This window comes from Deltaproteobacteria bacterium, from assembly GCA_003696105.1.
Classification (GTDB): Bacteria; Myxococcota_A; Polyangia; order Haliangiales; family J016; genus J016.
Map to the genome: position 1 here is coordinate 1 of RFGE01000328.1, position 42156 is coordinate 42156.

Annotated in this window: 35 protein-coding genes and 1 pseudogene; 22 read left to right on the top strand and 14 right to left on the bottom strand. The window is 71.8% G+C overall.

The window, feature by feature from the left end:
* The 5 genes from D6689_20430 to D6689_20450 all read left to right on the top strand — a co-directional run.
* The coding region (locus D6689_20430; GenBank protein ID RMH37873.1) for a hypothetical protein at positions 1-233 on the top strand (233 nt) is incomplete at its 5' end.
* Complete coding sequence (locus D6689_20435; GenBank protein RMH37874.1) at positions 230-1000, top strand: J domain-containing protein; 771 nt, start codon at positions 230-232, stop codon at positions 998-1000. The genes D6689_20430 and D6689_20435, both read left to right, overlap by 4 nt.
* A complete protein-coding gene (gene lon, locus D6689_20440) occupies positions 997-3402 on the top strand; it encodes an endopeptidase La (GenBank protein RMH37875.1) in 2406 nt (801 codons plus the stop codon). Before D6689_20435 ends, lon begins: the two co-directional genes overlap by 4 nt.
* A gap of 166 nt (positions 3403-3568) precedes the next feature.
* Positions 3569-3853, top strand: coding sequence for a hypothetical protein (locus D6689_20445; protein RMH37876.1), 285 nt, complete (start codon positions 3569-3571; stop codon positions 3851-3853).
* Between the two features lie 172 nt (positions 3854-4025).
* On the top strand, positions 4026-5330 hold the full coding sequence (locus D6689_20450) for a hypothetical protein (protein ID RMH37877.1): 1305 nt from the start codon (positions 4026-4028) through the stop codon (positions 5328-5330).
* Positions 5331-5406: 76 nt separating this feature from the next.
* On the opposite strand, the gene D6689_20455 is transcribed toward D6689_20450, so the two are convergent.
* Positions 5407-6417 (bottom strand): NAD-dependent isocitrate dehydrogenase, encoded by a 1011-nt coding sequence (locus tag D6689_20455; GenBank protein ID RMH37878.1) that lies wholly within the window; start codon positions 6415-6417, stop codon positions 5407-5409.
* Positions 6418-6534: 117 nt separating this feature from the next.
* The gene (locus D6689_20460) at positions 6535-7086 is read right to left on the bottom strand and encodes a sigma-54-dependent Fis family transcriptional regulator (protein ID RMH37906.1); all 552 of its coding nucleotides are present in this window, start codon (positions 7084-7086) and stop codon (positions 6535-6537) included.
* A 106-nt stretch (positions 7087-7192) separates the two neighbouring features.
* On the opposite strand from D6689_20460, the gene D6689_20465 reads away from it, so the two are divergent.
* Complete coding sequence (locus D6689_20465; GenBank protein RMH37879.1) at positions 7193-7657, top strand: hypothetical protein; 465 nt, start codon at positions 7193-7195, stop codon at positions 7655-7657.
* Here the strand turns inward: D6689_20465 and D6689_20470 are convergent.
* Together D6689_20470 and D6689_20475 are read right to left on the bottom strand one after the other, a co-directional pair.
* Positions 7609-8067: pseudogene (locus D6689_20470) on the bottom strand (response regulator). The gene D6689_20465 and the pseudogene D6689_20470 sit on opposite strands and share 49 nt — an antisense overlap.
* The gene (locus D6689_20475) at positions 7953-9260 is read right to left on the bottom strand and encodes a hybrid sensor histidine kinase/response regulator (GenBank protein RMH37880.1); all 1308 of its coding nucleotides are present in this window, start codon (positions 9258-9260) and stop codon (positions 7953-7955) included. Before D6689_20475 ends, D6689_20470 begins: the two are co-directional and overlap by 115 nt.
* A gap of 39 nt (positions 9261-9299) precedes the next feature.
* Between D6689_20475 and D6689_20480 the strand changes: the two genes are divergently transcribed.
* The 6 genes from D6689_20480 (at position 9300) to D6689_20505 (ending at position 16021) form a co-directional block, all read left to right on the top strand.
* Complete coding sequence (locus D6689_20480) at positions 9300-9863, top strand: sigma-70 family RNA polymerase sigma factor (protein RMH37881.1); 564 nt, start codon at positions 9300-9302, stop codon at positions 9861-9863.
* 78 nt (positions 9864-9941) lie between these two features.
* Positions 9942-11558, top strand: coding sequence for a methylmalonyl-CoA mutase (locus D6689_20485; protein ID RMH37882.1), 1617 nt, complete (start codon positions 9942-9944; stop codon positions 11556-11558).
* Between the two features lie 96 nt (positions 11559-11654).
* Positions 11655-12707: a phosphate acyltransferase PlsX gene (plsX, locus tag D6689_20490; GenBank protein RMH37883.1), complete on the top strand. Its 1053-nt coding sequence runs from the start codon at positions 11655-11657 to the stop codon at positions 12705-12707.
* Positions 12707-13732, top strand: a complete 1026-nt coding sequence (locus D6689_20495) for a hypothetical protein (GenBank protein ID RMH37884.1) — start codon at positions 12707-12709, stop codon at positions 13730-13732. The genes plsX and D6689_20495 overlap by 1 nt, the downstream gene beginning before the upstream one ends.
* A 96-nt stretch (positions 13733-13828) precedes the next feature.
* Complete coding sequence (locus D6689_20500) at positions 13829-14584, top strand: hypothetical protein (GenBank protein ID RMH37885.1); 756 nt, start codon at positions 13829-13831, stop codon at positions 14582-14584.
* 246 nt (positions 14585-14830) lie between these two features.
* The gene (locus D6689_20505) at positions 14831-16021 is read left to right on the top strand and encodes a hypothetical protein (GenBank protein RMH37886.1); all 1191 of its coding nucleotides are present in this window, start codon (positions 14831-14833) and stop codon (positions 16019-16021) included.
* Positions 16022-16395: 374 nt separating this feature from the next.
* Here the strand turns inward: D6689_20505 and D6689_20510 are convergent, their stop codons facing one another.
* Complete coding sequence (locus D6689_20510) at positions 16396-17694, bottom strand: thioredoxin (protein RMH37887.1); 1299 nt, start codon at positions 17692-17694, stop codon at positions 16396-16398.
* 162 nt (positions 17695-17856) lie between these two features.
* Between D6689_20510 and D6689_20515 the strand changes: the two genes are divergently transcribed.
* From D6689_20515 to D6689_20535, 5 genes are all read left to right on the top strand, one after another.
* A complete protein-coding gene (locus tag D6689_20515; protein ID RMH37888.1) occupies positions 17857-18288 on the top strand; it encodes a Tir chaperone family protein in 432 nt (143 codons plus the stop codon).
* Positions 18289-18305: 17 nt separating this feature from the next.
* Positions 18306-18788, top strand: a complete 483-nt coding sequence (tsaE, locus tag D6689_20520) for a tRNA (adenosine(37)-N6)-threonylcarbamoyltransferase complex ATPase subunit type 1 TsaE (GenBank protein RMH37889.1) — start codon at positions 18306-18308, stop codon at positions 18786-18788.
* On the top strand, positions 18746-20719 hold the full coding sequence (locus tag D6689_20525) for a M1 family peptidase (protein ID RMH37890.1): 1974 nt from the start codon (positions 18746-18748) through the stop codon (positions 20717-20719). The genes tsaE and D6689_20525 overlap by 43 nt, the downstream gene beginning before the upstream one ends.
* The gene (locus D6689_20530) at positions 20716-21567 is read left to right on the top strand and encodes a hypothetical protein (GenBank protein ID RMH37891.1); all 852 of its coding nucleotides are present in this window, start codon (positions 20716-20718) and stop codon (positions 21565-21567) included. Before D6689_20525 ends, D6689_20530 begins: the two co-directional genes overlap by 4 nt.
* A gap of 76 nt (positions 21568-21643) precedes the next feature.
* Positions 21644-22525, top strand: a complete 882-nt coding sequence (locus tag D6689_20535; GenBank protein ID RMH37892.1) for a hypothetical protein — start codon at positions 21644-21646, stop codon at positions 22523-22525.
* A 52-nt stretch (positions 22526-22577) separates the two neighbouring features.
* Here D6689_20535 and D6689_20540 read toward each other — a convergent pair whose 3' ends face one another.
* The 5 genes from D6689_20540 to mtnP all read right to left on the bottom strand — a co-directional run bounded on the left by D6689_20540 (position 22578) and on the right by mtnP (position 28703).
* Complete coding sequence (locus D6689_20540; GenBank protein ID RMH37893.1) at positions 22578-24197, bottom strand: FAD-binding oxidoreductase; 1620 nt, start codon at positions 24195-24197, stop codon at positions 22578-22580.
* A 356-nt stretch (positions 24198-24553) separates the two neighbouring features.
* The gene (locus D6689_20545; protein ID RMH37894.1) at positions 24554-25495 is read right to left on the bottom strand and encodes a tetratricopeptide repeat protein; all 942 of its coding nucleotides are present in this window, start codon (positions 25493-25495) and stop codon (positions 24554-24556) included.
* A 266-nt stretch (positions 25496-25761) separates the two neighbouring features.
* Positions 25762-26673: a tetratricopeptide repeat protein gene (locus D6689_20550; GenBank protein ID RMH37895.1), complete on the bottom strand. Its 912-nt coding sequence runs from the start codon at positions 26671-26673 to the stop codon at positions 25762-25764.
* Positions 26674-26892: 219 nt separating this feature from the next.
* A complete protein-coding gene (locus D6689_20555; GenBank protein ID RMH37896.1) occupies positions 26893-27831 on the bottom strand; it encodes a sugar kinase in 939 nt (312 codons plus the stop codon).
* A complete protein-coding gene (mtnP, locus tag D6689_20560; protein RMH37897.1) occupies positions 27828-28703 on the bottom strand; it encodes an S-methyl-5'-thioadenosine phosphorylase in 876 nt (291 codons plus the stop codon). The genes D6689_20555 and mtnP overlap by 4 nt, the downstream gene beginning before the upstream one ends.
* A gap of 17 nt (positions 28704-28720) precedes the next feature.
* Between mtnP and D6689_20565 the strand changes: the two genes are divergently transcribed.
* Positions 28721-31051, top strand: a complete 2331-nt coding sequence (locus D6689_20565; protein ID RMH37898.1) for a hypothetical protein — start codon at positions 28721-28723, stop codon at positions 31049-31051.
* On the opposite strand, the gene D6689_20570 is transcribed toward D6689_20565, so the two are convergent.
* Positions 31013-33313 (bottom strand): NADP-dependent malic enzyme, encoded by a 2301-nt coding sequence (locus D6689_20570; protein ID RMH37899.1) that lies wholly within the window; start codon positions 33311-33313, stop codon positions 31013-31015. The two genes, D6689_20565 and D6689_20570, sit on opposite strands and share 39 nt — an antisense overlap.
* A 191-nt stretch (positions 33314-33504) precedes the next feature.
* Here D6689_20570 and D6689_20575 point away from each other — a divergent pair, with 191 nt between their 5' ends.
* Positions 33505-34116, top strand: coding sequence for a M23 family metallopeptidase (locus D6689_20575; GenBank protein RMH37900.1), 612 nt, complete (start codon positions 33505-33507; stop codon positions 34114-34116).
* Positions 34117-34147: 31 nt separating this feature from the next.
* Here D6689_20575 and D6689_20580 read toward each other — a convergent pair whose 3' ends face one another.
* The gene (locus D6689_20580; protein ID RMH37901.1) at positions 34148-35035 is read right to left on the bottom strand and encodes a 3-hydroxyacyl-CoA dehydrogenase family protein; all 888 of its coding nucleotides are present in this window, start codon (positions 35033-35035) and stop codon (positions 34148-34150) included.
* Between the two features lie 88 nt (positions 35036-35123).
* Between D6689_20580 and D6689_20585 the strand changes: the two genes are divergently transcribed.
* A complete protein-coding gene (locus D6689_20585; protein ID RMH37902.1) occupies positions 35124-36389 on the top strand; it encodes a hypothetical protein in 1266 nt (421 codons plus the stop codon).
* Here D6689_20585 and D6689_20590 read toward each other — a convergent pair.
* Complete coding sequence (locus D6689_20590) at positions 36382-37536, bottom strand: MFS transporter (protein RMH37907.1); 1155 nt, start codon at positions 37534-37536, stop codon at positions 36382-36384. The two genes, D6689_20585 and D6689_20590, sit on opposite strands and share 8 nt — an antisense overlap.
* 35 nt (positions 37537-37571) lie before the next feature.
* On the opposite strand from D6689_20590, the gene D6689_20595 reads away from it, so the two are divergent.
* Positions 37572-39281 (top strand): FAD-binding oxidoreductase, encoded by a 1710-nt coding sequence (locus tag D6689_20595; GenBank protein RMH37903.1) that lies wholly within the window; start codon positions 37572-37574, stop codon positions 39279-39281.
* Positions 39278-40603 (top strand): FAD-binding oxidoreductase, encoded by a 1326-nt coding sequence (locus D6689_20600; protein ID RMH37904.1) that lies wholly within the window; start codon positions 39278-39280, stop codon positions 40601-40603. The genes D6689_20595 and D6689_20600 overlap by 4 nt, the downstream gene beginning before the upstream one ends.
* Here D6689_20600 and D6689_20605 read toward each other — a convergent pair.
* On the bottom strand, positions 40575-42156 hold a 1582-nt coding region (locus D6689_20605), incomplete at its 5' end, for an OmpA family protein (GenBank protein RMH37905.1). The two genes, D6689_20600 and D6689_20605, sit on opposite strands and share 29 nt — an antisense overlap.

The window sequence follows — 42156 nt, forward strand, 5'->3', positions numbered from 1 at the left end:
ACATCGAGCTGACGCCGGCCGCCAAGGAGCTGGTCGCCGAGCGCGGCTACGATCCGGTCTACGGCGCGCGGCCGCTCAAGCGCAGCATCCAGAAGAACGCGATCGACCCGCTGGCCAACGAGCTGCTCACCGGCCGGTTCAAAGCGGGGGACCGCATCCTCGTCGATCGCGACGGTGATCGGCTCGTGTTCCGCATCGCAGAAAGGAAGGCCAGCGATACGGAGGCCGCATGACCGGTGAAACGCTCGATTTCGACCCGCGCGTGGATTACTACGCGGCGCTCGGCGTCGCGCCCAGCGCGAGCGACGCCGAGATCAAGCGCGCCTACCGCAAGCTGGCCAAGGAGTACCACCCGGATCGCACCGGTGGCGACAAGGCCAAGGAGCAGCGTTTCAAGGACGTCACGCGCGCCTACGAAGTGCTCGGCGACAAACAACGGCGCGCTCGTTACGACGCGATCCGCGCGGGCGGATTCGCCGGCGCCGGCGCGCAGGCCGGCGGAATCGGGTTCGACATCGGCGACCTGTTTGCGCAGATGTTCGGTTCCCGCGCCGGCGGCCGGTCCGCGCCGCGGGGCCAGGTTCGCTACGAGGTGTTCACCGGAGGCGACGGCCCGTCCGGCGGCGGCAGCCCGTTCGGCTCCTGGTTCGACCAGGACGTGCCGCGCCCGCGCGCGGCGCGGCCGAGCGGGCGCACCGTCCACAAGGTTCGCACGCCGACCGGCGCCTACGTCACCCTCAAGGGCGACGACGTGCACTCGGACGTGCGGATCGGCATCGACCAGGCGTTGCTCGGCGCCGTCGTCGAGGTGCCGACCCTCACCGGCACGGCCAAGCTCAAGATCCCGCCCGGCACCTCCAGTGGCACCAAGCTGCGGCTGCGCGGCAAGGGTCGCGGCGCCGGCGACCACTACGTGACCGTCCACATCGACGTTCCCAAAAAGAAACTCGACGGCGAGGGCCAACGCTTGCTCGCCGCCCTCATGAAGAAGCTCAGATGACATCCGCAATCGAAACTCCACTGCCGCTGTTGCCGCTGCGCCACGTCGTGCTGCTGCCCGGCGACGCGGTTCCCCTCGATGTCGGCAGCGCGCCCGCGCGCGCCGCGGTCGACACGGCCCTCGAGCGCGACGGGCGACTGCTGCTCGTGCCGCGCAGCGATCCGACCAGCGACGACGTGTCCAAGCAGGCGCTCGGCCGCATCGGCGTCGAGGCCGAGATCCTGCAAGCGACGCCGGTCGGGCGCGAGCGAACGATGGTGCTCGTGCGCGCGACCCGCCGGATGGCGCTCGGCGACCTCGCGCAGACCGAACCGTATCTCGCCGCGTTCGCCGAACCGGTCGCCGACACCGACGTACCGGCGCCGGAACCCGGCGGCCTCACCGCGCACATGACCGATCGCGTGCGCGAGCTGATTCAGACCGAAGGCGAAGACGTCGACCGCCTGCTCGCGCGGCTGGCAGAGATCGAGAATCCCGGCGAGCTGGCAGACTTCGCCGCGGGCCGGATCGAGCTGTCGCGCGACCAGCGCGTCGCGCTACTGGAACAGCCGAGCGTCACGGCGCGGCTCACGACGTTGCTGCCGCTCGTCGAGCGCCGGCTGGAGGTCCTGCGCCGCACGGCCGACATTCGCGCGGAGCTCGAGCAGGCGATGTCGCCGCAGGAGCGGGAGGCGCTGCTGCGGGCGCGCAAGCGCGCGATCGAGGAAGAACTCGGCGAGGTCGACGACGCCGACCCCGAGGTCGCCGAACTCGAGCAGCGGCTGGCCGCGTCGGCGCTGCCCGAGGAGGCGGCCGAGGCCGCGCGCCGCCAGCTGCGCCGCCTGCGCGACATGCCGATCGGCTCCCCCGAGTACGCGACCACCAAGACGTACGTCGAGCGGCTGCTGGCGCTGCCGTGGTCCGAGGAAACCGAGGACCAGGTCGACGTCGCGCGCGCGCGCCAGATCCTCGACGAGGATCACTACGGGCTCGACGACGTCAAACGCCGCGTGATCGAGTTCATCGCGGTGCGCAAGCTCGCGCCGGCGCGCTCGGGGCCGATCCTGTGCCTGGTCGGGCCGCCCGGCGTCGGCAAGACGTCGCTCGGGCGGTCGATCGCGCGCGCGCTGGGCCGCAACTACGTGCGCGTCGCGCTCGGCGGCGTACAAGACGAGGCCGAAATCCGCGGCCACCGCCGCACGTACGTCGGCGCGCTCCCCGGCCGGATCGTCGCCGCGCTCGAACGCGCCGGGTCGATGAACCCGGTCATGGTGCTCGACGAGATCGACAAGCTCGGCCAGGGCGTGCGCGGCGACCCGGCGGCCGCGCTGCTCGAGGTGCTCGACCCGGAGCAGAACGACGCCTTCGTCGATCACTACATCGAAGTGCCCGTGGACCTCTCCAAGGTCCTGTTCCTCGCGACCGCCAACCAGACCGACACGATCCCGGCGCCGCTGCGCGATCGCATGGAGGTGATCCACCTGCCCGGCTACACGGAGGCCGAAAAGTGCGAGATCGCCCGCCGCCACCTCGTGCCCCGGCAGCTCGCCGAGCACGGGCTGGACCCGGCCACCGTGACGATCGACGACGACGCGATCGTCGACATCATTCGCCACTACACCCGCGAAGCCGGCGTCCGCAACCTCGAGCGCGAAATCGGCGCCGTCGCGCGCCACGTCGCCGTGCGGGCGGCCAGCGATCCGGAGTTCGCGGGCGCGCACATTACGGCTTCGGACATTCCCGAGATCCTCGGACCGCCCCGGTTTTCGTCCGAGCTCGCGGTGGCGGCCGACGCGGTCGGCGTCGCGACCGGCCTGAGCTGGACGCCGGTCGGCGGCGAGATCCTGTTCGTGGAAGCGCGGCTCATGCCGGGCCGCGGCCGCCTGCGCGTCACCGGCCGGCTCGGCGACGTGATGGAGGAGAGCGTGCGCGCCGCGCACGCGTGGGTGCGCAGCCGCGCCGACCAGCTCGGCATCGACCCGGATCGGATCGCGACCAGCGACGTCCACGTCCACGTCCCAGCCGGCGCGGTCCGCAAGGACGGGCCGTCGGCGGGCGTCGCGATCGCGACGGCGCTGGTGTCGGCCTACACCAATACGCCGGTGCGGCACGACGTCGCGATGACCGGCGAGATCACGCTGCGCGGGCTGGTGTTGCCGGTCGGCGGCATCAAGGAGAAGGTGCTCGCCGCCCATCGCGCCGGCGTGCGCACGGTGGTGTTGCCGGAGCGAAACCGCAAGGACCTGCGCGACATCCCCGCCGACGTGCGCGACGCGCTCGACATCCGGTTCGCTCGGCGCATCGACGACGTCCTGGCGGTGGCCCTGCGCGGCTACGGCGGGCGCGCCAAGGGGCGCAGGCCCGCCGCGTCCGGCGCACCGCGCAACGAGAACGTGCCCGTCGCGCCGGTGATCGCGGCGTAGGGGTCGCACCGCCGCGGCGGAGGACCGGCGCCGGCCCCCGGGCCACTGCGGTGGCCGGCAACCGCGGTGGCCACGTTCGGCGGCCGCCACGCCAACTCCCCGGACGCACGCCGGAGATCGGATGGTACGGAACCTGCTTTCCGCTTCCGCGAGTCGGAGGTACGCCATGAACCCCTACCAGGAACACCGCAAGGCCTTGCGCCACTACTTCGAGTACTCGAACAGCGGCGTCGACGTGGTCGAAGACGGCCTCAAAGAGGTCCCGTTCGGCGAGTACCTGGTGGAGACCGGACGCCTTCGCCGCGATCAGCTCCTCGACGCGATGATGCTGCAGGATCGAAACCCGGGCGTCCGCCTGGGCGAATGCATCGCCGCCCTGGGCTACCTGCCCTACGAGGAGGTCGATCGCGTGTACGACGAGTACGCGCGACTGTCCGTCGTCGAGTGCTGACTCGGGCCGCCCGCGACGGCCGGCCGCACGCGCGGCGACGCCGGGCTCGGCCGCTGGCCGGCGGCGCCGCAGACCGTGATCCAGGTCCCTTTACACGGCGATCGCCGCGACCTACTGTAAGCGCTGGCGCGGCCGCACAAGCCGGCCGCATCTCGTTGCAAGGAGGTTGCGTATGCCCCTCACCAAGTGGACTCGACTGGGTTGGTTTTCGACGATCGCGTTTTCCCTGGCGCTGGCCGCGGGCGCATGCGGCGGCGGGGACGACGACGACGACACGACCGCCGACGCCGCGCCCGGAGCCGACGCCACGCCCGGCGCGGACGCGGCGACCCCGGATGCGGGCACGCCGGACGCCCGCACGTCGTACACGAACCTGGACGACCTGGCGCGCGACTACAGCGCCGTGCTGTGCGACAAGCTCGCCGAGTGCGTCCCGGTTTTCGACATTTTCGCGTCGCCGCTGGAATGCAGCAGCCTGTTCTACGGGCGCGAGCTGGCCGCCGCCATCGACCGCTGGCAGAAGGAGATCGACGCGGGCGAGCTGACCTTCGACGGCGACAAGGCGGCCGAATGCCTCGCTGCGCTGCGCGCGGCCGACTGCAGCCGCATCGACGTCGAAGACCTCGACCCGCGACAGCTGTCCCCCGCGTGCGGCGAGATGCTCACCGGCAATCGCGGCGACGGCGACGCGTGCACCGACTCGGTGTACTGCGCACCGCAGCTGTACTGCGACACGTCGTCCGCGTGCCCGGGCACCTGTGCGGCGCCGATCGCGGTCGGTGAGACCTGCGTGTCCGGCCAGCGGTGCGCAGCCGGCGCCGTGTGCTTCGTGCCGGAAAGCGGCGGCGACGGGACCTGCACGATGCCGGTCGGCGACGGCGAGGCGTGCGACGTCGAGACCGGCCCCCCGTGCGCACCGAGCAGCGAATGCGACACCGGCTCGGCGGGCGGCACCGCGGGTACGTGTGCCCCCCAGGTGAACATCCCGCTGACCGCTGACGACGGCGAGGCGTGCGGCCCGGCGTCCGGCGCGCTGTGCAAGCCGGGGTTGACCTGCGCGCTCGCGACCCCGTCTTCGGGGACGTGCCGGCCCGACGGGATCCAACAAGGCCAACAGTGCCCGCCGGCGCTACCGGACGCGTGCGCCCCCGGCCTGTACTGCGACGGCGCCGGCATCGATGAAACGACCGGGGCGCCCGTGTCCGGCACGTGCAAGCCGATCCCCGACGAGGGCAAGGCGTGCGCCGAGCCGCCCGCGTTGTTGCCCGACGGCCCGCACGAGGACGGCCTGTGCACGGCGGACACCTACTGCGATCGGACGGCGAGCCCGCCGACCTGCGTCGCACCGACGAAGGCCAACGGCGCCGCGTGTCTCGCCCACGGCGTGTGCGCCTCGGGCTACTGCGGCGACATCGGCTACGACTCCGACCCGCCGACGCCCGGGACCTGCCAGGACCCGGTCGATCTCTGCGACTGACGCCTGCGGCACCCGGAGGGCGGCCCGTCGCGCACCGCGGCGGGCCGCCCTTCCGTTTCGGCGCGGGACCCGCGCGTCACCGCATCGCGGCGATCACCGCGTCGGTGAAGCCCGCGGTGTCGGCCCGGCCACCCAGGTCGCGCGTCCGGTGGTCGTCCGACGCCAGTGCCGCCCGCACGCCGGCCCGCAGCCGCGCCGCGGCGTCGGCCTGGCCGATGTGGTCGAGCATCAGCGCCGCGGCGAGCATCAGCGCGGTCGGGTTGGCGATCCCCTTGCCCGCGATGTCGGGGGCGGTGCCGTGCACCGCCTCGAAGATCGCGACGCCGCCGTCGCCGATGTTCGCCGCCGGCGCCACCCCGAGCCCTCCGACGAGGCCCGCGGCCAGATCCGACAGGATGTCGCCGAACAGGTTGGTCGTGCAGATGACGTCGAACTGGCTCGGGTCGACGACCAGCTTCATCGCCGCCGCATCGACGATCACGTCGTTCGTGTCGATGTCGGGATACTGCGCGGCCACCTCCCGGGCGGTCTCGAGAAACAGCCCGTTGGACAGCTTGAGGATGTTCGCCTTGTGGACGAAGGTCACCCGCCTGCGCCCGTGCGCCCGGGCAAACTCGAGCGCGTAGCGCGCGATCCGCTCCGACCCGACGCGCGTGATGATGGCGATCGACTCCGCGGCCGTGCGCTGGCCGATGTAATGTTCGACGCCCGTGTACATCCCCTCGGTGTTTTCGCGGATGATGACGAGGTCGACCCCTTCGTAGCGGCTCGGCACGCCGGCAAGGGACTGCGCCGGCCGCACGTTGGCGTACAGGTCGAAGTGTTGGCGCAGCGCGACGTTGACCGAGCGGAAGCCGTGGCCGACCGGGGTGCCCAGCGGCCCCTTGACCGCGACGCCACAGTCGGCGATCGCGCGGATCGTCTCGGCCGGGAGCGGGTCGCCGACCTCGCCGACCGCCGCAAGGCCGGCCCTCGCCGGCCGCCAGGACACGCGCGCGCCGGCCGCGTCGACCGCCCGGCGCGTGGCCGCCGCGATCTCCGGCCCGATGCCGTCGCCTTCGATGAGAACGATCTGTCGCTGTTCCATGCTCGTGCTCCGCGTTGGCGCGCGACGTCCCGCAACCGCGACGCCGCGCCGGTCGAGACAGGATAGGTTCCCGCGGCCGCTGTGGAAAGCCGCGCGTGTGCGAGTTCGCCCGCGCGGCTACGTCTGGATGCGATAGTCGCGGATCTTGTTGTAGATGGACGCGCGGCTGATGCCGAGCAGCCGCGCGGCCTTCGTCGGCGAGCCGCCGGCGCGGCGCAGCGCGTCCGCGATCGCCTGGCGCTCGACCGCCCGCACCGTGTCGTCGACGATCGCCTTGAGCGGCCGCCCCGCGGCGGCGTCGACCTCCGGTGCGCCGACCGCGGTGCGTCCCGGGCCGCTCGCCGCGGTCAGACCCGCGGCGACGAGGTCGTCGGCGCGGATCTCGTCGCCGTCGCACAGGATCGCGGCCCGCGACAGCACGTTCTCCAGCTCGCGGATATTGCCCGGCCAGTGATACGCGGTGAGCCGGGCCATCGCGCCGGGCGAGATGCGCGTCGGATAGCGGCTCTCGTCGCCGGCGAACGCCTTGGCCGCGCCGCGCCGGCGCGCGAGGATGTGCGCCGCGAGCAGCGGGATGTCCTCGCGCCGCTCCCGCAGCGGCGGCACCTGAATCGGCACGACCGCGAGCCGCCAGTACAGGTCCTCGCGAAACTCGCCGCGCGCGACCATCGCCTTGAGGTCCTTGTTGGTCGCCGCGATCACGCGGACGTCGATCTGAACGAACTGATCGCCGCCCACCGGCTTGATCTCGCGCTCCTGCAGCACGCGCAGCAGCTTGTTTTGCACCGGCGGCGCGATGTCGCCGATCTCGTCGAGAAAGATCGTCCCCGTGTGCGCCTCGCGAAACAGCCCGCGGCGGGCCTTGCCGGCGCCGGTGAACGCTCCCTTTTCGTGGCCGAACAGCTCGGCCTCGAGCAGCGACGGGGACAGCGCCGAACAGTCGAACGCGACGAACGGCCGATCCGCGCGCGGCCCGATGCGCTGGATCGTGCGCGCCAAGAGTTCCTTGCCGGTGCCGCTTTCGCCGAGGATCAGCACCGTCGCGTCCGAGTGCGCCACGCGCTCGACCAGCGCGATGAGCTGCTTCATCGGCGGCGACTCGCCGATCACCTCCCCGAGCCCGCGCGCCCGGTCCACCTCCGACCGCAGCCGGCGCACCTCGCGCGCGAGGCTGCCGTGTTTGGCGGCGCGCTGGACGGCGGCGCGCAGTTCGCCGGCCGATACGGTCTTGCGCAGGTAGTCGAACGCCCCCTGGCGCATCGCGGTCACCGCGCCCTCGACGCTGGCCTGCGCGGTCATCAAGATGACGCTGAGGTCCGGCGCGAGCCGGCGGAATTTGCGCAGCAAGTCGAGGCCGTCGACGCCCGGCAGCGACTCGTCTGCCAGCACCACGTCGTACGGGGTGCGCTGGATCATGTCGAGCGCCTGCGCCGCGGACTCCGCCGCATCCACGTCGTACTCGGGGCCGAGCAGCGCGGCGACCAGCCGCGGGATTTGCGGCTCCCGGTCGACCACGAGCACACTGATTCCGGCCGTCACGCCGCGTTCTCCTCGGCCAACAGCGGCAGCGTCGCGGTCGCGCGCGTCCCGCGGCCCGGCGACGACTCGAACGTGAGCGCGCCGCCGTGCTGCTCGACGATGCGCTTGCAGATGCCGACTCCGAGCCCGGAACCGCGCGCGCCTCGCGTGGTGAAAAACGGCTCGCCGAGGCGGGCGAGGACATCGGCATCCATCCCCACGCCGTCGTCCGCGACCGTGACCAGCGCGACGCCGCGGGCCTCGTCCGCGTCGATTTCGACCGCGATCGTATCGCCCGGGTTCGTCGCGAGCGCCGCATTGCTCACCAGGTTGATCACGACCTGCGCCAGCTTCTGCCGGTCGGCCGTCACCAGCGGGCGCCGGCGGTAACGCCGCTCGATTCGGCGCTCGCGGACGTCGCGGTCGTAGCGCAGGATCGCGAGCGCTTCGTCGACGACGCCCGCGAGGTCCGACGGCTCCCGCGCCAGTTCGCGGCCGCCGCTCGGCTCTCGGCTCGCCGACACGAAATCGAGGATCTCGTCGACCATCGCGGCGAGCCGTTTTTGCGCCGTCGCGATCACGTCCGCGAACTCCGCCAACTCCGAGTCGTCCGCCACGCGGCTCTTGATCGCCTCGGCGTAGCCGACCAGCGCGAGCTGGGTGCCGATCTCGTGCGCGATGCCGCTGACGACCCGCCCGACGGCCGCGAACTGCTCCGCCTCGACGAGGCGCTCGGTCGCCGTCGTCGCCTCCCCGCGAGCCGCCTGGGCGCGCTGCCGCCACGTCGCAAGTTCGCGCCGCAGCTCGCGCATCTCGATGCCGGCGCGGATCTTCAGTTCGAGGTCGACGAGGTCGCACGGTTTGTTGACGACGCGCAGCGGCCCGACCGCGTCGAGCGCGACGCGCATCGCGTCGGCGTCGCCGTAGGTCGCCATGACCAGGCCGACGACGTCGTCGCCGCACCGCTCGCGCACCCGCGCGAGGGCGGTGAGCCCGTCGCAATCCGCGTTGCGGTAGTGCGCGACGACCACGTCGGGCGCGCGTTTGTCGATCGCCGCGAGCAGGTCGGCGCACGTCGCGAACGCCGCCACGGCGTACCCGGTCTGCGCCCGCAACGCCTCGGCGAGCCGGCGCAAGGCGAGCGGGTCGTCGTCGAGCAGGTGCACGAGCACGTCCGCCATCGCCCCGATAGCATGCCATCTACCCGCGTAGACGTCCACGAAAATGGACATGTGTCTACGTCGGCAGACAGCCGGACGGCAAGATACTTGATAAGCGGCTGAAAACCTGCGTCTCACGCGCTGGAATGGGGTTTGCTCCTGCATCCGGCCGGGTCCGACCGGATTTCGTATGCAGGAGCCCCCATGGCCAGACACCGCAGCGCGGCGCCGCCCGCCCGACCGGCCACGTTGACCGACCGCGAACGTCGCTACGTGTTCTCGGTCGCGATGAAATACATGAAGGACGAGGACGCGGCGGCGGACGTCACCCAGGACGCGCTGCTGCTCGCGCACCGCCACCGCGACAGCTTTCGCGGCGACGCGCGCTATTCCACGTGGCTGTACCGGGTGGCGGCGACCACCGCGCTGATGCACCTGCGCAAGCGCCGCCGCACCGCCCGCGAGATTCCCGTCGCCCCGCGCGCCGGCGCGGCCGCCGCCGCCAACGAACTCGACCAACCGGCCGGCGACTCGTCCCCCGAAGAGGTCGTCGCGGCGCGCGAGGCGATGGCGATCGTGGACCGGGCCCTGGCCGCGCTCGGCGACAAGTACCGGGACGTGTTCCGAATGCGCTTCGTGGAGGGCTACACCGAGTCGGAGATCGCGCGCCGGCTCGACCTGAACGTCGCCACCGTCAAGACCCGTGCCTTCCGCGCGCGGCTCGCGGTGCGGCGCGAACTCCAGCACCACTTCGCGCGCGCGGCATGACGCGCCACGTCAACGAAATCGAACACTTGGAAATCGCATCGGTTGCCGGCGTGCGGTGGCGTACACTATAAAGCGCCCATGCCGCCCGTGAAGAAACCCGCCGAGCGCACGTACCAGACCCTGTCGGGGATCCCGCTTCAGGGGGTGTACACGCCCGCCGACCTCGAAGCCCGCGGTTGGCGCTACGACGAGGCGCTCGGCGACCCGGGCGCGTTCCCGTACACGCGCGGGCCGCACGCGACGATGTACCGCGGCAAGCTGTGGACGATGCGCATGTTCGCCGGGTTCGGAACCCCGGAGGACACCAATCGGCGCTTCAAGTTCCTGCTCGAACAGGGCCAGACCGGGCTGTCGACCGCGTTCGACATGCCCACGCTGATGGGCTACGACCCGGACCACCCGCGCGCGCTCGGCGAGGTCGGCCGCGAGGGCGTGTCGGTCGCGTCGCTCGACGACATGGAGCGCCTGTTCGACGGCATTCCGCTCGATCAGGTGTCGACGTCGATGACCATCAACGCGCCCGCGTGCGTGCTGCTGGCGCTGTACATCGCCGTCGCCAAGAAGCAGGGCGTGTCGCCGGCGGCGCTGCGCGGCACGCTGCAAAACGACATGCTCAAGGAGTTCATCGCGCAGAAGGAGTGGATCTCGCCGCTGCGCGCGCACATGCGGATCATCCGCGACATGCTCGTGTTCTGCACCCGCGAGATGCCGAAGTGGAACACGATCTCGATCAGCGGCTACCACATCCGCGAGGCCGGCGCGACCGCGGTCCAGGAGCTCGCGTTCACGCTGGCCGACGGCATCGGCTACGTCCAGCTCGGCATCGACGCGGGCCTCGACGTCGACGATTTCGCGCCGCGGCTGTCGTTCTTCTTCGACGTGCACAACGACTTCTTCGAGGAGATCGCCAAGTTTCGCGCCGCCCGCCGCATCTGGGCCAAGGTGATGCGCGACCGGTTCGGCGCCAAGAACCCGCGGTCGTGGCTGTTGCGGACGCACGCGCAAACCGCCGGCGTGTCGCTGATGGCACAGCAGCCGCTCAACAACGTCGTGCGCACCACGCTGCAGGCGCTCGCGGCGGTGCTCGGCGGCACGCAGTCGCTGCACACGAACTCGTACGACGAAACCTATGCGCTGCCGACCGAGGAGGCCGCCACCTTGGCGCTGCGCACGCAGCAAATCATCGCCGAGGAGAGCAACGTGCCCGCCGTCGCCGATCCGCTGGGCGGCTCGTACTTCGTCGAGACGCTCACCGATCAGATCGAAGCCGAGGCGATGAAGTACATCGCCAAGATCGACGAGATGGGCGGCATCGTCAAAGCGGTGGAAGAAGGCTATCCGCAGCGGGAGATCGCCCGGTCGGCGTACGAGTTCCAGCGCCAGGTCGACTCCGGCGAGCGGGTCATCGTCGGCGTCAACAAGTACGTCACCACCGAGGGCGACAACATCCCGACGCTCAAGATCGACCTCGAGCCGGAGCGGAATCAGATCGCCCGCGTCCAGGCGGTGCGCGCGCGCCGCGACGCCGCCGCGGTGGATCGCGCGCTGGCGAACGTGCGCGCGGCCGTGCGCGACGACGCGCAAAACGTCATGCCGCCCATCATCGAGGCCGTCGAGGCGTACGCGACGCTCGGCGAGATCTGCGCCATCTTCCGCGAAGAGTTCGGCGAGCACACCGACCCGGCGTACCTGTAACCCGCGCTCGTCGCCGGCCCAGCCGGCGCCGCGCCGTGACGGCGCGCGCCTCGCACGATCGCCGCGCGCGCCGGCCGGTGTATAGTCGCCGCGCGGATGCAGCGGATCGTGGTCGATGCGATGGGGGGCGATCACGCGCCCGAGCAGGTGGTCAAGGGGGCGGCGGCCGCGTCGCTCGCGCTGCCGAACGTCGAGATCATCCTCGTCGGCGACGCGCGCCAGGTCGGCGCGCTGCTGAGCAACGAGCGGCACGACGGCGCCCGCGTGCGCGTCCACCACGCCCCCGCCGCGATCCACATGGACGAAAAGCCGTCCGAGGCCATCGCCGCCAAGCCGAATGCATCCGTCCTCGTCGCCGCCGACCTCGTCGCGAACGGAGACGGCGACGCCCTCGTGTCGGCGGGCAACACCGGCGCGTGCGTGCTCGCGTGCGCCCGGAAATGGCAGCGCATTCACGGCGTGCGGCGCACCGCGCTGGCGGCGGTCTACCCGACCGAACTGCGCCGCGGCGCCAAGGACGACCCGTTCTCGCTGCTGTTGGACGTCGGCGCTACCGTCGATGCCGACGCCGACGACCTGGTCGCGTTCGCTCTGATGGGCGCCGCCTACGCCTCGGTGATCTCGTACAATCCGCGGCCGCGTGTGGCGCTGTTGTCCAACGGCACGGAGGCCGGCAAGGGGCCGGCGTCGGTCGTCGCCGCGCACCAGATTCTGCTCGCGCACACCGGCCTCAACTTCATCGGCAACATCGAGGGCATCGACATTCCCCGAGGCGTCGCCGACGTCGTCGTGTGTTCCGGCTACGTCGGCAACGTCGTCATCAAGATGCTCGAGGGCGTGTCCCAGACCGTGATGAACCTCGCCCGCTACGCCTACAAGGAGAAGCTGCTGTGGCGGGCCGCGCTCGCGATGCTGTCGGGTGGCATCCAGCGACTCAAGGACATCACCGACTGGGAGCAGTACGGCGGCGCGCCGCTTTTGGGCTTCGACCACCTGTGCATCAAGGCGCACGGGCGGTCGAAACAGCGCGCGATCACCAACGCGATCAAGGTGGCTTCCAAGGCGCTGTCAGCGGACCTGTGCACGCAGATCGCCGACGGCATGCGCGACCTCGATCGCAGTCGCCACGCGGCCCAGTCGCACGCGTGATGAGTGCGCCGCCCCGCCACGTCTTTCGCTGGGACCTCGACAAGACCTACCTGTATTCCGAGTTCGAGCGGATTCGAGATCTGGTCAAGAGCGCGCTCGAGCGGCCGCAGGACAAACGCGCCTATCCGGGCGCGGCCGCGCTGTTGCGCGCCCTGCGCCACGTTCCCGGCAACCGCATCTGCATCGTGAGCGGCTCGCCCGAGCAGATGCGGAAGGTCCTGCAGGCGAAGCTGCGCCTCGACGGCGTCGAATACGACGAGTTCGTGCTCAAGGACAATCTGCGCAACCTGCTGCGCGGCCGCCTGCGGGCGCTGCGCGCCCAGATCCCCTACAAACTGCCCGCGCTGCTGCGCAGCCGGGTCGCGACGTCCGGCACGCCGCTCGAGACGCTGTTCGGCGACGACTCGGAGAGCGACGCGATCGTCTACAGCCTGTACGCGGACCTGCTCGCCGGGCGCGTGCACGACGACGAGCTGCCGCGCATCCTCGCGGCGGCGGGCGCGTACGACGACGAAATCGCGGAGACCGTGGCGCTCGCCCGGCGCCTGCGCCACCACCCCTCCGTCCAGCGGATTCTCATCCACCTCGACCAGAAGTCGCCCACCGCGCGGTTTTCTCGCTACGGGCGGCGGCTCGTTCCGATCTACAACTACTTTCAGGCCGCGCTCGTACTGTACGCCGACGGCGTGTTGACCGCGCGGCAGGTGCTGTTCGTCGGCACCGACATGGTCGAGCACGGCGGGTTCGAACTCGGCGCGCTGGCCAACTCGCTGCAGGATTTGGTCATCCGCGGCCGCCTCCACCGCGACGTCGCCAACCGGCTCGCCGCCGAGTGCGCCGAGGCGGCGGCGGCCGGCGCGCTGGCCGGACACGACGGGCTGCCGCCGTTCGACGTCATCGCCGAGGCGTTCCGTGCGCGGGTGCGCGTGCTCGGCGACGCGCCCCCGCTGGACTGGCCGGATGCCACCGGCCGCGTCGACTACGTCGCGGCCATCGCGGCCGAGCACCCGCATCGCCACCGGTGACGCTGCCGCCGGGGATTGCCCGACGCACCGCCTGCGCGGTGTCGAACGCGGCCGACCGCACGAAAGCAGCTTGACCGCCCCGGCGGCGCGTGCGCGGTGCGGAACGTCGCGGGGGACGTCGCATTCGAACTCAGATGGGACGACACCGGCGCCGACCTCGACTTCTTCGTGTTCGACGCGACCGGGGCCCCCGTGACCGACGGGTTCACGCTGAGCAATCCCGAGCGCACGGCCCTCCAGGCGGCCGAAGGCGACGACTACATCCAGGTCGACAACTTCGACGACGCCGGCGGATCGGGTACGGCCACCGCGGCGGCGGCGTACACGCTTCGCACGTTCACGCCGGAGTGCATCTGGTCGGCGGCCTGCACGACGCCCGGCTCGCCGGTGTGCTCGCCCGAGTTCACCTGCACGGCCGGCTACGACGAGTGCACGGACGACGACGCGGCTGAAAACGACGACGACGGCGCCGGACTCGCCCCCGCCGTCGATCCGCCGGTCGACGGCGCCCCGCTGGAACTCGAGCGCGCGATCTGCAGCAGCCCGGCGGCGTCCGACGCCGACGGGACGTCGCTCGAGCAGGATTGGTTCCGAGTGACGCGGGGCGACAGCGAACAACTGTCGGCCACGTTGACCTGGTCCGACATGACGGCCGACCTCGACATGGGCCTGTTCGATGCCACCGGGTCCGCGGTCGCGGTCGCCGCCACCGAGGACCAGAACCCCGAGACGTTCTCGGCCGCGCCCGGGGCCGGCACGTACTACCTCCTGGTCATGCGGTACGCGCCGACCGGAGCGGCCGCGGCGACCCCCTACACCCTGTCGCTGCAGCGGGCGGCCGCGGCGCCGTAGTCGGCCTCGCCATGCGGCGCGCGGCCGACCCCGCGCCGGCATCCCCGCGACACGACACGCCCCCCGCGGGCTCGCATCCACATTTTTTCCACAGCCGGCGACACGCGCGGGCAAGACTGCTAAGCTCGGTCTGATCGAAGGCGCAAATGCAGATATAATCTAGTAATTTCAAAAGGGTACACAGTGGTCGCGGACGCTATCAGACTCCCCGGGTACACTGAACAAAAGGTCAGTGAAGGGGACCATATGCGTATCGCCTGTGTATATCTGCCGAGTTACCCGCTCCAGGTGCTGATGCGGCGCGCGCCGCACCTGACGCGTGCTCCGGCTGCGGTGTCCGACACGTCGGCGGTCGGAGCGCGGCTGGCGCTGTCGTGCGTGTCGCGCGCGGCGTGGGAGGCGGGAGTTCGCCCGGGCATGACGCCGCAGCACGCGCGGCGGATCGCCGGTGACCTCGTCATCGAGCCCGCCGATCCGGCCGCCGAGCGCGGCGTGGTCGAGGCACTCGCCGACGCGCTGCTCACGGTCGCGCCCGCGGTGGACGTCGGCGCGGACGGCACGCGCGCGACACACAAGGCGCTGTTCGTCGCCGTCCCGAGCGGCGCGCGCGGTTCGACCTTCGGCGACCGCCTGCTCCAGGTGGTCAACCGCCAGGGGCTGCGCGCGCGGATCGGCATCGCGGACGACCGGTTCACGGCGTGGGCGGCGGCGGCCGTGGTGCGCCGCACCTCCGACCCGGCGAACGCGGATCTCGACGCGCAATCGCCGGTGTTCGCGCAAACCGTGACCAGCGTGCCGCGCGGGGGCGCGGCGGCCTTCCTGGCCCCTCTGCCGATGGCGCTGCTGCCGCTGGACGACGACGTCCGCCGGATGCTCGTGGCGCTGCGCGTGCGCACCATCGGCGACTTCGCGGCGCTGCCGCCGCCGACGGTCGCGCGCCGCACGACCGCAGCGGGCGTCGACGTTCACGCGCTCGCGCGCGGAGCGGGTCCGGCCGTGCTGCGCCGGTACGAGCCGTCGACCCGCGTGACCGAGCGCCTGGACCTGGGCGGTCCGCATGCGGCGACGGGCGCCGAGCTCGCGCCGGTGTTGTATCCGCTGGCCGACCGCGTGTGCGAGCGACTGCGCGGGCGCCGGCGCGCCGCATCCGGCTTGCGCGTGATCCTGCGCGGCGCGGCCAGCCGCACGGTGATCACCGTCGCCCTGCCCACCCCGACCGCGAGCGCCCGCGCCTTGACCGATGCGCTCCGCCCGCGGGTAGACGCCGCGCGCGTGCAGCACGCGGTCGACCGGGTGGTCGTCGAGGTCGTCGCCGATGCCGAACCGTCGGCCGCGGAACTCGACCTGTTCGCGCCGCGGCCTCATCGCCGCACGCGCCGGGGCAAGCGCGACCGGCGCCGTACGCGCCAACAAGCGCTGCCGCTCGCCGGCAGCTGACCGGCGGACCGCGCACCGGCGCGGGCGCCCGGCGCTAGGAGGCTGTTGCGTATAGGCGCGCCAGCGAGGTGGCGAGATGCGAGGCGAGGTTCGGCGCACGCCCGTAGCGCACGAGGGCGCGTATCAACATACGGTACCGAAGGGCGCGAGGACGTACGCCGAAGATCGCCCGCCGATCGCGACCGCAGCCAGCGGCTATGCGCAACAGCCGACTAAATGAGGAATCACGTGTCACGCACGGAGGATCGCGAGCCACATCGCGTCGACGGAAAGGCGGAGCGACGAAGGAAGGGTGGACCCCCTTTCGAGGAGCTCCAACGCCGCCGGCGGCGTGAGGGGGCCGCGAGGACCGTACGGGATGCGTGATTCCTCATTTAGGGACCGCGCTCGTCGTCCAGGTCGACGATCGTCCGGTACAGCGCATCGCGCGACACGCCGCGGTCCAACAGGGCTCTGGCCTCGGCTCGCTTCTGGTCGATGAGCGTGCGGAACACGCCGATGGGCTGGGCCCCGTCGACCCGCTGGCCGTTGACGAACGACGTGGGAGTGCCGGTGATGCCGAGCGCCTGCGCCGCCGCCACGTCGGCGGCCACGGCTGCGGCGAACTCGTGGCGGTCGAGTGCCGCACGGAACCGGCGGACATCGAGGCCGATCTGCTTCGCGTAGGCGACGAGCGCGTCGCGGTCCAGGTCGCCGCCCGAAAACAGTCGGTCGTGATACGCCCAGAACTTGCCCTGCGCCGCCGCCGCCATCGACGCCTCGTGCGCGAGTTGGGCCTGCGCATGCATCCGCAGCGGCATGTGGCGAAACACGATGCGCAGGTCGTCGCCGTACTCGCGCGCGAGCTGATCGATCACTTGGGCGTGGCGGGCGCAAAACGGACACTGAAAGTCCTCGAACACCACGAGGGTCACGAGCGCGTTCGGATTGCCGCGAACGAGGCCGTTCGATCCGATGCCGACCGGCCACGCGCTGCGCCCGCGCTCGCGGCCGCTCGCCGTGAGCGCCTCGTAAATCCGATCGCGCGGAGCGCCGTCCTGGATCGCCCAGCGGGCGCGCTTGATCTCGTCGTCGACGAGGCGGATGAACGTGCCGAGATCGGCCGCCCCCGCCACCGGCCGGCCGTTGACGAAGAACATGGGCGTACTGCCGAGACCGAGCCGCTCGGCCAGCGCGTTCTCCTCGAGCAAGGTTGCGAGCGCCGCGGGGCGCCGCTCGCGCATCTGGGCGCGCCATCGCGCCATGTCCAGCCCGATGTCGCGAGCAAACCGGTCGAGTTGTTCGACGGTGAAATCCGTGTCCTCGGCGGCAAACAGCCGATCGTGCATCGCCCAAAACTCGCCCTGCTCGCCCGCGGCGAGCGCGGCGAGCGACGCGAGCAACGACGCCTCGCCGAAGATGACGTAGTTTTTGTACACGAACCGGATCTGGCCCGGGTACAGCGCCAGCAGCTGCCGGATGATCGGGTGCGCGTGGCGGCACGCGCCACAGCGGAAGTCGGAGAACTCGACGATCGTGACGGGCGCGTCGGCGGGCCCGCGCGAGGCGGAGCGGCCGATCGGCACCCGGTAGACGTCATCGGGACGGAAGACGCGCTGCTGCGCGCCGGCGGAGCGCAAGCCGGCGACGAACGCAGCAGCGGCGGCGAATGCAAGCACGGCGCGGCGCACCATGGCGACACGCTAGCACGCTCGCGCGGCGTTTGCCGCGGCCGAACGTCGCGGCCCCGACCCGTGGCGGCCCCGGTCGGGGCCGATCGCCGCCGCGCCTCGCCCGGCCACCGCCCGCCCGATCCGCCCCCGGCCGCCAGTCGATCGCGGTAGGATGCGCGCGCTATGGCGAACCGGTCGGCCGAGGACTATCGCACCCAGATCGACGCGTTCGTCGCGCGGTTCGGCGACGAACGCGACCTCCAGCTCGACCCACTCGACGCCGACGGCGTCACTCGCGTCCAGCGCGGCTCCGCGGTCGTATGGATCCACTGCCTGGCCGAGCAGGGCGTCCTGCTGCTGTTGTCGCGCGTGATGAAGGTGCCGTCCTCCCGCCGCGAAGACCTGTACCGGCGACTGCTCGAGCTGTCGTTCGTCGCGACGGGAGACGCCGCGTTCGCGATCGACGCCAACACCGACGCGGTCTACGTGCGCGCGCTGCGCCCGCTCGACGGGCTCGATTACGAGGAATTCGAGACCCTGGTGCACACGGTCGCCAGCGTCGCCGACGAGTGGGACGACAAGCTGGCCGCCGAGTTCGGCGAGCCGCCCGCCTGACCTCCGCGATGAAACCGATGACGACCCGCAGCCCGGCCGAGACCGCCGACGTCGCGGAGCATCTCGGGCGCGTGGCGGCCCCCGGTACGGTCGTCGGCCTCGTCGGCGACCTCGGAGCGGGCAAGACCCTGTTCGTTCAGGGTCTCGCGCGTGGGCTCGGCGTGCCGGCGGACGTACGGGTAGTGAGCCCCACGTTCACGCTCATAAACGAATACGGCGGCGGACGCCTGCCGCTGTATCACGCGGACCTGTACCGGCTCGAACGCCGCGACGAAGTCGACGACATCGGCCTCGACGAGGTCGTGCGCGGCGACGGCGTGGTGGCCATCGAGTGGGCCGACCGGTTCGACGTGCTCGGCGCCGATGCGCTGATCGTGCGCCTTCGTACCACCGGCGCCACCGAGCGAGTGATCGAAGTGGACGCGACCGGACCGGCGGCCCGCGCGGTGGCCGATGCGTGGGCCGACGCGCTCGCGGCGGCATGGATCGAGCGCGCATGACGATCGGCGGGTGCCGCCGTCCCGCCCGCTGGGCCGCGGTCGCCGCGGGCATCGCGGCCGCGAGTTGTCACGGCGAACGGCCTGCGCCCTCCCCTCGCCCGCTGCCGGCGGTCGATGCCTTGCCGTCGCGCCATCGCGTCGAGCCCGAGTCGCCGCGGATCGCCAACTACCGGATCGACGCGCGCTACGATGCGGTGGCGCACACGATCGACGGCCGCATGGACCTGACGTGGCGCAACGCGGGAGCGTCGCCCGTCGACCGGTTGCCGTTTCACCTGTACATGAACGCCTTCGCAGCGCGCGACACGGTGTTCATGCGCGAGTCTCACGGCGCGCACCGCGACGCGCGGGCGGACTGGAGTCACCCCGGCTGGATCGAAGTCGACGCGATCGCGATCGACGGCGGAGACGACGTGCGCGACCGGGCGGTGTTCCCGGCCGAGGACCGCACGGTCCTCGAGGTGCCACTTGCCGCTGCGATTCCCCCGGGCGGCGCGGTCACGGTCGCGATGTCGTTCCGAGTGCAACTTCCGCGCGCGGTCGCGCGCACCGGGTTCGAGGGCGACTTCGCCATGGTCGGCCAATGGTTTCCCAAGATCGGCGTCCGCACCGGCCCGCCGGGCGACGAGCGCTGGCACTGCGAGCCGTTTCACGCCAACAGCGAGTTCTTTGCCGACTTCGGCGTCTACGACGTGTCGCTGCGCGTTCCCGCCACCCATGTGGTCGCCGCGTCCGGCGTGCTGCTGGACGCGGTCGACCACGGCGACGGCACGCGCACGCTGCGTTACCGGGCCGAGGACGTCCACGACTTCGCCTGGGCCATCGACCCCTACTTCGAGTTCGTCGAGGGCACGGTGACCACCGAACGCGGTCCGGTGCGCGTGCGCGTCTACCACCGACCCGACCAACGCGCATTCGCGCAGCGCCACCTGCGCGCCGCGATCGGTGCGATCGACGCATACAGCGCCCTGTTCGTGCCCTACCCGTGGACCACGATGACCGTGGTCGATCCGCCGCCGGATGCGGCCGACGCCACCGGCGGCATGGAGTATCCGACGCTGGTGACGACCGCAGGCGATGGACCGGCCGCAGACCTCGGTCTCGTCCCCGAATTCGTGACGGTCCACGAGGTCGGTCACAACTGGTTCCAAGGCATTCTCGCGAGCAACGAGGTCGACGAGGCGTGGCTCGACGAGGGCGTCAACCAGTACACCAACGGGCTCGCGATCGAGCGGATCTACGGCAGCCGCCCGGCGATCGACGCCTTCGGCGTGCGCCTGAACTACCGGCAACTCACGTGGCTGCAGGCCGGATGGTTCCCGGCGCCGATCGCACAGCCGAGCTATCGCTACCCGCTGGCGAGCTGGTACGGCGACGCGACCTACGTGCGCACGGCGCTGGCGTTGCAGACCCTCGAGCGCGTCCTCGGGCGCGACCGCGTCGTCGCGGCTCTCGCCGACTACGCGCGCGAGTGGGCATTCCGCCATCCGACCGGCGACGACCTGTTCGCCGCGCTGGAGCGCCACGCCGGCCCCGACCACGCCGCGTTCGTCCGCGAATTCGTCGATGCCGCGTTCCGCCGCGGGGGCGCCGCCGACCTGCGCGTGGAGCACTTCGCCTGCGAGCGCGACACGTGCGACGTCGTCGTCGCCAACCGCGGCGACGTCGCGGTACCGTGCTCGATCTCGATCGAGTTTGCCGACGGCACGTCGTCCCGCGTCGACGACTGGGATGGCCGATCGACGCTGGATCTGCACATCGATCGCGGCGACGCAGTCCGGGTCGATGTCGATCCGGACGGACGCGTCGCGCTCGACCGGTCCGGCCCCGCGCGGTCGAAAACCCGCGGCGCCGACCGCGCGGCCGCACGCGCGGCGGGCGCGCGCGCGCAGTTCTGGACGCAGACCGTGCTGGGGGTGGTCGGCCTGTGAGACAGCTCGCCGCGTTGATCGCCGGCGGCGCGCGCGACGTCGCGCGCATCTGGCGCGTCGTCGCGGCGCTGTACGCCGTGCAGGTCGCCGCCGCCTGCGCGATCGGGTTCGCGACAGCGATGGTCGTCGCCCACACGGCTGGCGTGTACCCGGCGGTCGCCGCCGCGGCCCGCGGCGACGCCTATGCCGCGCTGCAGGTCGCGCGTACCGTCGGCCCGGCGCTCGCCGGCGTGGTGTGGGCGGCCGTCGGCGTCGCCGCGCTGTATCTGGCCGCTTCCTGGTTCGCGATCGGCGGGCTGATCTGCGCGCTGGCCGGTCGCGACGCCGCCGGCGCCGCGGCGCGGTTCGGCACCGGCGGCGCGCGTGCGTTCGGCCCCCTCGCGCGCCTGTGGCTGTGGTCGCTCGTACCGTACGCGGTGGCGGCGGCCGCGATCGCGGCCGGTGCGATCCCGCCGCTGGTCGAGCCGTCCGCGCAGCCGCTGGCGGCGATCGTGTTGCGCGCCGCGCTCCGCGCGCTGCCCGGCGCGGCCGCGTGGCTCATCGTGCGCGCCGCGGCCGATGCCGCGCGCGTTCGCCTGGCGCTCGCACCGACGACCGCGGCGTGGCGCGCGCTGGCCGGAGGGTTCGCCGCGGTGATCCGCCGCCCCGTCGCGATCGCGCATCTATTGTTGATGCAACTGGTCGGCGCGGCTGCGCTGGTCGCCTACATCGCGGCCACCGGCGGCACGTCCTGGACGGCTGCCGGCGGTGCAATCGCGCTCTTCGCGGCGCGCCAGGCGGTGAGCGCGCTGAGGTTCGCCGCGCGCGCGACCACGCTCGCCGGCCAACTGCGGCTCTTCGGTCATTGATCGCGGCGCCCGGCAAACTCCGGCACCCTGTGCGGCCGGCTACATCGCGGTGCGGCGGGTGATCCATAATGGCATCATGATCAGCACGCCTGGTTCGATCGCACGGATTGCGCTCCTCGCGGCCGCGGTGACCGTGTCGGCCGCGTCCACGACCGTCAAACAGCAGCGCGCCGCGCTCGTTCCGCACCAGCAGCCGGTACAGCGCTCCGGCCAGCCGATTGGCGACAACCGCGCCGAAGTTGCGCTCGGCACGTCCACCCTGTCGGTGCTCACCAAACCCGAGATCGCCGAAGGAGCCAATGCCGGCCTTTACATCCCGCGGGTTCACGCGAGCGGCGCGGTCCGGTTCCGCGCGACACCGCGCTTCGACATCGGCCTGTTATGGGACCACGGGCTCAAGGCCGGCGCCCTGTCGATTCAGGACGGCCAGCCGCCGCTCGACGAGATCGACGGCGACGTCTACGGTGGCGGCTTGACCATGCAGTACGCGGCCGACGTCGGGGTGTCGAACTTCTCGCTCGGCCTCGGTTTCGACTTGCTGTTCTACTCGGTTCCTTACGTCGAATACTCGACCTATCTGGACGTCGACGGCCGGCCGGTGTTCACCGACATCGACCACGAGCGCGACACCGTGCCGGTGTTTGCTTTCGGCGTGGTCCCGAGTTGGAAGTTGAGCCCCCGCCTCACCGTGTTCGGCGGCGTCACCGCCCGCAACCACCCCACCATCAAACGGCTCGAAAACGAAAACGTGCTCGACGAGAGCAGCGACGACGTGGAGGGCGGGCCGCTCAACTTCGTCGCCAACGCCGGCGTCGAGTTCACATTCGGCAACGGGCTTCGCGCGATGCTTCACATGTTCCAGCCGATGAACGCCGACCCGGTCCGGTACGGCCCGACGTTCGGCGCCGCGGTGGCGATCCCGCTCGCGCGCGATTCGAAGCCGGCGGCCGCTCGTTAGTCGACCTGGAGCGGCCGCATCGCACGGCGTCCTCCGAACCGAACCGGTCGTTTCATTCCGCCTGCGGATCGACCAATACGCCCGGGTTGAGCACGCCCGCCGGATCGACCGCTCGCTTGGCGGCACGCAGCGCCAGCCCGAACGGCTCGGGGCGCTCGCGGTCGTACCACGGGCGGTGCAGCCGGCCGACCGCGTGGTGGTGCGTGATGGTACCGCCGTGCCGCAGGACGGCCTCGGCGGCCGCCGCGCGCAGGTCCCACCACTGATCCGCCTCGGCGCCCGCGCGCCCGGGCGCGACGAACGTGAAATACGGCGCGGCGCCGTCCGGGTAGACGTGCGTGATGCGGCACGTCACGACGCCGCCGCCGCACACACGGTGCAGCGCATCGCGCAGTTCTTTGATCACACCGTCGCACAGCGCGTCGAACCGGTCCCACGTACACGCCGTCTCGAACGTGTCCCCGATGAGTCCGACGCTCACGAGCACGTTGATGAGATAGGGCATGTCGACGAACGCGCGTCGCCACGCGGCCCCCGCCGATGCGTCCACGCGGTCGCCGCCGGCGGCCGACACCGGACCGTCCTCGCACCGCCCGCCAGCCGACCGCCCCAGTTCGAGCGCTCGCGCCATCGCGTCGTCCACCGGATGGTCAGCCGACTCGAACGCGAGCAACAGCAACGCCCGGCCGCCGGTCGGGATCCGGTTGAGCGCCGCCTCCCGCCCGTCGAGCACCCGGCAGTTGGCCGGAAATAGCTCAGCCTGCGTGATCGCGCGCGCGGCGGCTGCGGCATCGGCGAACCGCTCGAACGTCACCGTGGCCTTCGACCGCCACCGCGGGCGCGGTCGCACGCGCACCCATGCTTCGGTGATCACGCCAAGCGTCCCCTCGGACCCGAGCGCCAACCGATCCGGGTTGGGGCCGGCGCCCGACGCCGGCAGCCGCCGACTGTGCCACGTGCCGCGCGGCGTGATCATGCGCACCGACTCGACCAGGTCGTCGATGTGCGTGTGCTGCGTCGCGAAGTGGCCTCCCGCGCGAGTCGCGATCCACCCGCCGAGCGTAGACAGCTCGAACGACTGCGGAAAGAAGCGCAGCGTCATTCCGCGCTCGGCGAGTTGGCGCTCGAGTACCGGTCCGCTGGCGCCCGCCTGAATGCGGGCGGCGCGCGATGCCGCGTCGACCTCCAGCACGCGATCGAGCCGGCCGACGTCGAGCGACACCGCGGCCGCGTAGCCGTCGCCTACCGCCGCCTCGATCCCGCCGACGACGCTCGTCCCGCCGCCGTACGGGATGACTGCGACGCGCGCGTCAGCGGCCCAATCGAGCACCGCAGCGATGTCGGCTTCGTCGCGCGGCGTCACGACCCAGTCCGGCGCGGCGCGGAAGTCGCGGTGAAACCCCCGCCACACGTCGCGATAGTTGCGCCCGTAACAGTGGCACGCGCGATCGTATGGGCGAGCGCTGAACCGATCCGCCAACGCGGCAGGCGGAGCGACCCGCGGCGGCGCGAGTTCGACCTCATCGAGAGCCGGCGGCTCTTGCATGCGCAGGTCCGCGCCGCCGATGAACGCTGCGGCCAGCTGCCCGATCGACCGCCGCGTTGCCTCATCCGGGAATCGCTCCTCCCATCCCCACCCCCAGAAGTTCTTGCGGACGCGCTCGGTCGCCATCGTCTGTCTCCTCGTTGCGCGGCGGCCGCCCGGTGCGGCCGCGGTCAGCGTACCGCAGGCCACTTGCGGTTGAGCCCGGCGCGATGCCGGTCGCGAACGGGCGCTACCAGGCGCTTCGCCCCCACCGGATCGCGCTCGCGCGTGGCGCGCGGCAACGGATGCGCGGCGAACGGCGGTGCGACGCCGTTGTCGACCCGATAGAGCGCGCCGGACGGCTTCGAGTCGCGGGTGTCGCCGTGCGCCTTCCGCGAGCCGCGGACACCGATCGCTCATTTGCGCGCCGACACGACGAGTGCGGCGTGCCGGCACGCCGGCGTTCCGTCGGCGCGTATGCCCGCGCGCTCCGCGCGTCGCCGTCACCGGCGGCGCAACGCGGTATGCAGCGCGCGTCGTGCGAGGTCGTGATCGGGCTGAATCGCGAGCACCTCGCGCAGCAGTGGGATGGCGCGGTCGGCGAGGCCGACCTTGGCATACGCAATCGCCTCGGCGAACAACGCGGCCGCCTGCCGTGCGGACGGATCCGGCGGTCGCCGCTCGGTGCCGCGCGCGAGCGGCCGCGCGGCGCGGGGCGCGACGCGCAAAGGCGCGACCTCGACGCCCGCCGCCCGCGGCGCCGGGCCGTTCGCGCCCGCCTCTCGTTGCGCCGAGGCGACAGGCGCCGCCCGGCGCGCCCGGGCGAGCGCAGCGCGCAGGTCGGGGTGGTCCTGCGACTCCGCCGCCAGCGGTTCGAGCACGTGCAGCGCGCGCTTTGGCTGGCCCGCGCGCAGATAGAGGTCGGCGAGCGCGACCGCGTGCTCGATCGCTTCGGCCATTCGGCCGGCGCCGGCGCACGCGGCGATGAGCCGCTCGCGCACGCGCGGCTCGTTCGGCGCGATCGCGGCGACGCGGCGCAGCGCGACGACCGCATCGCGCGGGCGACCACGTGCACACAGCGCATCCGCTGCCCGCACCAGGTGGCGCGCCGCGTCGGCGTGGTGGCCCAGTTCGGCGTGGACGTCGGCGACTTCGATCCGCGCATCCGGATCGTCGGGCGCGATGCGGACCGCCTGCTCGAGGGCGGCGACGGCGCGCGCCGCGAACCCGCGGGCGCGAAACAGCGCGGCCGCCCGCCGATAGGCTACCGCCGCGTCCGCCGACCGGTTCGAGCGCCGGTACAGGTCGGCCAGCTTGATCCAGGTCGACGCATCGTTGGGATCCCGCTCGACGACCGAACGGTATAGCGCGATCGCGGCGCGCAACTGGCCTCGCGCCGCGCGTGCGCCGGCAGCCGCGAGTATCTTGGTGCGGTCGAACGCCATGGCAGGTTCCACTATGCGCCATCGCCGCCGAAACTGCGATGCCGATTTAGTTGCAGAAGCATCTGCGCATTCAGCGACATCGGCCCTGCGACCGCGACATGTCCATACACGGGGCGGCGCACAACATCGCAACCTGGCGCGTGTACGAAAAAATGCGCCGCGGTCGCCGCGTAAGCTCGGTTGCCTCCGCTCGCGTGTGAGTGCGTCGCGAAAAAATTGTTCGGCGGCAGTGCGGCGCGTAGGCCGGCATACGCGCCGGCGGCCGCCTATCCGCCGTCGAGGTGCTCCAGCGCCGCTCGCGCCTCGGCGTGGTCCGGTCGGTCTGCCAGGATCGCGCGCAGCATGCGGGCCGCGCCGCCGCGATCGCCGGCGCGCAAGCGCGCCATCGCCTGTGCGAACATCGCAGCGGTGCGCGTGTCGACGGACGGCGGTGCACCGCGCGGTTCGGTCCCGCGCGCCAACGCTCCCGTTCCCCCATCGCCGCCGGAGAGGCGCGCGCGCTCGGCGCGCACCATCGCCACCTTGTCGGCGCGCCCGGCGGCGGCGAACGCCTGCGCGAGCTTGTCGAGCACGTCGACCCGGGTCGGCTCCGCCTCGTACGCGGGGCGCAGCACGTGGACCGCACGCAGTGCGTCCCCGACGCGCATGTACCAGTCGGCGGCGGCGAGTCGATGAGCGCGCGCCGCGTCGCGGTCTCCCGCAGCCGCCGCCAGTTCGGCGGCCCGGCGCAACAAGCCGACATCGACCGGCTCGATCGCGGCGGCCCCTCCGACCGCGCGCGCCGCACCCGCCGCGTCGCCGCGCACCTCGAACCGCTCCGCGGCGCGCACGAACGCATCGCGCGCGTCCGCCGTGTGGCCCAGGCGCAGGTGCAGTTCCGCGACGGCCGCGTGCGTGTCGGGATCGCCGTCGTCGATTCGGAGCGCCTGGCGGTAGGCTGCAAGCGCCCGCGCGGCGAAGCCGAGCCCCGCGTAGGCGCGACCCGCGCGCCGGTATGCGCCCGCGGCGGCGTCCGCGTCGCCGGAGCGGCGATACAGGTCACCGAGCGCAAGCCAGCCGCGGGCGTCGTCGGGCGCCGACGCGACCGCTCGCTCGTACAGATCGGTGGCGCGGCGGAGCCGGCCACGGCGGGCCTCGGCGCGGGCTTTGTCGATGAGCTTCGTGCGGTCGTCGGGCATCGGGTCGGGGGAGCGTCCAGGAACGACAGCCGGTCGCAACGCCTGCCCCTGGAGCTGCGATGGCGATTCTAGCCAACCGCGAGGCACGGCGCGACGGATTTCGGCGCACCGCCCACTCGCGAGGGCAACGATGGGTTACTCGAACGCGGTGTATCGCATCCGGCCGCGCAACGCGGCCGCCACCGATCGTGGCCGCGGTCACGCTGCCGCGGCCGCGGATTACAGGCGGATGTGGTCGCAGCGCATCAGCGCCTGGAACGCCGCGAACCGCTCCTCGATCATTTCGGCGGTGAGGTTGCGCAGCCCGTCGAGCGAAAACTGCTCGACGCAGTACGACGCCATCACGCTGCCGGCGATCATCGCACCCCGCACGGCGTCGTCGTCGGTCGCGCCGGCGTAGGCCAGATAGCCCATGAACCCGCCCGCGAACGAATCCCCCGCGCCGGTCGGATCGCGGACCTCTTCGATCGGCAGCGCCGGAACCGCGAACGTACCGTCTTCGTGAAACAGGTAGGCCCCTGCGTCGCCCCGCTTGATCACGACGGCGCGCGGCCCCATCGCGCGGATCGCGTTGGCCGCGAGTGCGAGGTTGTGCGCCCCGGACAGCTGTCGCGCCTCCTCGTCGTTGATGAGCAGGACGTCGACCTTGCCGAGCGTGCGGCGCAGCGCGTCGGCGTGGTGCTCGATCCACAAGTTCATCGTGTCAGCGGCGATCAGGCGCGGCGCAGCCACCTGCTCGGCGACGCTCGCCTGCAGCGACGGCTCGATGTTGCCGAGAAACAAAAACTCGGCATCCCGGTGCACGTCGGCGAGTCGCGGCCGGAAGTCGGCGAACACGCCCAACTTGGTGTCGAGCGTGGTGCGCGATGTGAGATCGTCCGAGTACTTGCCGTACCAGTGAAAGCTGTCGCCGCCCTCGCGCTGCAAGCCTGTCAAGTCGATGCCGCGCGACGCCAGGAACTCGACGTGCTCTTCGGGGAAATCGTCGCCGATGACCGCGACGAGCGCCACGCGATCGGTAAAGTACGATGCCGCCGTGGCGAAGAACGACGCCGACCCCCCCAGGATGTCGCGCTGCAAGCCGAACGGCCCGTCGATGTCGTCGAGCGCGACCGAGCCGACGGCGAGCACCGACCGGTTTTGGCTGCGGCCGTTCATCGCACGTACTTGGCGATCAGCAGGCCGAGTCGCTCGCGCACCTCGGCCGAGATCGCGTCCGGGCTGGTCATGATCGCGTTTTGCAGCGCGGTTGCGGCCGGGCAGTCGCGCTCGGCCGGTATGCGCGCCGCCGCCCGCGCGACGATGCGCCGCGCCAGCTCGGCGTTCTTGCGGACGATCGCGACGACCGCGTCGACGGTCACCGCTTCCTCCTCCTCGCGCCAGCAGTCGTAGTCGGTCGCCAGGGCGACCGTCGCATAGCTGATCTCCGCCTCGCGCGCGAGCTTGGCCTCCGGCATGTTCGTCATGCCGATCACGTCCACGCCCCACGTCCGGTACAGCAGCGATTCGCCGCGCGTCGAAAACTGGGGCCCCTCCATCACCAGGTAGGTTCCGCCGTCGTGCACCCGCTCGCCGCCGCCGCCCGCCGCCACCTCTTCGCGCGCCGCGTCGAGGAGAATGCGGCGCAGCGGCGCACTCACCGGATCGCCGAACGCGACGTGCGCGGCGATCCCGTCGCCGAAGAACGTGCTGGGCCGCCGGCGCGTCCAGTCGATGAATTGATCGACGAGGACGATGTCGCCCGGGCGGATGTCCTCGCGCATCGACCCGACCGCCGACAGCGAGATCAACCACTCGACGCCGAGCGCCTTCATCCCGTAGATGTTCGCCCGGTAGTTGATCTCGTGCGGCAGAATGCGGTGACCGCGCCCGTGGCGCGGCAAGAACACCATCTTGACGCCGCCGAGGCGGCCGGTGATGTATCGATCCGACGGCGCACCGAACGGCGTGTCGACGGACACCTCCTCGACATCCTGGAGCTGGTCGAGATCGTAGATCCCGCTGCCCCCGATCACTCCTACGGTCGTCACGGCCCGCGCGGTGTACCATGAGGGGCCGGTACGCCGCAATGAGCGCCCAAAGCGTCGAGGATCTGCTGGCCGCCGGCGACTACGCCGCGGCGGCACGCGCAGCCCGCGATGGCGGCGACTTCGGCCGGGCCGCCGAACTCTACGAGCGGATCTGGGAGTTTCGCGCCGCAGCGGACTGTGCGCGCGCCGCCGGCGACATGCCGCGGGCCCTGCGCAACGCCATCGACGCCCGCGACGAAACGCTCGTTCGCGAACTGATCGACGCGCTGGTGTCGGCGGACGAGGCCGGCGCCCGCGCTGCGATCGACGCGCTCGCAGCGCGCCGGCGCTGGGCGGCGGCCGCGGAGATCGCCGAGCGAATCGGCGACATCGACCGCGCGATCGAGCTGTTCCGCCACGCCCACCGCGATGTGGACGCGGCCCGGCTGCTCGAACAGATCGGCCGCGACCGCGATGCCGGACAGTTGCTCGAACGGCTCGTCGCACACGGCGGCGACGAGGCCGAGCTGGCGCCGGCCCATCTGGCGCTCGGCCGGTTGCTGGCCCGGCGGCTCCAACACGACGACGCGATCGCCCACCTTCAGCGCGCCGCGCGCCACCCGACCACCCGCGCGGCAGCGCGGCGCCAGCTGATCGTCGAACTCGCGGCGCTCGGCTTGCGCGACGCCGCGCGCGACGTGCTCGTCGCGACGCGCGCCGAGGACGGCGCGAATCTGCCGGCGACGCTCGACGCCGCGCTCGATGCGCTGCGCGACGCCGCTGCCGCGCCGGCCTCCGCGGCGCGCGCCGGCGATCCGTCCCAACTCATCGGCGGACGCTACCGCACGGTGAGCCTGCTGGGCGCCGGCGGTTCCGGCCGTGTATTTCTCGCCACCGACGAGGTGACCGGCCGCCGCGTCGCGGTGAAGCTGCTCAATGCCGCCCCGGCGCGCGGCCGGGACGCCTACGCGCGGTTCGCGCGCGAGGCGCAGATCGCCCGCGCGCTGCACCACCCCAATCTCGTGGAGATCCTCGACTTTTCCGTCGACCAGGGCTACCTGGTCATGGAGTACCTCTCCGGCGGCTCGCTCGCGCAGCACCTCGCCCCCAAGCTCGCCGAGCCGCGCGTCCGCCGCATGGCGCTCGACATCCTGGCCGGCCTCGAGCTGGCGCACCGGCGCAACATCGTCCACCGCGACATCAAGCCGCCGAACATCTTCTTCGACGCGCGCGGCACCGCGAAGCTAGGCGACTTCGGCGTCGCGCACCTGCTGGACCTCGGCGCGACGCAGACCGGTGGACTGATCGGCACGCTCGCGTACATGTCGCCCGAGCAGATCACCGGCGCGCCGCTGACGTTCGCCGCCGACCTGTACGCACTCGGCGTCACGCTGTATCAGGCGCTCACCGGCCGGCTGCCATTCGTCGGTCCAGACTTCGTGGCGCAGCACCTGGGAGAGCCGCCGCCGCGCGCGTCCGAGATCGCTCCCGATCTCGGGTCGCGGTGGGATGCCATCCTGGCCCGGCTGCTCGAAAAGAACCCGGCCGATCGCTTCGACAGCGTGGACGCGCTGCGGCGAGCGATCGCCGCGCTGCCGCCGGCGAGTGCCGCGCCGCTGGTATTGCCGCGCGCGCCGCGCCGGGAGGCCGACGACGCGCCACGCGAGGCGCCGCCGGCGACCACGCGCGTCGCGCAACCAGGCGACGACGCCCCGCGATACGCGTTCGACACCCTCCTCGACCGAACCGCCACGTCGACCCTCCGGCGGGCCGTCGACCGCGCGCTCGACCGCTCGGTCATCCTCGAACAGTTCGATGCGCCGCTGTCGCCGGCCGCGGAGGCGCGGCTGTTCGCCCTCGCGCGCGGCGGCGGGCCGTACCTGCAGCGGGCGCTCGCATACGATCGCGCGAAGGCGCTCGCCGTGTTCGAGGCTCCGGCCGGCGCGCCGCTGGCCAGCGCGCTCGCCGGCGGACCGCTGTCGCCGCGCGCCGTGGCGCGCCTCGTCAAACGGCTCGCGCGCGCCGTCGTGCCGCTGCACCGCGCGGCCACCGCACACGGCGCCGTGTCGCCGGCGTCCATCGTGATCGACGACCACGGCTACCCGACGCTGTTGGTCGCGGGCCACGTCACCCCGCCGCCCGATGCCGTGCCCGCCGACGACGTCGCGGCAATCATCGCCCTCGCGTGCGAGGCAGCCGGCGCCGTCGCGACCGACGGCGACGCGCTGGTCGACGCGCTCGCCGGTCACTTGAGCCCACCGGAGCAGAGCGCCCTGCGCCTGCTCGCGACGCCGCGCGCGGGCGACGACCTGTACGCGTTGGCCGACGCGCTAGAGATCGCTGTCCTTGAGCGCGAGATGCGGCGTTAGGGGCTCCGCTTCCTGCGCGCGCTTGACCGTGTATGCGGTGGCGTTGACGATCGCCTCGACCGACATCTCGCGCGCGAGTACGGTCACCGGCTTGGCCATGCCGAGCAGCACCGGGCCGACCGCGGTCGCCCCGCCGAGCTTCGCCAGCAGCTTGTACGACGCGTTCGCCGCCTCGAGCGACGGAAAGATCAATACGTTGGCGTCGCCCGACAGCTCGTGGAACGGATACAACTCGTCGAGCATCGCCTTGTCGACCGCGAAGTCCGCCTGCATCTCGCCCTCGACCTCGAGTTCCGGCCGCCGCTCGCGGATGGCGGCGAGCGCATCCCGCACTTTCTGCGCGCGCGGATGTGGGTGAGAGCCAAAGTTGGAAAACGACACGAGCGCGACCCGCGGAGTGATCCCGAACGAACGGACCGCATCCGCGACCAACAATGCGCTCTCGACGAGCGTATCGACATCCGGATCGATATTGATGGTTGCGTCAGCAATGAACTTGACGCGATCCTTCATCACCATCATGTACATGCCGGTGATGCGGCGAACGCCAGGCTGCGGACCGATGATCTGCAGCGCTGGCCGGATCGTGTCGCGATAGCTCAGCTTCAGGCCCGACACGATTCCGTCGGCGTCGCCCTCGGCCACCATCATGCAGCCGAACGCATTCGAACGGCGCAGCATCGCCTGCGCCGCGGGCAGCGTCATGCCCTTGCGCTGGCGGCGCTGGTACAACCGCTCGCAGTAGTCGTCGTAGCGCGGCGACCGCACCGGGTCGATCACCTCGACGCGGCCGAGCAACTCCGTCAAGCCGACATCCGACGCGGTCCGGTCGATGTCCTCCGCGCGACCGAGCAGGATCGGTACGGCGATCCCCTCCTCGAGCACGCGCTCGCACGCCCGCAGCACCTTCGGGTTGCTCGCCTCGGGGAACGCGATCCGTTTGGGCTGCTCGCGCGCAGACTCGACCACGTTGCGCATGACCGCGTAGCCGACCCCGCCGTGCTTGCGCCGCAGGCGCTCGGCGTACTCGTCCGGGTCGATCGTCAGCCGGGCTACGCCGGACTCCACGGCCGCCCGAGCGACGGCGGGCGCCACCCACCACAGCACCCTCGGATCGAACGGCTTGGGAATGAGGTACAGCGGCCCGTATTGCAGCGGCTGACCACCGTAGGCGTCGATCACGGTGTCCTCGACGTTTTCGCGCGCCAGCGCGGCGAGCGCCTTCGCGCACGCGATCTTCATCGCCTCGTTGATCTGCGTCGCGCGGACGTCGAGGGCGCCGCGAAAGATGTAGGGGAACCCGAGCACGTTGTTGACCTGGTTCGGGTGGTCCGACCGTCCCGTAGCAACGATGACGTCGTCGCGCGCAGCCATCGCGTCAGCGTAGGGAATCTCTGGGTCGGGGTTGGCCAGGGCGAACACGATCGGCCGGTCGGCCATCGACCGCACCATGTCCTGCGTCACCAGGCCGCCGCGCGACAAGCCCAAGAACACGTCGGCGCCGGCCATGGCGTCCGCCAAACTGCGCGCCCCGGTGTCCGGCCCGGCGAACGCAGCCTTGTACTCGTTGACGCCCTCTCGCCCCTCATAGATGACGCCTTTCGAGTCGACGAGCACGATGTTGCGACGGTCGACGCCCAGCTCCACCATGAAGTGGGCGCACGCGATCGCGGAGGCGCCCGCGCCGGATACGACGACGCGGCAATCGGCGAGCGCGCGACCGGTGAGATCGCAGGCGTTGATGAGCGCTGCCCCGGTGATGATCGCGGTCCCGTGCTGATCGTCGTGGAACACGGGGATGGTCATGCGCTCGCGCAGCTTGCGCTCGATCTCGAACGACGCGGGCGCGGCGATGTCCTCGAGGTTGATGCCGCCGAACGTCGGCTCGAGCGCCGCGACGATGTCCACGAACTTATCCGGATCCGTCTCGGCGATCTCGATGTCGAACACGTCGATGTCGGCGAACTTCTTGAACAGGCATCCTTTGCCCTCCATCACCGGCTTGCTCGCCAGCGCGCCGATGTCGCCGAGACCGAGTACCGCGGTGCCGTTCGTGATGACCGCGACGAGATTGCCGCGCGCGGTATAGTCGTAGCTCTTTTCGGGATCGGCAGCGATCGCGAGGCACGGCTCGGCCACGCCGGGCGAGTACGCCAGCGACAGGTCGCGCTGGGTCACGAGCGGCTTGGTCGGGACGACCTCGATCTTGCCGGGGCGGCCGCCGCGCGTGTGGTACCGAAGGGCTTCGTCGGAGCGAACCATGGCGCGACGGTACCACCGGGGCCGGGAGGCGGAGGCCGCGCGCGGTGCGCGAATCCGGTTCGGTGGGCCGGCGCTCGCCGCGCAACGCCACGTGACGACAGGATTTCCCGCGGCATGTGGCGCGCGCCACACGCTAGGCGGTTGACACGCGACGGCGCGGCGACCACGATGCGCGCGGTTTTCGTCGTTCGATGTCGTCCACCCCGCCCACATCGCGCCGCGCTGCCGCGGCGGCGCTGGCCGTGGCCGCCGCGCTCGCCGCGGCGCCATCGGATGCCCGCGCGCAGTCGGCCGCCGACCGCGTGCGCGCCGCGGACGGCTGGTTCGCCCGCGTCGCCGCGGTCGTGGCCGCCGTCCGCGACGGGCTCTACCGCGCCGACGAGTTGGTGATGGCTCCGGTCGATGCGCCGGTCGCGAGCGAGTTCGGCTTCCGCCGCGACCCGATCACGCGGCGGCGCCGACTCCACAAGGGGCTCGACTTCGACGCCGACCGCGGCACTCCAGTGCGCGCCGCGGCGCCGGGGCGGGTCGTCCGCGCTCGCCGCAAGGGCGCCTACGGGCGGGTGGTGGTGATCGACCACGGAGGTGGCCTCACGACCGTGTACGCCCACCTGCAGCGCATTCGCGTGCGCCGCGGCGACCTCGTGCCCGCCGGTCACATCGTCGGTACCGTCGGGTCGAGCGGGCGGACGACCGGCCCGCACCTGCACTTCGAGGTGCACCGCGACGGCAAGGCGATCGACCCGCGCCGTGAGCTGCCGGACTCGACGGGCCTGCGGCGCCAGCGCGGCGCCGGCTCGTAGTCGCGCGGCCGGCGGCCCGCGACGCGCCGCGCTACACCTTCTTGCCGTCGACCCAGCGGTAGAAGCCTTCGCCCGACTTCTTGCCGAGCTTGCCGGCCGCGACCATGTCGCGCAGCAGCGCCGGCGCCTCGAAGCGCTCGCCGAGAGTGTCGCGCAGGTAGTCGGCGATGTGCAGGCGGATGTCGAGGCCGACGAGATCCGACAATTCCAGCGGACCCATCGGGTAGCCGTAGCCGAGCCGCATCGCCGTGTCGATGTCCGCGGCCGACGCGACCCCCTCCTCCACCATGCGAATCGCCTCGAGGCCCACGGCCACGCCGAGCCGGCTCGTCGCGAACCCAGGCACGTCCTTGACGACCACCGGCGTCTTGCCGATCCGCTCTGCGAATCGGCGGCAGGTTTCGATCGTCGCGTCGTCGTTGTGCTCGTGCCGCACGATCTCGAGCAGCTTCATGATGTGAACCGGATTGAAGAAGTGCAGTCCGACGACTCGTCCCGGATCCGCCACCGCCGACGCGATCCCGCCGATGGACAGCGAGCTGGTGTTGGTGCCGAACAGCGCGCCGGCCGGCGCGGTCTCCTCTGCCTCGCGGAACAGCGCCTGCTTGATGTCCATCTTCTCGGGCGCCGCCTCGATCACGAGCTGCGACTCGGCCGCCGCCGCGCCGATCGAATCGGCCACCGCCAGCCGCGCGAGAGCCGCGTCCCGGTCGGCCTCGGTCACCTTGCCGCGGGCGATGCCCTTGTCGAGGTTGGCGCGGACGCGCGCCACGGCGCGTTCGGCGACGGCGCGATCCACGTCGCACAGCCACGTGCGATAGCCAGCCATCGCGCAGACTTGCGCAATCCCGTGGCCCATCGTGCCCGCTCCGATCACGGTGACCGTGGCGATGTCTTCGAATGCGACGCGCTTCGGCATGGCGCGGTGTGTACCACAGGTCCCCCGAAACTTTCGCTTGACGTACGCGCCGGGAAATTTCTAGCCTCTCGGTGGGGTGCTGTTGGCAATGAAACGAAGCGTTGCGTGCGCCGCGACCGCGGCGCTGTTGTGGGCTTGTGCGCCGGGCGCAGCCGATCGCGACGGCGGCTCCGGCGGGCGCGGCGACGGTGGCGGCGCGGCGATCGACGCGGCGCCCGGCGACTGCCGTCCGGGCGAGACGTCGTGCGGTGGCGCATGCGTGGTGATTGCCACCGACCGCAACCACTGCGGCCGGTGCGACCATCCGTGCGCGGATACGGAAGTGTGCGAAAACGGCACCTGCACCGAGGACACCTGCGCCGAGACATCGTCGACCGCCGAATCGGTCACGCTGCCCGCGGACATCCTGGTGGTCGTCGACAATTCCGGCAGCATGACCGACGAGGCAGGGTTCGTGCAGGACGCGATGAACAGTTTCGTGAACGTGCTCACCGCCAGCGGCATCGACGCGCACGTCATCCTGATCTCGGCCGACTCGACCGACGAGCAGGGTATCTGCGTGCCGGCCCCGCTCGGCAGCGGGTCGTGCCCGAACGACGAGAAACTGCCGACCTACCGCCATGTGGTCACCGAGGTTGGCAGCAGGAACTCGCTACAGCTCATTCTCAGCACCTACGATCAGTGGAAGGACTCGCTGCGACCGGACGCAACCCGCACGATCGCGGTCATCTCCGACGACAATTCCGCGCTCGCGGCGAGCGACTTTGCCACAATGCTCGTGGCACTCGATCCGAGCTTCGAGGGGTTCAAGTTTGACGCGATCGTCGCCCCGTACGATCTGAGCGGCGTGGCGTGTTTTCCCTGCCAGATCAACATGACCGCGTGCAATACGTGCGACCCGTGCTGTGGCACGGACTCCACCCTCGGGATCGCGTGCGTGCCGCTGCCGGCCTCGGAGGGCACCGTGTACAAACAACTCGTGTCGTCCACGGGTGGCGTGCTCGGCAACCTGTGCACTCAGGACTTCCTGCCGGCGTTCATGGACATGGCGACCGCCGTCGTCGACGCGTCACAAGTTGCCTGCGTGTACAACATCCCCGATCCGCCGGGCGGCGAGATGATCGACTACACGCGGGTCAACGTCGGCTTCGCGCCGAACCCGGGCGGTCCGGAGGAGGTCATTCCCAACGTCCCCGGCGGGCTGGCCGACTGTGGTCCGTCCGGCGGCTGGTACTACGACGACCCGACCGCACCGACGCAGATCCTGCTGTGCCCGGCGACCTGCGACCGCGTCCAGATGAGCGCCGACGGGTCGATCACCGTCAAGTTCGGCTGCTCGACGATCGTCAACTGACCGCGCGCAGCCGCGCCATCGCCCATAGCCCGACCGCAGGGCCGGCAGCCAGCGGCGCGAACGCCCACCGCCAACCGACCGCGCCGGCGAGCACCGGGACGAGTTGGATCGTGACCAGCGTGACCGCGAAGCCGACGCCATTTTGTACGGTGAGCGCAGTGCCGGTATAGCGAGGCGGGCAGTAGCGCGCCGCCAGCGCCGAAAACTGCGGCGAGTCGGCGACGACCACGACGCCCCACACCAGCACGAACGCCACCAGCACCGGTGCCGGCAGCCAATGCGCGACGCCCGACAGCGCGCATGCGATGCCGCTCGTTGCGAGCGCCCAGGTCGCGACCGCGCGCTCGCCCACTCGTCGCGACAGCCAGCCGCCGGCCGCACAGCCCAACGCTCCGACGCCTACGGTTGCAAACGCAACCAGCGGCACCGCCTGCACGCCGGCATCCGCCACGTACGCGCCCACCAGCGACCAAAACGCATACAACTCCCACATGTGGCCGAAATACCCGATCGCCGTATAGCGAAACGCATCGTCGCGGAACACGTCGATCATCGCGCGCGGGTCGAACGGAGCGCGGTCCCGCAGGTGGGGACCGTCGCGTACCGCGACGACCATCAATGCGCCGCCCGCGACCGCGAGCACCGACGACGACGCCACCGGTGCGCGCCAGCCCAGGTCGGCGCCGACCGCGCGCAGGAGGTACGGGGTCGCGGTACCGAGCGTGAGCGCACCGACCATCACGCCGAGTCGCCAGCCCAGCCCGGTGCGAAACCACGACGCGACGATCTTCATGCCGACCGGGTACACGCCGGCGAGCGCGACACCGGTCGCCGCGCGCAACGCCACCGCCGAACCCAGTCCGTCGGCGACCAGAGCGAACGCGGCGTTGCACGCGGCGGTCGCCACAGCCGAACCGAAAAACACCCACCGCGGGTTGTACACGTCGGCGAGGTTCGTCGCGGCATACAGAAACGTGCCCCCGATGAACCCCACCTGCGTCGACAGCGTGAGCCACGCTGACGCCGCCGGCGACAGGTGCCAGGCGCGCGCGAGCGCTGGCGCCGCCGCGGTACCGCTGAACCAGGTGGACGACGCGAGCAACACGGCCACGGAGACGACGGCGAGCGCGCGGTTTGCTGCGCGAATGTCGTTCGCAGCCACGCTTGAGTTTCGTAACACGATTGACCGCCGCCGGCGACCGGCATACCGTCGCGGAAATGTTGACGACCGCTGCGGAGCTCGATGCGCTCGGGCGCGACCTCGTCCGGATGTTCGGCGACGACCGCGTATCGCGCAGCGAACCGGATCTTGCGGCCTATTCGCGCGACATGTGGCCACGCTTGCTCCTGTCGGTGCGCGACGGCCGCCCGCTGCCGCACGCTCCGCATTTCGTCGTGTGGCCCGAAACCGAACGCGAGGTGGTCGCGGTGGTGCGACTGGCGCGGGAGCGCGGCGTCCCGATCGTGCCGTACGGCGGCGGCTCCGGCGTGTGCGGCGGCGCCGTGCCCGTGCGCGGCGGCATCACGGTCGACCTCAAACGGATGACCGCGATGTCGGCCATCGACCGGGACGAGATGCTGTGCGACGTCGAGGCCGGCATCAACGGCGAACGATTCGAGCGCGCGCTGGCCGCCCGCGGCTACACATTCGGTCACTTCCCGTCCTCGATCTACTGCTCGACCGTCGGCGGGTGGCTGGCCACGCGCGCGGCCGGCCAGATGTCGACCAAATACGGCAAGGTCGAAGACCGCGTCGCAGGCGTGACGCTGGTGACGGGTCGCGGCGAGCTGGTGCGCACCGACGAGCTGCAGCGCGCAATCACCGGCCCCAACTGGACGCAGCTCGTGCTCGGCAGTGAAGGAACCCTCGGCATCATCACGTCCGCGCGGCTGCGCGTGAGCCTCGCCCCGGAGCTGCGCCTGTTGCGCGGGTTCGAGTTCGACGATGTCGCGGCCGGCGTCGAAGCGATCCGCCGCGTCATGCAGCGCGGACTGCGGCCCGCTGTCGTCCGTCTGTACGACGAGGCGGACACGTTCTTTCACTCGCTGTCGACGCGCTCCGACCACTCGGGCGACACCGACCCGCGACGATTCGCCCCCGCGCCGCCGCCGGGCGCCGGCGCGCTGCCGGACGTCGGAGTTCGACCTCCCGAGACCGACCGCGGCCGGCGCCGCGGCCTCGGCCGAGCGCTCAGCGCGCTGCTCGCCGGCAATGCGGACGGCGCCCGCAAGGCAGTTCGCCGCGAATTGGTCGCGACGGCGCTCGCTCGCCCTCGCCTGCTCAACCGGCTCGCCACGGCGATCGTCGACCGGGTGTCGCGCAAGGGCTGCCTGTTGATCATCGGCCTCGAGGGTTCGCGCATCCGCACCGAGATCGAAGCCGGCCTCACGTTTGCCGAGCTGGCACGCGCAGGCGGCAGGGACCTCGGCGAGGAACCGGGCCGGCACTGGTACGAGCACCGATACTCGATCTCGTACAACATGTCGAAGGCGTTCGCACACGGTGTGTTCGTCGACACGATGGAGGTCGCCGCAACCTGGGAGCGCCTGATGGACCTGTACGCGGCCGTGCGCGCCGCCATCGCCAACCACGCCGCGGTGATGGCGCACTTTTCGCATGCGTACCCGGAAGGGTGTTCGATCTATTTTTCGTTCGCCGGCTACGGCGACACTCGCGAGGAGGCCGAGCGCGTGTACGACGCGGTATGGCGCGACGGACTCGCGGCGGCCAGCCGCGCCGGCGGCACGATCAGCCATCACCACGGCGTCGGCCTGCTCAAAGCCGATGCGATGGCTGCCGAACACCGCGACGCGATGACCGTCCTGCGCGCGATCAAGCGCACGTTCGATCCCGACAACATCATGAACCCCGGCAAGCTCGGCCTGCCATGACCGCTTCGCTCGCTCTGCCCGCCGATCTCGACGACGCTCTCTCCGGCGTCCTCGGCGCCGACCACGTGCGCAGCTCGCCGACCGCGCTGCGCGACATCGGCGTGGCGCTCGAACCCGGCGATGCCCCGGCGTGGTGGCTGCGCCCCGGATCGGCGGCGGAGATCGCGGAAATCGTCCGCATCGCCGGGCGCCACCGGATCGCGGTCGTCCCGATCGGCGAGGGCAGTCGCGCACCGCGCACCGAGCCGCTGCGGTCTCGCCCCTGCTTTTTCGTCGACAGCCGGCGGCTCGACCACGTACTGCACCTGGACGAGACCTCGCAGGTCGTCCACGCGCAGTGTGGTCTGACGGCGCACGCTCTCGAGCGGATGCTCGCCCCTCGCGGCCTCACCATCGGCGACTATCCGCCGGCCGCGCTCGCCGCGACGCTCGGCGGGTTGGTGGCGGTCCGCACGCCGGGCAAGTCGTCCGTCCGCCACGGCTTCTTCGAGGACGCCGTGCTCGGCGTGTCGGCGGTGTTGGCCGACGGGCGGATGATCCACACGCGCGTCGCGCCGCGGCGCGCCACCGGTCCCGACCTCGCGCGCGCCCTGTGTGGCAGCGAGGGCACGCTCGGCTACATCACGTCGATCGTATTGCGCGTCCACCGGCGGCCGGAGGCACGGCTGCTGGACGCGCACGTGCTGCCGTCGGTCGACGCGGCGCTGGACGCCGTCCGCCTCGCCCTGCGTGAAGACGCCGCGCCGGAGGCGGTCCGTGTCCTCGACGGCAACGAGGCGAGAGCCTACGTCGGGCCCGGCGTGTGCCGCGGCAACCAGGCGGTGCTCGTGTGCGCAACGGCCGGTCCGACCGACCTGGCGGCGTGCGACCGCGACCTGATTGCGTCGGCGGCCAATGCGATGGGCGGGCACCGGCTCGGCAGCGATGTCGCCGAGGTGTGGTGGCGACGGCGCACCGGTCGCGAGCCGCCTCCGCCCGGTCCGGCGCCGGTGTTGCAAGTCGCCGCCCGACCGCGCAGCCAGACGCCCGTGTATCGCGCCGTGCTCGCGGCGGTCGAGGCGGCCGGCGCGGCGGCGCGCGCGCACGTGTCGCGCTTCGACGCCGACGGCGCGGTGCTGTTTTTCACGTTCACCGCGCCGGACGGCGCACCGGTGGACGACGCGACGCTCGACACGCTTTGCGCGATCGCGGCGGCGGCCGCACGCGAGGCGGGCGGCCGGCTGCTCGGCGCACGCGATCGTCAGGTGGACGACTACTTCGCGGCGCTGCGGCGCGAACTCGACCCGCACGACATCATGAACCCTGGAGCCCTGGCGGGCTGACCGGCCGGGGGCCGCCGGCGGGCGCGTCGCCGGCACCGTCCCCCGATCCGCTCTCGCCGGTTCCCGGCGCATCGGGCGGGCGTCGCTCGATGATCACGAACTCGACGCGGCGGTTCTTCTGCAGCGCCTCTTCCGAGTCGCCGTGCGCGACCGGCTTCGTTTCGCCAAATCCCTGCGCCTCCAACTTGGCGGGATCGACGCCGAGTTTGACCAGTTCGCGCACGACGCGCTCCGCGCGCCGCTGGCTCAGCCACAGATTGTAATCGGCGTCTCCCCGCTCGTCGGTGTGTCCCTGGACGAGCATTCGATCCCACTCCGGGTGTTGGCGCCATAGTTCCACGATCGCGCGCAGCACCTTCTTTCCGCTGTGCTTGACCCGCGCTCGATCCGTGTCGAACAGAACGCGGTTGGGCAACACGATGCGGTCCTCGACCAACTCGATCAACCCCTCGTCGGGGCACCCGTCGGTGTCATCGACGCCGTTGACGACCTCGCGCTCGAGCGGGCAGCGGTCGTCGCGGTCGGCGATGCCGTCGCCGTCGTTGTCGTTGTCTGGACACCCATCCTCGTCCTCGAAGCCGTCGCGGTCCTCGGGGGCCAGCGGACAGCGATCGTCGGCATCGGACACTCCGTCGCCGTCACTGTCGACCGGCGGTTTCGGCGCAGGCGGCGGCGTGGGCCGGCGGACGACGCGAACGGGGGCGCGCGGACCCGCCGCCGGCCGCGGCACCGGCGCGTAGCGCAGCGCGATCACGCCACGCGCGCGGGGCGCTCCGTAGCCCTCGGTGACACCGGCGCCGACACCGGCCTGGACGAGCCACGGGCCGCGCGGCCGCCAACGGACACCTGCCAGCACCTCGACCGGCCGGAGGGTGTCGCCTCCGCCGCCGGCCGCGACCGCCGCGTTCGCCTCGGCGACGAGCCACGCGCGACCGCGCACGACTGCGACCGCCGTCGCCGCACCGCCGACGATCTCGTCGTCCACCGCGAGGTCGCCGACGACGGCGCGCTCGCGCGCGCGATAGCCGACGTCGACCCCGAACGCGAACCGGCCCACCCGGCCGCCCACGACCACCCGGGACGTCACCGCGATCGACCCGCCGGCGAATCCGTCGGCCGATCCGGTCGGCGCGGCGGCGTCGACCGCGAGCGACAACGCGAGCGCGTCCGACCCGAGCAAGCGCAGCTTGCCGCCCACCCGGAGGTCGCCGGCCGCCGTCGACGCCAGATCGCCGCGCGCGCGCACGCGCTGCACCGCGCCGTCCTGTGCGAGCACGACCGGCATCTGAGCGCCGAGTTCGACGCGTCCGAACAGGCCGACTGCGATGCCGAGGGTGCCGGTAAGCCGCGCGTCGACGAGCCGCCCGCCATCCGGCCACACCGCCCCGGTCCGCGGATCGCGGACGACGAGCAGGTCGTCGGCCGCGTCGAGCGACAGCGCGATCTCGACCGCACCGGGCGCGAGCACCGCGCCGCCGTCGCGCGCGAAGAACCCGGTGGACGACAGCGCGGGCCGGTAGCCGCTGGCATCGAGCCCGCCGGCGCGCGCAGAC

Excerpts from the sequence above, each read along its gene's own strand:
- D6689_20435 (RMH37874.1), top strand. The coding sequence starts at position 230 with ATGACCGGTGAAACGCTCGATTTCGACCCGCGCGTGGATTACTACGCG.
- lon (RMH37875.1), top strand. The coding sequence starts at position 997 with ATGACATCCGCAATCGAAACTCCACTGCCGCTGTTGCCGCTGCGCCAC.
- D6689_20445 (RMH37876.1), top strand. The coding sequence starts at position 3,569 with ATGAACCCCTACCAGGAACACCGCAAGGCCTTGCGCCACTACTTCGAG.
- D6689_20450 (RMH37877.1), top strand. The coding sequence starts at position 4,026 with ATGCCCCTCACCAAGTGGACTCGACTGGGTTGGTTTTCGACGATCGCG.
- D6689_20455 (RMH37878.1), bottom strand. The coding sequence starts at position 6,417 with ATGGAACAGCGACAGATCGTTCTCATCGAAGGCGACGGCATCGGGCCG.
- D6689_20460 (RMH37906.1), bottom strand. The coding sequence starts at position 7,086 with ATGGTCGCGCGCGGCGAGTTTCGCGAGGACCTGTACTGGCGGCTCGCG.
- D6689_20475 (RMH37880.1), bottom strand. The coding sequence starts at position 9,260 with ATGCAGGAGCAAACCCCATTCCAGCGCGTGAGACGCAGGTTTTCAGCC.
- D6689_20480 (RMH37881.1), top strand. The coding sequence starts at position 9,300 with ATGGCCAGACACCGCAGCGCGGCGCCGCCCGCCCGACCGGCCACGTTG.
- D6689_20485 (RMH37882.1), top strand. The coding sequence starts at position 9,942 with ATGCCGCCCGTGAAGAAACCCGCCGAGCGCACGTACCAGACCCTGTCG.
- plsX (RMH37883.1), top strand. The coding sequence starts at position 11,655 with ATGCAGCGGATCGTGGTCGATGCGATGGGGGGCGATCACGCGCCCGAG.
- D6689_20495 (RMH37884.1), top strand. The coding sequence starts at position 12,707 with ATGAGTGCGCCGCCCCGCCACGTCTTTCGCTGGGACCTCGACAAGACC.
- D6689_20505 (RMH37886.1), top strand. The coding sequence starts at position 14,831 with ATGCGTATCGCCTGTGTATATCTGCCGAGTTACCCGCTCCAGGTGCTG.
- D6689_20510 (RMH37887.1), bottom strand. The coding sequence starts at position 17,694 with ATGGTGCGCCGCGCCGTGCTTGCATTCGCCGCCGCTGCTGCGTTCGTC.
- D6689_20515 (RMH37888.1), top strand. The coding sequence starts at position 17,857 with ATGGCGAACCGGTCGGCCGAGGACTATCGCACCCAGATCGACGCGTTC.
- tsaE (RMH37889.1), top strand. The coding sequence starts at position 18,306 with ATGACGACCCGCAGCCCGGCCGAGACCGCCGACGTCGCGGAGCATCTC.
- D6689_20535 (RMH37892.1), top strand. The coding sequence starts at position 21,644 with ATGATCAGCACGCCTGGTTCGATCGCACGGATTGCGCTCCTCGCGGCC.
- D6689_20540 (RMH37893.1), bottom strand. The coding sequence starts at position 24,197 with ATGGCGACCGAGCGCGTCCGCAAGAACTTCTGGGGGTGGGGATGGGAG.
- D6689_20545 (RMH37894.1), bottom strand. The coding sequence starts at position 25,495 with ATGGCGTTCGACCGCACCAAGATACTCGCGGCTGCCGGCGCACGCGCG.
- D6689_20550 (RMH37895.1), bottom strand. The coding sequence starts at position 26,673 with ATGCCCGACGACCGCACGAAGCTCATCGACAAAGCCCGCGCCGAGGCC.
- D6689_20555 (RMH37896.1), bottom strand. The coding sequence starts at position 27,831 with ATGAACGGCCGCAGCCAAAACCGGTCGGTGCTCGCCGTCGGCTCGGTC.
- D6689_20565 (RMH37898.1), top strand. The coding sequence starts at position 28,721 with ATGAGGGGCCGGTACGCCGCAATGAGCGCCCAAAGCGTCGAGGATCTG.
- D6689_20570 (RMH37899.1), bottom strand. The coding sequence starts at position 33,313 with ATGGTTCGCTCCGACGAAGCCCTTCGGTACCACACGCGCGGCGGCCGC.
- D6689_20575 (RMH37900.1), top strand. The coding sequence starts at position 33,505 with ATGTCGTCCACCCCGCCCACATCGCGCCGCGCTGCCGCGGCGGCGCTG.
- D6689_20580 (RMH37901.1), bottom strand. The coding sequence starts at position 35,035 with ATGCCGAAGCGCGTCGCATTCGAAGACATCGCCACGGTCACCGTGATC.
- D6689_20585 (RMH37902.1), top strand. The coding sequence starts at position 35,124 with ATGAAACGAAGCGTTGCGTGCGCCGCGACCGCGGCGCTGTTGTGGGCT.
- D6689_20600 (RMH37904.1), top strand. The coding sequence starts at position 39,278 with ATGACCGCTTCGCTCGCTCTGCCCGCCGATCTCGACGACGCTCTCTCC.